The organism is Aureimonas phyllosphaerae (assembly GCF_900113065.1).
In the GTDB taxonomy this organism is placed as follows: domain Bacteria; phylum Pseudomonadota; class Alphaproteobacteria; order Rhizobiales; family Rhizobiaceae; genus Aureimonas; species Aureimonas phyllosphaerae.
In genome coordinates this window covers 1-56,969 of the sequence record NZ_FOOA01000008.1, presented here as the reverse complement: position 1 = coordinate 56,969, position 56,969 = coordinate 1, and the positions used below count along the sequence as shown (strand labels likewise).

47 protein-coding genes (1 of these 47 running past the window's edge) are annotated in these 56,969 nt (G+C 72.0%); 21 read left to right on the top strand and 26 right to left on the bottom strand.

The window, feature by feature from the left end; genetic code table 11:
- Nucleotides 1-172: the beginning of an RNA polymerase sigma factor sigma-70 region 4 domain-containing protein gene (locus BM175_RS11520; RefSeq protein WP_090963169.1), read on the bottom strand. The gene continues 263 nt to the left of window position 1, outside the view; only the first 172 of its 435 coding nucleotides appear in the window; its start codon is at nt 170-172; its stop codon lies beyond the left edge, outside the window.
- 145 nt (nt 173-317) lie between these two features.
- Here BM175_RS11520 and BM175_RS11515 point away from each other — a divergent pair, with 145 nt between their 5' ends.
- The 4 genes from BM175_RS11515 to BM175_RS11500 all read left to right on the top strand — a co-directional run bounded on the left by BM175_RS11515 (nt 318) and on the right by BM175_RS11500 (nt 4,887).
- Nucleotides 318-1,355, top strand: coding sequence for an Ldh family oxidoreductase (locus BM175_RS11515; protein ID WP_090963167.1), 1,038 nt, complete (start codon nt 318-320; stop codon nt 1,353-1,355).
- Between the two features lie 93 nt (nt 1,356-1,448).
- Nucleotides 1,449-3,176 carry a GGDEF domain-containing protein gene (locus BM175_RS11510; RefSeq protein ID WP_139224609.1) on the top strand — a complete coding sequence of 576 codons (1,728 nt, stop codon included), beginning with the start codon at nt 1,449-1,451 and terminating at the stop codon, nt 3,174-3,176.
- Between the two features lie 88 nt (nt 3,177-3,264).
- Nucleotides 3,265-3,729, top strand: coding sequence for a GreA/GreB family elongation factor (locus BM175_RS11505; RefSeq protein WP_090963163.1), 465 nt, complete (start codon nt 3,265-3,267; stop codon nt 3,727-3,729).
- Between the two features lie 123 nt (nt 3,730-3,852).
- Entirely contained in the window at nt 3,853-4,887 is a 1,035-nt protein-coding gene (locus tag BM175_RS11500) for an LLM class flavin-dependent oxidoreductase (protein ID WP_090963161.1), read from the top strand.
- A gap of 9 nt (nt 4,888-4,896) precedes the next feature.
- Here BM175_RS11500 and BM175_RS11495 read toward each other — a convergent pair whose 3' ends face one another.
- Nucleotides 4,897-5,127, bottom strand: a complete 231-nt coding sequence (locus BM175_RS11495; RefSeq protein ID WP_090963159.1) for a hypothetical protein — start codon at nt 5,125-5,127, stop codon at nt 4,897-4,899.
- A 339-nt stretch (nt 5,128-5,466) separates the two neighbouring features.
- Here BM175_RS11495 and BM175_RS11490 point away from each other — a divergent pair, with 339 nt between their 5' ends.
- Nucleotides 5,467-7,194 carry a sensor histidine kinase gene (locus tag BM175_RS11490; RefSeq protein ID WP_139224608.1) on the top strand — a complete coding sequence of 576 codons (1,728 nt, stop codon included), beginning with the start codon at nt 5,467-5,469 and terminating at the stop codon, nt 7,192-7,194.
- A gap of 5 nt (nt 7,195-7,199) precedes the next feature.
- On the opposite strand, the gene BM175_RS11485 is transcribed toward BM175_RS11490, so the two are convergent.
- Together BM175_RS11485 and BM175_RS11480 are read right to left on the bottom strand one after the other, a co-directional pair.
- Entirely contained in the window at nt 7,200-8,561 is a 1,362-nt protein-coding gene (locus tag BM175_RS11485) for an HlyD family type I secretion periplasmic adaptor subunit (RefSeq protein ID WP_090963155.1), read from the bottom strand.
- Nucleotides 8,558-10,291: a type I secretion system permease/ATPase gene (locus BM175_RS11480; RefSeq protein WP_090963153.1), complete on the bottom strand. Its 1,734-nt coding sequence runs from the start codon at nt 10,289-10,291 to the stop codon at nt 8,558-8,560. Before BM175_RS11480 ends, BM175_RS11485 begins: the two co-directional genes overlap by 4 nt.
- Before the next feature lie 292 nt (nt 10,292-10,583).
- Between BM175_RS11480 and BM175_RS11475 the strand changes: the two genes are divergently transcribed.
- Genes BM175_RS11475 through BM175_RS11465 form a run of 3 tightly spaced genes read left to right on the top strand, consistent with a single transcriptional unit; the run spans nt 10,584 to nt 12,313 of the window.
- Entirely contained in the window at nt 10,584-11,753 is a 1,170-nt protein-coding gene (locus BM175_RS11475) for a hypothetical protein (RefSeq protein ID WP_090963151.1), read from the top strand.
- A gap of 40 nt (nt 11,754-11,793) precedes the next feature.
- Nucleotides 11,794-12,066: a BrnT family toxin gene (locus BM175_RS11470; RefSeq protein WP_090963149.1), complete on the top strand. Its 273-nt coding sequence runs from the start codon at nt 11,794-11,796 to the stop codon at nt 12,064-12,066.
- Nucleotides 12,035-12,313, top strand: coding sequence for a helix-turn-helix domain-containing protein (locus tag BM175_RS11465; protein WP_090963147.1), 279 nt, complete (start codon nt 12,035-12,037; stop codon nt 12,311-12,313). Before BM175_RS11470 ends, BM175_RS11465 begins: the two co-directional genes overlap by 32 nt.
- A 4-nt stretch (nt 12,314-12,317) precedes the next feature.
- Here the strand turns inward: BM175_RS11465 and BM175_RS11460 are convergent, their stop codons facing one another.
- From BM175_RS11460 to BM175_RS11425, 8 genes are all read right to left on the bottom strand, one after another.
- On the bottom strand, nt 12,318-13,448 hold the full coding sequence (locus BM175_RS11460) for a polysaccharide pyruvyl transferase family protein (RefSeq protein ID WP_175526839.1): 1,131 nt from the start codon (nt 13,446-13,448) through the stop codon (nt 12,318-12,320).
- A gap of 85 nt (nt 13,449-13,533) precedes the next feature.
- Nucleotides 13,534-14,802, bottom strand: a complete 1,269-nt coding sequence (locus tag BM175_RS11455) for a glycosyltransferase (RefSeq protein WP_090963143.1) — start codon at nt 14,800-14,802, stop codon at nt 13,534-13,536.
- Complete coding sequence (locus BM175_RS11450) at nt 14,799-15,716, bottom strand: SapC family protein (protein WP_090963142.1); 918 nt, start codon at nt 15,714-15,716, stop codon at nt 14,799-14,801. The genes BM175_RS11455 and BM175_RS11450 overlap by 4 nt, the downstream gene beginning before the upstream one ends.
- Complete coding sequence (locus BM175_RS11445; protein ID WP_090963140.1) at nt 15,713-16,435, bottom strand: SapC family protein; 723 nt, start codon at nt 16,433-16,435, stop codon at nt 15,713-15,715. Before BM175_RS11445 ends, BM175_RS11450 begins: the two co-directional genes overlap by 4 nt.
- Nucleotides 16,432-17,271: a hypothetical protein gene (locus BM175_RS11440; RefSeq protein WP_090963138.1), complete on the bottom strand. Its 840-nt coding sequence runs from the start codon at nt 17,269-17,271 to the stop codon at nt 16,432-16,434. Before BM175_RS11440 ends, BM175_RS11445 begins: the two co-directional genes overlap by 4 nt.
- A complete protein-coding gene (locus BM175_RS11435; protein WP_090963136.1) occupies nt 17,268-18,563 on the bottom strand; it encodes a glycosyltransferase family 4 protein in 1,296 nt (431 codons plus the stop codon). The genes BM175_RS11440 and BM175_RS11435 overlap by 4 nt, the downstream gene beginning before the upstream one ends.
- Complete coding sequence (locus BM175_RS11430; protein WP_090963135.1) at nt 18,560-20,647, bottom strand: hypothetical protein; 2,088 nt, start codon at nt 20,645-20,647, stop codon at nt 18,560-18,562. The genes BM175_RS11435 and BM175_RS11430 overlap by 4 nt, the downstream gene beginning before the upstream one ends.
- 49 nt (nt 20,648-20,696) lie before the next feature.
- On the bottom strand, nt 20,697-21,524 hold the full coding sequence (locus tag BM175_RS11425) for a hypothetical protein (protein ID WP_090963133.1): 828 nt from the start codon (nt 21,522-21,524) through the stop codon (nt 20,697-20,699).
- A 324-nt stretch (nt 21,525-21,848) separates the two neighbouring features.
- Here BM175_RS11425 and BM175_RS11420 point away from each other — a divergent pair, with 324 nt between their 5' ends.
- The 3 genes from BM175_RS11420 to BM175_RS11410 all read left to right on the top strand — a co-directional run bounded on the left by BM175_RS11420 (nt 21,849) and on the right by BM175_RS11410 (nt 27,317).
- Nucleotides 21,849-22,673 carry a hypothetical protein gene (locus tag BM175_RS11420; protein ID WP_175526838.1) on the top strand — a complete coding sequence of 275 codons (825 nt, stop codon included), beginning with the start codon at nt 21,849-21,851 and terminating at the stop codon, nt 22,671-22,673.
- Between the two features lie 52 nt (nt 22,674-22,725).
- Nucleotides 22,726-23,853, top strand: coding sequence for a hypothetical protein (locus tag BM175_RS11415; RefSeq protein ID WP_090963129.1), 1,128 nt, complete (start codon nt 22,726-22,728; stop codon nt 23,851-23,853).
- A gap of 110 nt (nt 23,854-23,963) precedes the next feature.
- Nucleotides 23,964-27,317: a tetratricopeptide repeat protein gene (locus tag BM175_RS11410; protein ID WP_090963127.1), complete on the top strand. Its 3,354-nt coding sequence runs from the start codon at nt 23,964-23,966 to the stop codon at nt 27,315-27,317.
- Nucleotides 27,318-27,338: 21 nt separating this feature from the next.
- On the opposite strand, the gene BM175_RS11405 is transcribed toward BM175_RS11410, so the two are convergent.
- Nucleotides 27,339-28,805, bottom strand: coding sequence for a Hint domain-containing protein (locus tag BM175_RS11405; protein ID WP_090963125.1), 1,467 nt, complete (start codon nt 28,803-28,805; stop codon nt 27,339-27,341).
- A gap of 185 nt (nt 28,806-28,990) precedes the next feature.
- Between BM175_RS11405 and BM175_RS11400 the strand changes: the two genes are divergently transcribed.
- Together BM175_RS11400 and BM175_RS11395 are read left to right on the top strand one after the other, a co-directional pair.
- Nucleotides 28,991-31,468: a glycosyltransferase gene (locus BM175_RS11400; RefSeq protein ID WP_139224607.1), complete on the top strand. Its 2,478-nt coding sequence runs from the start codon at nt 28,991-28,993 to the stop codon at nt 31,466-31,468.
- The gene (locus BM175_RS11395; RefSeq protein ID WP_090963122.1) at nt 31,410-33,824 is read left to right on the top strand and encodes a glycosyltransferase family 2 protein; all 2,415 of its coding nucleotides are present in this window, start codon (nt 31,410-31,412) and stop codon (nt 33,822-33,824) included. Before BM175_RS11400 ends, BM175_RS11395 begins: the two co-directional genes overlap by 59 nt.
- 15 nt (nt 33,825-33,839) lie before the next feature.
- On the opposite strand, the gene BM175_RS11390 is transcribed toward BM175_RS11395, so the two are convergent.
- The 10 genes from BM175_RS11390 to BM175_RS11345 form a co-directional block, all read right to left on the bottom strand.
- Entirely contained in the window at nt 33,840-35,627 is a 1,788-nt protein-coding gene (locus BM175_RS11390; RefSeq protein ID WP_090963120.1) for a hypothetical protein, read from the bottom strand.
- Nucleotides 35,624-36,718: a protein-glutamate methylesterase/protein-glutamine glutaminase gene (locus BM175_RS11385; RefSeq protein WP_090963403.1), complete on the bottom strand. Its 1,095-nt coding sequence runs from the start codon at nt 36,716-36,718 to the stop codon at nt 35,624-35,626. The genes BM175_RS11390 and BM175_RS11385 overlap by 4 nt, the downstream gene beginning before the upstream one ends.
- A gap of 5 nt (nt 36,719-36,723) precedes the next feature.
- Nucleotides 36,724-37,605 (bottom strand): CheR family methyltransferase, encoded by an 882-nt coding sequence (locus BM175_RS11380; RefSeq protein WP_175526837.1) that lies wholly within the window; start codon nt 37,603-37,605, stop codon nt 36,724-36,726.
- A gap of 74 nt (nt 37,606-37,679) precedes the next feature.
- Complete coding sequence (locus BM175_RS11375; protein WP_090963116.1) at nt 37,680-38,198, bottom strand: chemotaxis protein CheW; 519 nt, start codon at nt 38,196-38,198, stop codon at nt 37,680-37,682.
- Complete coding sequence (locus tag BM175_RS11370; RefSeq protein WP_090963115.1) at nt 38,195-40,255, bottom strand: HAMP domain-containing methyl-accepting chemotaxis protein; 2,061 nt, start codon at nt 40,253-40,255, stop codon at nt 38,195-38,197. The genes BM175_RS11375 and BM175_RS11370 overlap by 4 nt, the downstream gene beginning before the upstream one ends.
- 68 nt (nt 40,256-40,323) lie before the next feature.
- Nucleotides 40,324-40,821 carry a chemotaxis protein CheW gene (locus BM175_RS11365; protein ID WP_090963113.1) on the bottom strand — a complete coding sequence of 166 codons (498 nt, stop codon included), beginning with the start codon at nt 40,819-40,821 and terminating at the stop codon, nt 40,324-40,326.
- A gap of 16 nt (nt 40,822-40,837) precedes the next feature.
- Nucleotides 40,838-42,796, bottom strand: a complete 1,959-nt coding sequence (locus BM175_RS11360; protein WP_090963111.1) for a chemotaxis protein CheA — start codon at nt 42,794-42,796, stop codon at nt 40,838-40,840.
- 4 nt (nt 42,797-42,800) lie between these two features.
- Nucleotides 42,801-43,169: a response regulator gene (locus BM175_RS11355; protein ID WP_090963109.1), complete on the bottom strand. Its 369-nt coding sequence runs from the start codon at nt 43,167-43,169 to the stop codon at nt 42,801-42,803.
- A gap of 25 nt (nt 43,170-43,194) precedes the next feature.
- Nucleotides 43,195-43,473, bottom strand: a complete 279-nt coding sequence (locus BM175_RS11350; RefSeq protein WP_090963107.1) for an STAS domain-containing protein — start codon at nt 43,471-43,473, stop codon at nt 43,195-43,197.
- Nucleotides 43,474-43,737: 264 nt separating this feature from the next.
- Nucleotides 43,738-44,646, bottom strand: coding sequence for a LysR substrate-binding domain-containing protein (locus tag BM175_RS11345; protein ID WP_090963105.1), 909 nt, complete (start codon nt 44,644-44,646; stop codon nt 43,738-43,740).
- Nucleotides 44,647-44,749: 103 nt separating this feature from the next.
- On the opposite strand from BM175_RS11345, the gene BM175_RS11340 reads away from it, so the two are divergent.
- Both BM175_RS11340 and BM175_RS11335 read left to right on the top strand, forming a co-directional pair.
- Nucleotides 44,750-45,982, top strand: a complete 1,233-nt coding sequence (locus BM175_RS11340; RefSeq protein ID WP_090963104.1) for an acyl-CoA dehydrogenase — start codon at nt 44,750-44,752, stop codon at nt 45,980-45,982.
- A complete protein-coding gene (locus BM175_RS11335; protein WP_090963102.1) occupies nt 45,982-47,118 on the top strand; it encodes a CaiB/BaiF CoA transferase family protein in 1,137 nt (378 codons plus the stop codon). Before BM175_RS11340 ends, BM175_RS11335 begins: the two co-directional genes overlap by 1 nt.
- Here BM175_RS11335 and BM175_RS11330 read toward each other — a convergent pair.
- Complete coding sequence (locus BM175_RS11330) at nt 47,115-48,167, bottom strand: phosphotransferase (RefSeq protein WP_175526836.1); 1,053 nt, start codon at nt 48,165-48,167, stop codon at nt 47,115-47,117. The genes BM175_RS11335 and BM175_RS11330 overlap by 4 nt on opposite strands.
- A gap of 259 nt (nt 48,168-48,426) precedes the next feature.
- Here BM175_RS11330 and BM175_RS11325 point away from each other — a divergent pair, with 259 nt between their 5' ends.
- Nucleotides 48,427-49,761 carry an aspartate aminotransferase family protein gene (locus tag BM175_RS11325; RefSeq protein ID WP_090963098.1) on the top strand — a complete coding sequence of 445 codons (1,335 nt, stop codon included), beginning with the start codon at nt 48,427-48,429 and terminating at the stop codon, nt 49,759-49,761.
- A gap of 21 nt (nt 49,762-49,782) precedes the next feature.
- Here BM175_RS11325 and BM175_RS11320 read toward each other — a convergent pair whose 3' ends face one another.
- Together BM175_RS11320 and hisD are read right to left on the bottom strand one after the other, a co-directional pair.
- Nucleotides 49,783-50,469, bottom strand: coding sequence for a GntR family transcriptional regulator (locus BM175_RS11320; RefSeq protein WP_090963401.1), 687 nt, complete (start codon nt 50,467-50,469; stop codon nt 49,783-49,785).
- A gap of 101 nt (nt 50,470-50,570) precedes the next feature.
- Nucleotides 50,571-51,863, bottom strand: coding sequence for a histidinol dehydrogenase (hisD, locus tag BM175_RS11315; RefSeq protein WP_090963096.1), 1,293 nt, complete (start codon nt 51,861-51,863; stop codon nt 50,571-50,573).
- Between the two features lie 130 nt (nt 51,864-51,993).
- Here hisD and BM175_RS11310 point away from each other — a divergent pair, with 130 nt between their 5' ends.
- The 5 genes from BM175_RS11310 (at nt 51,994) to BM175_RS11290 (ending at nt 56,789) form a co-directional block, all read left to right on the top strand.
- Nucleotides 51,994-52,542, top strand: coding sequence for a cupin domain-containing protein (locus tag BM175_RS11310; protein WP_090963093.1), 549 nt, complete (start codon nt 51,994-51,996; stop codon nt 52,540-52,542).
- Between the two features lie 101 nt (nt 52,543-52,643).
- Nucleotides 52,644-53,693: an ABC transporter substrate-binding protein gene (locus tag BM175_RS11305; RefSeq protein ID WP_090963091.1), complete on the top strand. Its 1,050-nt coding sequence runs from the start codon at nt 52,644-52,646 to the stop codon at nt 53,691-53,693.
- 80 nt (nt 53,694-53,773) lie between these two features.
- Nucleotides 53,774-54,832 carry an ABC transporter ATP-binding protein gene (locus BM175_RS11300; protein ID WP_090963089.1) on the top strand — a complete coding sequence of 353 codons (1,059 nt, stop codon included), beginning with the start codon at nt 53,774-53,776 and terminating at the stop codon, nt 54,830-54,832.
- Complete coding sequence (locus BM175_RS11295; protein ID WP_090963087.1) at nt 54,829-56,004, top strand: ABC transporter permease; 1,176 nt, start codon at nt 54,829-54,831, stop codon at nt 56,002-56,004. Before BM175_RS11300 ends, BM175_RS11295 begins: the two co-directional genes overlap by 4 nt.
- 2 nt (nt 56,005-56,006) lie before the next feature.
- Nucleotides 56,007-56,789, top strand: a complete 783-nt coding sequence (locus BM175_RS11290) for an ABC transporter permease (RefSeq protein ID WP_090963084.1) — start codon at nt 56,007-56,009, stop codon at nt 56,787-56,789.
- Nucleotides 56,790-56,969: the final 180 nt, after the last annotated feature.

Below are 56,969 nucleotides of genomic sequence, written 5' to 3'. Positions count from 1 at the left end.
GATGCAGGATCTGGCGCGCGAGTTCGGGCGTCATCTTGCGTCCTGTGACCCGGCGGGCGGGATTGAGCGAGCGCTTCGCCTTGTCGCGCTTGCGTAGCAATTCCAGGACATCGAGCGCCGAGCGCAGACCATGCGCCTTCAGCGCGTCCTCGAACTCCTTCAGCGTCGTCACGACCGCCTCCCACGAACCGGGCTCTCGAGAAGGAAACTGAGGCGTTTCAACCGGTTCTTCAAGGGCCAAGCGTTGCCGGAGCCTTCCGGTGGCCCCTGGGCTCGCGTATGCGCTGGGAAACGACACGGAGCCCGGAGACGCCACGGTGAACGCGCCCATCCACCTCGACTTCGACACGCTGCGCCGGCGCATCGCGGCGATCCTCCGGCGCGGCGGCCTCGCGCCGCTCCATGCCGAGGCGCTCGCGCGCGTCATCGCGGCCGGCGAGCGGGACGGCGCGAAGTCGCACGGGATCTACCGGATCGAGGGGTGCCTGCGCACGCTGAAGGCCGGCAAGGTCTCGGCAGACGCCGAGCCCGAACTCCTCGACGACGGGTCCGGCGTCATCCGCGTTGCGGCCGGCGGCGCCTTCTCGCCGGCCGCCTTCGAATGCGGCGTGCCGCGACTTGTCGAGCGCGCGCGCGCGCTCGGTCTTGCCGCGCTCGCGATCAACGACTGCGTCCACTTCTCGGCGCTGTGGCCGGAGGTCGAGGCGCTCGCCGGGCATGGCGTCGCCGCGCTGGCGCTCTGCCCGAGCTATGCGACCGTCGCGCCCGCAGGCGGCACGCGGCCGCTCCTCGGCACCAACCCGCTCGCCTTCGCCTGGCCGAGGCCCGGCGCGGAGACCCCTTACGTCTTCGATTTCGCGACCTCGGTCGCCGCGCGCGGCGAGATCGAATTGCACCGCCGCGCCGGCAAGCCGCTGCCGGACGCCTGGGCGATCGATTCGCAGGGCGCGCCGACCAACGATCCGGCGGCCGCGCTCGCCGGCGCCATGCTGCCGTTCGGCGGCCACAAGGGTTCGGCGATCGCCACGATGATCGAGCTTCTGGCCGGCGCGATGATCGGCGATCTGACGAGCCGCGGCGCGCTCGACGCGCTCGGCACGACGACGCTCGCGCCCCGCCACGGCGAACTGATCCTCGCCTTCAGCCCCGAGCGCTTCGCCGCGGGACGGCCGGGCGATCCGTTCGCGGCCGGCGAGGCACTGTTCGGCGCGATCCTCGACCAGGGCGCGCGCCTGCCCTCGCAGCGGCGCTTTGCGGCGCGCGCCCGCGCGGCGGCGGAGGGGATCGCGCTCACGCCCGACGAGGTGGCGCTTCTCGACCGGCTGGAGGCGGGCGGCCTCGACGCGGTGTCCTGACGGTCGGCCGATCCTGAAAAGATCGATCGCGATGGAAACGGATCGGCGAGGAATGTGACGTAGGGTTGCATCCGAACGAATTCGGGGTTCCTCGTGACGAAGCCCAGACTCCAGCGCCTCATGGGTGTCGGCGTCGCCACCGCGCTGATCGCGTGCGTGGCGACAGCCGCGCTCGTGTGCGCGTGGCAGCTTCGGGTCTACACCCAGCGCGAGGAGGCGCTGGCGCAGTTCGGCCATTTCTCGACCTCGATCGAACTCATGGGCGCGACCTCGTCGGAGCGCGGCCAGTCCGTGCTGGCGATGACGCTGCAGGGTGACGACGAGCGCCTGCTGGGCGAACTCGCCGCCACGCGGTCGAGGATGGAGATTCTCTGGAGCGAACTTCTCGCGGTGACAGAGGAGGAGCGCGAACGCAGCCCCATCCTCCAGGACGACGTCGACGCCTTCCGGAAGATTTTGGCCGACGGCCGCGCGCGCGTCGACGATCTCCTCAGCCTGCCGCCGGAGAAGAGGCCGCCTGCCGAGGTCGAGCGGTCCATCCGGACGATCTATGCCGCCGCGAATCAGGCCCGGACGCTGCGAGACGATCTCGGCGAGATCCTGATCGGCCTGACGCCCGACCTGACCCCGTTCATGACCGCCGCCATGGCCGCCAGCGATCTTCGCGAATATGCCGGGCGCATCCGCTCGCTGGTCGCGATCCGGTTGAACGCCGGCGGCACGCCGAGCACGGCCGCCGCTGCGGAGTTCGCCTCGATGCTCGCGCTCACCGACCTCCTGCAGCAGCAGATCGAGCACTACGCAACGCCCTTCATCGCCGATCCCGTCATCGACCGCGCCATGACCGCGGTGACCTTCAGCTACTTCGCCGGCGCGCGCGCCTACGCAGAAACCGTCTTCGCAGCGCCGGTCGTCGATCCAGCCATCAGCGTCGAGTCCTTCAACAGGCGTTACAGTCCGGCGGTTCGCACGACGGAAGCGCTACGCGATGCGATCCTCGAGGTCGCGCGCGATCGCCTCGCCTCCGAGCGCGACCGGAGCCTGCGCTTTGCCGTCGCCAGCCTCCTGTCTGCCGTGATCGGCACGGTGGTCGGCGTGACCTCGCTCGTCGTCTTCGACCGCGGCGTGTTCCGCCCGCTCCTCCAGGCCCGTGCCCGCATGGCCCGCATCCTTGCGGGCGACCTCGACGCGGCAGCGGGAAGAATCTCCGCGCCGTTCCGCGAGATGACCGACCTGGAACGCGACATCGAGAAGCTGCGCCGCCAGCAGATCGAGCTGAAGCGGCTGGAGGACGAGCGCGAGGTCATGGCGCGCGAACTCCGGCGCCTTGCCACCACCGATCCGCTCACCGGCCTGATGAACCGCCGCGCCTTCGAGACCGAGGTCGCCGGGCTCTTCGCCGAACCGGCCGCCTGGGGGGCGGGTCTCGGCATCGTCATGATCGACATCGACCACTTCAAGTCGATCAACGACCGCTTCGGCCATGCGGTCGGCGACGCGATCCTCAAGGAGTTCGGGCGCTTCCTCCTCCGGGCCGCTCCGACGGGCAGCCGCGTGGCGCGCTTCGGCGGCGAGGAGTTCGTGCTGGCGCTCGCCGACATGGCCCGCGACGAACTCTATGCGCGCATCGAGGGGCTGCGGCTGCGGCTCGCCGGCACGGTGCTTCTCGACGAGCCGAGCCTGTCGGTCACCGCGAGCTTCGGCGTCCATTGGGTGCCCGCCGGCGGCCGGCTCGACTGGGACGCGTTCCACCGCGTCGCCGACGCCCACCTCTACCAGGCCAAGCGCAACGGCCGGAACCGGGTCGCCTGGAGCGCCTGACGGGCGACAAAGGCGATTGGGCATCCCATATGATGGGCAAGAGCCGGGCGGCCGCGCCTAGCCCCATCCAGTCGGGAGAACCGTTACCGTGAGCGTCGCCTTCGTGAAGGAGCCGAACGAGGACCAGGTCGAGGCCCTGCCCGAGCGCGACCTCGGGACCGATCCGAACTTCGTGACGCCGCGCGGCCTCTCGCTGCTCGACCGGGAGATCGCGATGAACGCCGAGGCCGTCGAGCGCGCTCGCGCCGCGGGCGACAAGATCGCCGTCGCCATGCTGCACCGGGACCTTCGCTACTGGCGCGCGCGTCGCTCGACGGCGCAGGTCGTCGAGCCCGATGCCGACAGCGACACCGTGCAGTTCGGCCACGCGGTCGGCATCCGGCGAAAGGGAAGGGTCGAGACCTATCGCATCGTCGGCATCGACGAGGCCGATCCGGCGCAAGGGCTCGTGTCCTACCTGTCGCCGCTGGCCCGGCAGCTGGTCGGCAAGGAAGAGGGCGAAAGCGTCAGGATCGGGCCCGACACCGCCGAAATCGTCGCCATCGAGGCCTGAGCCCTCGGGGGGTGAACGGTGCGTCCGGGGCGGGTCCCCGCGGGGCGCTGTCGCTTGGCCGCCGTCCGGTCTAGAAGCGGTGCGACGCGTCGCCGACGCCCGTTTCACGCAAAGCAGGACCCCATGAGCGCATCCCTCGAACTCGGCCTCGACACGTTCGGCGACGTCACGCGCGGCGACGACGGGGCGGAGAAGTCCCACGCCGCCGTGATCCGCGACGTGGTCGAGGAAGGGGTCCTTGCGGAGGAGGTCGGCCTCGACTTCTTCGGCATCGGCGAACACCACCGCGCCGACTTCGCCGTCTCGGCGCCCGAGACGGTGCTGGCGGCGCTCGCCGCGCGCACCCGCCGCATCCGCCTCGGCTCGGCCGTCACCGTCCTCTCCTCGGACGATCCGGTCCGCGTGTTCCAGCGCTTCTCGACCCTCGACGCCCTGTCGAACGGGCGCGCCGAGGTGATCCTCGGGCGCGGCTCCTTCACCGAATCCTTTCCCCTCTTCGGCCTGCCCCTCGCCGACTACGAGCGCCTGTTCGGCGAAAAGCTCGACCTCTTCGCCGCGCTCCTCAAGGGGGGACCGGTGACGTGGCAAGGGTCGGTGCGCCCGCCTCTCGATGCCCCCGGTATCTATCCGTCGGTGGAAGGCGAGGGGTTCAGGACCTGGATCGGCGTCGGCGGCAGCCCGGAATCGGTGGTGCGGGCGGCGCGCTACGGGCTGCCGATGATGCTGGCGATCATCGGCGGGGCCCCCGGCCGCTTCCGCCCCTATGCCGATCTCTACGCCCGGGCGCTGGCCGAGATGGGCCGCGACGCGCTGCCGCTCGGCGTCCATTCGCCGGGCTATGTCGCCGAGACCGATGCGGCCGCGCGCGCCGAGTTCTTCAACGACTATCGCGCCATGCACGCGAGGATCGGCGCGGAGCGCGGCTGGCCGCCCCTGGAGCGCGCGGCTTTCGAGCGCGAGATCGAGCACGGCTCGCTCTACGTCGGATCGCCCGAGACCGTGGCGCGCAAGATCGCCGCCACCGCCTCGGCGCTCGGCCTTACCCGTTTCGACCTGAAATACAGCGCTGGCCCTCTGCCGCACGCGCGGCTGATGCGCTGCATTGAGCTTTACGGCCGCGAGGTGGCGCCGCGCGTGCGCGAACTCCTCGCGGCCTGACGGTCTTCGTCAGTCCACGCCCTGCCGACGCGCGCCCTTCAGCATCCGTCGGGCGATCTCGCGCACCGCCTCGTCGTCCTTGGTCCCGTCGCGGGCGGGATCGCCGAGGTGGTCGAGGCTGTTCTCCACGAAGTCGAGGAGGCCGGGATGGCGGTCCTCGACATATTCGATCAGCTTGAACAGCACGTGCTCGACCGCGATCTCGCGGCGGCGGGCCTCGACGGCGGTGTCTTCGGTCATCGGCTTCTCCTTCGATGGCGTTCCAACGCACGGCTTGACGATTGGTTGACTGCGATCCGCTCAAGACCCGCGCGGAGCTTGCGTCCATCGTGTCGCGCGCCCTCGCCAACGATCGGGTGACGGCTATCTAACCGCGCGGCTTCCACCTCCGGGGCCGACGTCGACGCCGATCCCGGTCTTGCGACGATTGATCGAAGGCAGACCGTAGACGATGCGCATGCCCGGTCCCGTCCGATGCGAGCTCGCCCGAGCGCCCGCAGGCAATGCCGCCTCGAACGAGGCGGCGCGCCGCAACGAACGCAGGGCGCTGCCGCGCAACGCCGGCCGGGGCGGTGCGCCATGACGCCGGGTACGGACGATACGCCGACCGTGCCGGCACCGGCTGCCGGGAAGCGCCCCCTCACCCTGCCGATCCGGTGGCATCTCGTGCTTTTCGTGGCGCTGGTGCTGGTGCCCCAGGTGGCGCTTGGGCTCTGTCTTGGCTGGTGGTACAGCCAGGCTGAGCACAAGCGCCTCGAGCAGGGCGCCGTGGCGGCGGCGGCGGCGGTGAGCGACCAGCTCGACCGCGAGCTCGAATCGATGAAGGCGGCGCTGCTCGCGCTCGCGACCTCCCCCAACGCCGTGGCCGCCGATTTTCCTGCCCTTCGCGCGCAGGCCGAAACCCTCCTGACGCCGCGCAAGGCGATGCTGGCGGTGCGCGACCGCGATCACCGGCATCTTCTCAACACGCTGGCGCCGGACGGGCAGCCGCTGCCGCAGAACCTCGACCCCGTGCTCGTCGCCTCGGACGATCGGGTCTTCGCCACCGGCCGGCCGGGCGTCTCCGACCTCTTCAGAAGCCCGCTCTCCGACGGGCTCTTCACCGCCGTCATCGTGCCGCTCGCCACGAACGGCGAGACGCGTTACGCGATGAGCATGGCGCTCCGGCCGAACGCAATCCTCGACATCCTCGTGCGCACCCGACTGCCGAAGGACTGGGTCATCACGGTGCTCGACACCAATGACCGCGTGGTCGCCCGCTCGCGCGAGCAGACCCGCTTCCTCGGCCAGCGTCCCCCCGCGGCCCTCCTGCAGGAGTTCTCCGGCCGGCGCGCCGGCGTGATCCAGAGCGCGACGGGGCACGACGGAACGCGGCAGTTCATCGCCTTCAACACGCTCGACCTCTGCGACTGGCGCGTCGCGGTGGGCGTGCCGGCGGCCGCCCTCAACGCGCCGTTCCGCATCCTCGTCGGCACGCTCGCAGCGATCACGCTGCTCGCGCTCGGCAGCTCGGTGGTGCTCGCGCGGCTCTATTCGATGCGCCTCGTGCGCGAGATCACCTCGCTCCGGGCGATGGCGTCTGCCACCGGCAGCGGCGCGATGATCGAGCGCCGTCCCGGCCGCGTCAGCGAACTGGAAGACATCGCCGAAGCCCTGCGCGCGTCCGACGCATCCTTGGTCGAGCGCAACCGGACGCGCGACCTTCTCCTCTCGGAGCTGAACCACCGCGTCCGCAACACGCTGAGCGTCCTTCTCTCGGTGGTGAACCACACGATCCGCTCCGGCGGCGACGACGCGATGGCCGAGAAGACCTCGGGCCGCATCATGGCCCTGTCGCGCGCCCATGATCTCCTCAGCCACGCCGAATGGTCGCCGGTCAGCCTCTCCGATCTCGTGCGGCGCACCAGCGAGGAGGAGGGTCTTCGGATCGCCTTCGAGGGACCGGACATCCGGCTTCGGGCCGAGGCGGTCGCGCCGGTCGCGCAGGTGCTGCACGAGCTGACGGTGAACCAGCGCCGCCACGGGGGCGCGGGCGGCCGGCAGGTGGTGTTCCGTACCGCGGTCGAGCCGGACGGCGTGCGCCTCGCCTGGATCGCGCAAGGGGCACCGGGTGACCGCCTCGGCCTGCCCGGCTTCGGTCTCAGGTTGGTGCGCCTCTGCCTCGAACGTCAGCTTTTCGGCCGCATCGAGCGGCTCGACGCGGCGGGACTCGAGGCGGTCGTGCCGCACGCCTTCCTGTCGGGCGAGGGTCTGTCGAGCGAGCCGTTCTTCGCCGCCCGCTGGCGCGGCGCCGGGCCGCAGGCCTGAGACCTTCAGCGCTCGCGCAGCGACTGCTCGACGTTCTTCAGGACCGGCTCGACCAGGTATTCGAGCACGGTGCGCCCCTCCGTCGGGATCACCACGGAGGCGTCCATGCCCGCCACCAGCCGGGCGCGCACGTCGGCGGGAAGCGTCGCGTCGTCGATCTCGACCTCGGCGGCATAGGCCGGCGGCTGGCCTGGATCGCTCGCGGCGACCGTGTCGCGCGACAGGGCGACGAGCCGTCCCGAGACCTTCTCGCGCCGGAACTTCATGAGCGAGCCCGGATGCACCTCGACCGCCATGCCCTCGTGCACGCGGTCGATCTCGCTCGGCGGAATGCGCACACGCACCCGCATCTCCTCGCCCTCCGGCACGACCTCGAGGATCGTCTCGCCCGGCCGCACGATGCCGCCGACGGTGAACTGGCGCGAAGCCTGCACCGTGCCGGCGACGGGCGAGCGGATGGTGGAGCGGGCCAGCATGTCGAGCGCGACCTGCCGCTCCTGGCGCAGGGACGCGATCTGGCGCCCCGTCTCGATCAGCTTGGCCGAGGCCTCCTGCCGGTAGTCCTTGCGCAGTGCCTCGCGCTTCAGGTCGATCTCGGCCAGCTTGTCGAGCCCCTTCTGCTCGTCGTTGCGGCTCTTGCGGATCGTGCCTTCGAACTGCGCCTTCTGGCGCTCCAGCGTGGTGAGACGGCTCAGCGCGACGAGGCCCTTGTCGAAGAGCGGCTTCACGCTCTTCAGTTCGCGCCCGATGCTGGCGATCTGGTCGGAGGCTCCTTGCGCGTCGAGCTTGGTCTGGGCGATGTCGTTGCGCGCCTGCCTGCCTTGCGTATCCAGAAGCTCGAGCGAGCCGGCGAGCACCTGCCGGCGCTCCTCGAACTCGCGGTGGTTGTCCTGCAGCTCGCCGCCGTCGAGCCCGCGCATCAGGCTCGCGGCCTCCTCGGGCAGGACCATGTAGTCGGCCATGTCGCGCTGGGCGACGAGGCGGGCTTCCGTCGCGAGGGCGCCCGCGAGTGCCTGCGCGGCCGCGGCGGCCGCCGCCTGCGAGCGCGTCGTGTCGAGCCGGAGAAGGACCTGCCCCGCCTCCACCCGGTCGCCGTCACGCGCCAGGATCTCCTCGACGATGCCGCCCTCCAGATGCTGGACGCTCTGGCGGTGCGATTCCACCGCGAAGGTGCCGGCCGTGACGACGGCCGAGTTCACGTGCGCGAAGGCCGCCCAACCGCCGGCAAGGCCCACCGACAGGCTGAGGACGATCCAGCCGGTGCGCAGGGAACCGCGCCAGTTGGTGTCGGGCGCGGGGGCCGCGACGAGCGGCGCGGCGGCGGCGTGGGTCGTTGCGGAATCGAGGACCGGGCCGAGCGCGCTCATCCGCCGGTCCCGGTGCGCGGCAGGTCGAGGACGGGCGGCGTGGGCGCATCGCGAAAGCGCGGCAGGCGGTTGAAGATGCGCTCGCGCGCGCCGATCGCCTGCACGACGCCCTCGTTGAGGACGAGAAGGTCGTCGCAGAAGCCGAGAAGGCTGATGCGGTGGGAAACCACGATCACCGCCGCCCCGTCGTCGCGCAGGCGCTGCATCGTGCGCCCCAGCACCTGCTCGGCGCCGGCGTCGAGGTTGGAGTTCGGCTCGTCCAGCACCACGAGGCGGGGGTTGCCGTAGACTGCGCGCGCCAACGCCACGCGCTGGCGCTGGCCGCCGGACAGGACGTGTCCGCCGGGGCCGCCGAGCCGCGTCGCGTAGCCGTCCGGCAGACCGCGCAGGATGTCGTGGATGCCGGCCAGATCCACCGCCTGGAGGATCGCCTCGCTGGTGGCATGCGGGTCGAAGCGCGCGATGTTCTCGGCGATCGTGCCGGGCAGGAACTCGACGTCCTGCGGCACGTAGCCGATATGCCGGCCGAGCTCGTCCGGGTCCCAGTGCGACAGGTCCTGTTCGCCGAACACGATCGTGCCGCGCGCCGGCTTCCAGATGCCGGTGACGAGGCGCGACAGGCAGGACTTGCCCGCCCCGCTCGGGCCGACGACGCCCAGAATCCGCCCGGGCTCCAGCGTGAACGACACGTCGTTGATCACCGGCCGGTTCATCGACGGCGGACCGCCGACGAGGCGCGAGACCTTCAGTGCGCCGGACGGGCGCGGCAGCGAGAGCGGATGCGGGCTCGCCTCGATGCCGCGCAGGAGCGCGTCGAGGCGGCGGGCGGCCGAGGCGAAGGACTGGATCTGGCTCCAGTTGTTGATGATGTGCTGGAGCGGCCCCTGCGCGCGCATCATCACCATCAGGACCACGAACAGGACCGAGAGCTGGATCCGGTCCGACAGGAACAGGAAGCCGCCGAGCCCGTAGACCACGATCATCTGGGCGTTCTGCACCATGCGCGGCACGAGGCCGATCTGGGCGGCGCGCGCCTGGGCGAGGCCCCGCCAGCCGAGCCCGTCGCGGTGCAGCGCATACCAGCGCTCGGCGAGCGCCGGCAGCATGCCCATGACGCGCAGCGCCTCGGCGTTGCGCGAGACGGCGAGGCCGAACTCGTTGGCCTCGAGGTCGAGCCTTTGCGCCGAGGCGAGATGCGCCGACACCCAGTAGTGCGTCGCCACCGAGGCCGCCGCCGAGAAGGCGAGGAGCCCGAGCATCAGGAAGCCGAAGGCGGCGTTGATGAAGAACATCGCGATGACGAAGAGCGGCGACCAGAACGCGTCGATCATCGCCGACAGCGACGGCCCGCACAGGAAGCGGCGCACGGTCTGGAGGTCGGCGAGCGCCTGGCCCGCCGGCGCGCCGGCGCGCCCCTGCGCCCGGTTCACCGCGTCGAAGCAGACGCGCGTCAGACGCTCGTCGATGACGAGGCCCATCCGCTCCAGCACCTGGCCGCGGATCTGCTCCATCACTGTGTAGGTCGCCGCGACCACGGCGGCGATCAGGAGAAGCGTGACGAGGGTCGAGGCGTTGCGGCTCGTCCCGACGCGCTCCACGATGCTCATCGGCACGACCGACATGGCCATGAACAGGAAGGGCAGGAAGAAGCCGAAGGCGAAGAGGTTGACGTAGCCGAAGGACAGGGAGCGGACGATCGCGACGAGCGGCGAGGACAGGACGGGCTTCATCCCGCCCCCTTCCCGCCCGCAAGGCGCGGCAAGGCCCCCGGCGCATGCGTCGCGCCGACACCTTCCGCCCCCTGGCGCTTCCCGGTCCTCCGGGGATCGCGCATGGCCCGTTCCTTTCCGGCCTGCCGCCGTGGCATGACGATCGGGCGCGTCGCAGGCGGATCAAAGCCCCCCCGCCGCCCGTTGCCTCCCGGCGAGCGCGGACGAACCGCGACGCCGGACATTCGACGAAAAATGGCACGAGGGGAGTAAAGCTCTGTTTAAAAAGGCAGCCACGACCCGGCGCCGACCGATGAGGGCCATTCGCGGCACGCTGGCGGCCGGCCTCGTCGCCGGCGCCCTGCCCGCCGGTGCGGACGGGTTGCCGGGCCTTCGCATCACCGCTTCGCCGGGCCAGGAGCGCCTTCTCTTCGACCACGGGCGCGACGCCTGCGAGACCTGGGACATCCCGGACACGCCGACGCGCGCCTTTCGCGACGCGTCGGGCACGATCCACGTCTTCCAGAGCCATCACCGGGCGCGGGCGCTCGCGGGGCCGGACTTCGCCTCGCTGCGCCACTCCTGCCGCGTCGCCTTCGAGGGCGCCGGGCGGGACGACCCCGCTTCCTTCGACAACCGCAGCTGGATCGCCAGCACCTTCACGCCGGACGGGCGCACGGTGCACGCCGTCGTCCACGACGAATACCGGGGGCACGAGACCGGCGCCTGCGCACCCGACGAGGCCGACGCCTGCTGGTACAACACGCTGACCGCCGCGATCTCGCACGACGGCGGCGAGACCTTCCGGCCGGCCGAGCCGCGCCTCCTTGCCGCTTTGCCGCTGCGGGCGGAGCGCACGCGGGGCCTGCGCGCCGGCCTCTTCGAGCCGACCAACATCGTGGCGGTTACCGGGGGCTTCGCGATGATGGCGAACGTCGTGGCGCCCGCACCCTGGCCATCGGGCAACTGCCTCCTGCGCACCGACGACCTCGCCGACGCCGCGCGCTGGCGGGGCTGGGCGGACGGCGCCTACCGCGTCCGCTTCGAGGACCCCTACCGTGCCGACCTCGACCCCGGAGCGCACCTCTGCGAGCCGATCGACCCGGCCGCCCTGCCCTGGCCGGTGACGAGCCTGACGCGCCACGAGGGCTCCGGTCTCTGGATCGCCACGATGAAGGGCCGCCGCGCCGACAAGGCCGGCACCGAGCGCACCGGCGTGTTCTTTTCAACGAGCCCCGACCTCATCCACTGGCAGGGCCCGGCGCTCCTCCTCGAAGCGCCGCTGATGGGCAGCGGCACACCATGTGCGCCCGAGCGTCCGATCGGCTATCCCGCCCTGATCGACCCGGCGAGCCCCGATCGCAACTTCACCGGCGTCGGCGACCGCCCGCTGCTCACCTTCGTGCGCGCCCGGCTCGACGGCTGCGCGGTCGGCCCCGACCGCGACATCATCGCCGTGCCGGTGGAGATCGGAGTGCGATAGGTCCCTTGCCGTTAGTACGGAATTTCCGTACACTGACGCCATGTCGGACCGCTTCGATCCCGCCAAGGATGCCCTGAACCGGGAGCGGCACGGGCTGCCCTTGCTGTTCGGCGACGCCGTGATGGCCGACCCCGACCATCTGATCCTGCCGTCCATTCGCTCCGAGGACGGCGAGAAGCGGTTCAAGGCGATCGGAGCGGTGGCGGGAAAGCTCTACACGGCCGTCTTCACATGGCGTGGCGACAGTCCCCGTTTCATTTCCGTTCGAAGGAGCAATATCGGTGAAGAACGAGCCTATCGCTCTCCAGGCTGACCCGCGGGACCCTGAAGATTTCGACGTCTCGACCGACGGATTGGACCGAGGTCAGAAGGCACGGGTGATCCGCCGGGTCCGCAACCGGCTCGGGCTATCGCAGCCCGAGTTTGCGAGGCGCTTTCGTGTTCCGGTCGGCACCTTGCGCGATTGGGAACAGGCCCGCACCGCGCCGCCGGATTTCGCGCTGGCCTATGTGCGCGTCATCGAGCGCCATCCCGAGATGGTACTGGAAGCGATCGGATGACCCCTCACATCCGCGTCTTCACGCCGTTCTTCTCGATGAAGGCCTTCATCCGGTCGTAGCGCTCGGGGAAAAGCTGGGAGAAGCGGGAGAAGCGGGCGGGCGCGAGGGCGTCGGCGAGCGTCTGGCGCTCGAACTCGGCGGGCGTGTAGATCGGCAGGTCGAAGGTCTCGGCGAGCTCGCGCGAGCGCGTGTCGTAGGAGAAGAGGACGCCCGGCACGCCCATCGCGACGGCCGGCAGCACGGCGTGGACGCGGTAGCCGAGCGCGGCGTCGAACTGCGGCGCGTAGACGTCGTAGTCGCCCGGCGCGCCGACATAGTAGAGGCGCTCTTCGTAGAGCGCCTTGAGACGGGCGCCGGTCATCTCGTCGAACCAGCCTTCCGCCACGAGCTTGGCGGTGGCGCGGTCCTTGTGGAGCGGCGCGCGGAAGAAGAAGGCCTTCTCCTCCGGCTCGCCGTGGCAGGAGAGGTAGAGGTCGGCGGCAAGGTCGAGCTTGGCGATGATGCGCTTCTGCGTCGCCTGGAACTCGGCCGGGTCGACCGCGTAGGTCGAGCCGACCTCGCGGCGAAGCGAGAAGGTCACGCGCTTCGGGCCATCCTCGCGGTGGCGAAGCGCCATGGCGCGGTCGCGGGCCCGGAACAGGGACGGGCAGCCGATGATCTCGAGATTGTGGATGCCGTTGCGGTGAAGCGTCTCGGCCGAGAAGGCGCCGCGCACCCCGATCGTCGCGCGCTCAGCGATCATCTGCCACAGGCGGCGCCCTTCGGGCGGCAGCACGACGGGACGCTCGGTCTCGGCCTGCGCGCCGACGCCGATGCACAGGACCGGCAGGTCGAGCGCCTCCAGCCATTGCGGGAAATGGCCCCAGTCCATCGCCTCGTGGATGTAGTTGGAGCCGCGCAGGAGGATGAAGTCGCAGCGCTCCTTGATCCGGCGCACACCCTCCTCGGTCACCGGCTCGTCGATGTTGAGCGAGTGGCCCTCGGTGTAGTCGACGAGACGCAGCGTCGAGTCGTACACGCAGATGTCGCCGGTGTTGTAGTAGTCCTCCAGCGTGTTGCGGAAGGGGACGTCGAACCACACGGCCTCGTGGTTGTTGAGCCGCCGACCGGAATACTTCACCAGGGCTGCGCGCATGGGGTTCAACCTTCGTTCGGGGTCGTGCGGAGGAGGCAAGTCGGCGGACAGCATCGTCCCAAAATCTTAAAACTCGATGGGTCGCTCACGCCGCACCGAAAAGGCCCGGCTCGAAGGCGGGCGCGGCGCGGCGGGGAACGACGGTCGGCGCGTGGATGAGGCGCATGGCCTGCGGGACGCAGACGCCGGCCATGTCGTAGCGCTCCACCACGGTGCGGCGGGCGGCCGCCCGCATCGCCCCGTAACGTTCGGGCTCGGCCAGCACCGTCGTCACGGCCCCCGCCAGCGCCTTCGGATCGTGGAAGGGCACGAGCAGGCCGTTCTGCCCGTCGATCACCTCGCGCACCGGCGGCGTGTCCGAGGCGATCATCGCGCAGCCCGTCGCCATCGCTTCCAGGCACGACCAAGACAGGACGAAGGGATAGGTGAGATAGACGTGGGCGCGCGAGACCTTGAGGACGTCGAGATAGCGCGCGAAGGGCAGATGCCCGAGGAAGTGGACGCGATTGAGGTCGATCTCGCCGGCCACCTCGTTGAGGAAGATGCGGTGCCAGCTGTCGCCGGACGGCGGGCGCTGCCCGTAGCTGACGTCGAAGCCGCCGACGACGAGCACGCGCGCCTCCGGCCGGCGCTTCAGGATCTCCGGCAGCGCGCGGCAGAAGACGTGGTAGCCGCGCAAGGGTTCGAGGTTGCGCGCGACGAAGGTCACGGTCTCCTCGCCGGCGCGCAGGGTCGTGCCGTCGTCGAGCCGGAGCGTCGCCGCGGGGTCGGGCGCGACGAGGCGCGTGTCGACGCCTTCGTGCACGGTGCGGATCTTCGGCCGGAACTCGGCCGGGAAGGTCGAGCGCTGCCAGAGCGTCGGCGACAGGGCGATGTCGCAGTCGGCGAGCGCCAGAAGGCTCGCTGCGTTGCGCGCGTGGAGGCCGACCAGCCCGTCGAGGCCGAGTTCGGGAAACTCCGGGTCGAAGTTCACGTCGGACTCGCGCGGGCGGTAGAAGTATTCGCAATAGACTACGAGGCGCGCGTCGGGAAACACGGCGCGCAGCGGCATGGCCTCGCCCCAGCCGGAATGGGCGACGACGATATCGGGCGTGAAGCCCGAGGCGCGCAGCATGGTGGCGACGTAGAGCGCCTGCTCGGCGCGGCGCGCCTCGCCGTCGAAGCGCCGCGCGAAGGGGTGCGTCGCGGCGAGCGAGCCGGCGGGCAGCGTGTAGCGGTGCAGCGTGACGCCCGGCAGCGGGCGCGAGCCCTCGGCGCCGATCGCGCGCACCTCGTTCTTCGGGTCGGCGCCGAGATGCAGGGCGAGATGCCGGAACTGGGCCGGGAAGTTGTTGTGGACGAAGAGGTACTTCATGCCGCGGCCGCCGACGGGCGCCCGGCGGCCCGCCCCTCCCCAGCCCGCTCCGCCTCGGCCGGCACCGGCGGGGGCGCCGCGAAGTCCGACAGGTCGCCGATCGCCAGGATGTCGAAGAGATCGCTGCAGTCGAGCGCGAAATTCATCGCCTCGAGGCTGGCGAGAACGACGTCGGCGGGCTCGGCAAGGCGCGGTCCCGCCTCGGCCCTGAATGTGCCGGGTGCGGCGCGCTCGGGCGCCTGCGGCAGCCGCTCGGGCCGGAAGTGGCGGCGCGAGAAGACGAGGGCGCCCGCAAGATCGAGCGGCAGGAAGGAGCGCGTGGCGAGCGCGGCCGCCGCGCCGTCGTCGAGGGCGGCGAGCCGCGCGGCATCCACCGTCAGGTCGGCGGCCGGCTGCCCGGCGGGATCGCGCAGCGGCACGAGGACGCCCGCAATGCGCAGGAGTTCCAGCGCCGCCGACAGCTTCACCGCCCCGTTGCGCATCGCGATCAGGGCGTTGCGGATCGCCGCCATCTCGCCGGACAGGGTGCCGGCCGCCGGGTCCGAGCAGACCGGCATGCCCCAGGGGCCGACGAGCCCCGCATCGGCGACGACGTCGATCTCGTCGATCGGGCGCCCGCCGCGGCGGTTCGACAGCACGAAGGGATGAGTGCGCAGCGCCAGCGGCCGGTAGCCGGCCTGCCATTGGCCCTGCCCGTCCACCGCCGGACGACGCAGGAAGGCGGGGTGGACGAGGGCGCCGAGGCGCGGCATGCCGCCGAGCATGCGCACGGCGAGCGGCAGGTGATGGGCGGTGAGATGGAACTCGGTGTCGTTGACGGGCACCCAGGCGAGCGCCGCGGCGAAGCCGAAATGCTCCGGCGGGCGGAAGCTCGCGCCCGCCATCGCGGACAGGGGGGTGAGCGTCAGCGTCATCGCGGCGCGCTTGTGCCGGCGCTGGCGCGCGCGGCGGTGAGGAGGGCTGCGGCGCGAAACAACGACAGGCGGTGCAGCGACAGGAGCCGGGCCGCCGCCATGCCGAACCTGGCGACCACGGGCTCGAGGCGCGGCGTGTCGAAGGCGCCGGCCTGAACCACGGCGAGGCCCTCGATGTCGCAGGCGCGCCCGTGGCCGAGGTCGAAGCGCAGCGGCCAGGGCTCGAGCAGGCCCAGCTCGCCGAGCATCCGGCCGATGGCGGAGGTGCGCGGGAAATCGCGCTCGAAGAGCGACAGGGCGCGCAGGCGCAGCTCGGCGCCCTTGGTGAGCCGCCCGTCCGCCGTGGTGATGGGGGCGCCGGCATCCGTCGGCAGGTCGGCCCCGGCGACGTCGAGAAGGCGCGGGTTGTCGCTCGCGCGCGGCGGGCCGGAGGGGAACACGAACGGGTAGGCCTGGAGAAGCAGCGGCAGGAGCGGCAGCGCGTCGGCGGTGCCCGGCGCAAAGCCCGAGCCGTCCTCCTGGAGCGAGCGCAGGACCACGAGGCGCGGCCCCTCCTCGCCCCGCTGCCAGACCACCGGAAAGGCGGAGGCGAGGCGCTCGGCCTCGGCCGCCACAATCGGCACGAGGCCCGCCTGGCGCGGCAGCGGATAGGAGAAGGGCGAATAGATGCGCGCGACCATGCGCTCGCCGGTCAGCGGCTCGGCGCGCTCGGAGATCATCGGCGCTCCTCCGGCCGGCACGGCACGAAGGCGGTGAAGGGCAGGGCCGCGTCGCCGGCGCGAAAGCCGATCGTCGCGTCGAGGTCGAGAAGAAGGAGCGTGCGCCCGCCGAACGCGTATTCGAGCCCGGCGCCCGCACCCGCCGCCTCGCCGCCGAGATGGGAGCCCTCCACAAGATCGATCCGGCGATCGCCGGTCGCCCAGAGGCCGATCACCGGCGGCGCATGGGGGAAGGCCTCGCGCACCGCGCTTCGGATCGCGGGAAGCTCGTGCCCCCGCACCTCATCGCGGATCTCGCAGTCGATCGCCGTCTGGAGATAGAGTTCGAGAAGCTCGGCGGCGTGGAGAGCCACCTCGTCGCAGACGCCCCGCGCGTCGCGCCCGCGCCGCTCGACCGCGAGGGTCAGGGGATGGGCGCCGAAGCGCGCAAGGCCGCGCAGCGCGTCGTGCTGCGCCTGCGCCAGCCAGCCGCGCCCGAGCATCCAGGACAGGGCGGCGGGGTCGCGCCCCTGCCGGCGCCGGTCCTCGGTCAGCGCCTCGCGCGGGGCGAGCGCGCTGGAGCCCTGCTTCAGGAGGAGCGTGCCGCCGTCGAGGCGCACGTCGAGGACGCGCGGATCCTGGCCGGGCGCCAGCGCCACCGGAAAGCCGAAGCCGACGAAACCGTCGCCGAGTCCGGCATCGGCGAGGTCCTGGCGGAACAGATCGACCCGCCCGCCGCCGACGCACTGGTCGTCGTGGAAGGCGAGCACCGTCGCGCCCCGCAGCGCGAGCCGGTCGCAATGGATCCAGCCCTCGACGCGCGAGCGCGTGGCGAGGTCGATATGCCCGCGGATCACTCGGCCGCCTCGAGCGGCGGCAGCGCGCGCTCCTCGCGCCAGCCGAAGGCCTCGCAGTAGCGCCGCGCCATCTCGGCTGCCGAGATCACCGGCGGCAGGCCGGCGCGCAGCACCGCCGCGTTGTTCGGGTCGGCCGCGAGCCGCAGCGCGCGCAGGAGGTCGGCCGCGTCGCCGAGCCGGAAGTGGAGGCCGGCCACCCCGTCCGGCACCTTCTCGGCCATGCCGCCGATGCCAGTGCAGATCACCGGCGCGCCGGCGCCGAAGGCCTCCTGGATCACGACGGGCGAGTTCTCCCACCATTTCGACGGGATCACGACATAGTCGCACTCGCTCATCAGCCGGTGCACCGAGCGGTTGTCGTAGGCGCCGGCATAGGTGAGGAACGGATGGGCCTTGAGGCTCTTCTCGAAGCGATCGGTGAACTCGGGGCCCTGGCCGATCAGGTTGCCGTGGATGCGAAGGCGCATGGTGCCGGCCAGCGCCTTGTCGGCGGCGATGAGGTCCGCAGCGTCGAGGAGTACGTCGACGCCCTTGAACGGGTTGATCTGGCCGAAGAAGCCGAAGGTCCAGCTTTTGTCGCGCTTGGGACCGCGCATCGGCTCGGCCGGCGCCAGCAGGCCGTTCTCGATCACGCTCATGCGCGCGGCATCGAGACCCCAGTCGGTGAAGCGGTCGGCAAGGAAGCGGCTCGGCGAGACGAAGCCGTCGAAGTCGCCGAAGCTGTCGAGCATCGTGTCGCGGCGCATCGCGAACTGCGAGCGCAGGTGCTCCGGAAAGCAGGTCGCGCAGGCTTCGTTGGACGCGCTCTCGCACAGGATGCGCGCCTGGCGCGTGATCATCTGGCCGTGGTTTTGGCAGATCGCCAGGAACTCATGGATTGTCAGATAGGTGCGCATGCCCGGCATCGCCTTGACGGCGCGCAGCGCCCCGAGGCCGAGGTGGTAGAAATGGTGGAAGTTGACGAGCCCCACACCCTCGCGCGCCAGGATCTCGACGAGTTGGTCGGTCACCGAGCCGGGGGCCAGATGGTAGAAATGGTCGTAGCGCTCGGCGTCGTGGAAGACGGCGAACTCGTTCTCGTCGGCAAACGCGAGGCGGTGGCGCGTCGAGGTGGCGCAGGCGCCGATATAGATCGCATCCACTCCGATCTGCCGCAGGCCTCGGAACAGCGCATAGGCCGAGATCTCGGCCCCGCCCTTCGACAACGACGGGTGGCTGTGGGAGACGACGGCGACGCGCGGCCGCGCGGCGGCCGAGCTGGGGTGGGAGACGTTGGCGTTCGCGGGGATCATGCGGCCTCGCTTCCCCGACCGGCGAGAAGGTCGGCGTCGATCATGTCGGCAAGGCGCGAGACGGCGGCGCGCTCGATGCGCAGGGCGCAAGCCCGGTGGGCGCGGTCGCGCGCCGGCGAGACCGGCAGGCCGCTGTCGCCGTAGACGCCGCGCGTCAGCGCCGGCGCATCAGCCGCATGGGCGAGGAAGGCCGCCGTGCTCCAGCCGAAGCAGCCGGCCCCGTAGGCGCCGTCGACGCGGTCCGGGCGCCCGGCATCGTCCAGCACCTCGAACCGGTCGAGACCGTGGCCGCGACGAAGAAGGCTTGCGGCCGCGGCCCGCCAGCCGGCCGCGTTGAGGACGAGCCCGCGCCCGACATGGACAAAGCGCTCCGGCGACAGCGCCTGGAGCATGAAGGGGAGTTCCGACAGCGCGTCGTGGCCGTGCGCGACGGCGACCATCGAAAGCGGCGCGTCGGTGGCGGCTCGAAGCTCCTCGAAGCGCATCAGCGCCTCGGCCCGGCCGCGCCCCTGGTCGGCGACGATGCAGACGCCCGCGCCGGGGCCAAGTTCGGGCAGATGCCGTGCCAGCCGGTCGAAGACGAGATTGAGATTGCCCGCCTCGCCGGGGAGGCGGACGACGACGAGCCGCTCGCACGAGGCCGCGCGAAGCTTTGCCGGCTCACGAACAGTCTGGCGGAGGTTGCGGCGCTGGGCGGCCAGGAACGCGTCCCAGAAGGGTTCGAAGCGGATCGCGGGGAAGAGTGCCAGGAGCTCCTCGCCATCGGCCACGGGATCGAGGCGGCGCAGGAGCTTCGGCTCGATGCGCAGCACCGCGCCCGTGCCGTCGTCGTGGACGATGCGCAGGAGCGGCGCCCCGGCGGCGTCCTGCGGCAGCGCACCCCGCAGAACGGTCGAGAAGCCGGCGCGCGCCGTGGTGCCGCCGCCGCCGAAGACCGACGCGAGGTCGGGGCGGGGGCGAAAGCCCGTCGAGGCCTCGTCGGCGGCCAGCACGCAGTCGCCGATGCGCATCTGGAACGTCTCGATACGCTTGGCGGGGCTGACCGCCCAGCCGTCCGCAAAGCAGCCGAAGCCCGGCACCATGAGGAGCTTGTCGATCACGCCCTCCGCCGCCATGCCGGCAGCGGTGGCATTGCCCGCCATCCAGTTTCCGCCCGCATGGAGGACAGCGGCGAGCGCCTCGGCATGGCCGCCGATCGACAGCGCTTGCGCCTGCGCGAACGCGGCCGCGAAGGCGTCGGCCTTCAGGACGCGCGTGTAGGCGCCGTAGCGCAGGTGAAATTGCGCGCCCGCCCCGAGGTAGACGAAGCCGTCGCGCAGCGTCGGCGGCGGCTGCCATCCGGTGTCGAGGAGGCCGACGACGCCGACGCAGGTGGAGTTGAGGTCGGGCCGCTCGTAGCGGAACACCGCGCCGCCCGCCGGCAGCTTGTCGCGGTCGGCGACGACGGCGGGAAAGTCAATGTCGGCGCCGCGCTTCATCCAGCCGACGAACCAGACCTGACTGTCGGTACCCACATGCAGCGCGTCGATCTGGCCGACGTCGTTGTCGGAGATCGGTCGCAGCGGCCGGTCGCGCAGCGCGACGGCCTCGGCGCGCAGTCCGGCCAGCCGGCGCAGCATCCGGTCGCCGCGCGTCTCGCCGGCGGCCCCGGCAGCGAGGCCGGCCACCAGCCTGGTGCGCCAGGCGGCGACGAGTTCGCCGACCGTCGGGTCGCGCCCGCCCGGCGGCATCAGTCGCACATCGGTGCCCGCCACGCGCACGCCGACGCGAAGCGCGGCGCGGCGCGGCGACAGGCGGGCGAGCCGCGCGAAGACGTCGGGTCCGAAGCGGAAGGCAGCCTGGGTCGTGCGGCCGAGGCGAAGGTCGCTCGGCGGATGAGCAAGGCCGGTCGCACCGAGCGCGAAGGCGTCCTCGCCGACGGTCAGTTCGAGGTCGGTCGCCGCCTCCGGCGCGTCCACCGACAGCACCCAGCCCGACACGCCGTGTCCCGCCTCGAGGCGCTCGATGCGCCCGCACCAGCGCCCGGCCTCGTGATCCACGAGATCGCTCGCCGCATAGGCGGACAGGGGAAGGACGTGCAGCATGGGCAGGGGACGCTGGTTCGCGGGCGTCTAATTCCGGTCGGCCGCCGCGTCAGGCGACGGGTTCGGCGCGGACGATCTCGACCGAGGCTCCCTCGCCGATCTGGATTTCCGAGCGCGCCCGCGCGTCAAGGATCAGGAGCTGCTCGCCGGTCAGCGCATAGTCGGTGAAGGGCACCGCCTGCGCGCCTTCGGTGTCGGAGACGTGGGTGCCTTCGGCGACGCGCACGCTGGCGCGGCCGGTGGCATGGAGGGCAACGACCGGCGGCGCGGCCGGGGCGGCGAGCGTGCGGGCGAGCGCGGCCGCGAACTCGGCCGGGGTGCGGACCGTTTCCGCGCTCGTGCGCACGTCGGTGCCGGCGTAGGATTCCAGTAGCGCCGCGGCGACCGTGGCCGGCTTCTCCGCCACCACCGCCTCGTCACCCGCCGAGCGGCGCAGGAGGCCGCGCTCGTAGACGCCGAAGGACCAGAGGATGCGCAGGAAGTCGAAGTCGGCCTGCGAGATGCGCCCGTGCTTCAGCGCCCATTTCAGGGCGGCGAGGCGCTCGCGCACCTCGTCGCGCTGGAGGCCCGCGCGCGCCTTCGAACCGCCCGCGACATGCGCGCCGTTCTGCAGGATCACCGCGTCGCCGCCCTCGAGGCGCAGCACCACGGAACCCACGCGATCGGGCGCGACCGAGATCGGAAAGCTGAAGCCGAGATGGCCGTCGCCGAGGCCTGCGTCCGCAAGGTCACCGCGGAAGGTGTTGACCTTGCCGGCGCCTACGCACTGGTCGCCATGGAAGGCCAGCAGCGTGTAGTCGCGCACCCGGCCGTCGGACGTATGGATCCAGCCCTGAATCTGGTCGGCGCTGGCGAACTCGATGCTTCCCCGGATCATCTGCGGACGGCTCCCACTCGGACAATTCGTTGAGACTATGAATGATATTCCTTACGCATCTGTAACGTGCGGTTGCGCCGTGAGGCGGCGGTATCCGCCCCGCCCGTCCGGCCAAGATGGTGACCACTGCGGAAACCTTCGGTAATTTTGCGTTGATCTTTAAGCAAAGCATTCAACGACGCCATTCCGGTTCATCTGTTGTTTTCCTCACCATCAGGAACAGTATTCATTAACTTGAATATCGCCCGACCTCGTCGTCTTCTGCATGGGACGAAATGGATGGAGCGGGCTGTGCACGGATCCGAGCGACGCGCGACATTGCGGGTGGAACGAGGACTCTCGGCGTTCTCGTACCGGGCGGACGCCTTGCTGACCGGCGAGGCGCCCGAGGTCGAGATCGTCGCCGTGTCGCCCGGCATCTCGCTCCTGACCGCGCCCGGCGAGCGGCCGGGCTTCCTGTCGCGGCCGGGCCAGGTGCTTGTGGTGACCGCCGAGGCGGCCGGCGCGATCGACGTCGTGATGCGCGCGAAGGGACCCGGCAACGTCCTGCCGGCGGGCCTCGAGCTGAAGCGCATGGGCGCGGAGGCCGAAGCGGCGCCGGAGCCGGCGCTGCGTCTGCGGCCCGACCTCCCCGATGGCGGCGTCGAGTTCCTCCTGCGCGCCCACGTGTCGCTGCGCGGCGACATCGCCGCCCCGCGCGGCCACTGGATCTGCGGTCCGGAAACGCCGGGCCGGATCGAGGGGCTGGAGATGCGCGGCGTCGCCGCCGAGCTGCCGGTCGAATATCAGGTGGCGTCGGGCGGGCGCGGCGCGGGCTGGTCGCCCTGGACGCCCGCCGGCGCCTATGCCGGCACGCGCGGCCGGGCGCTGCCGCTGATCGGCCTGCGCGTGCGGCTGCTGCCGGACACCGCGCCCGGCCTCGCGCTCAAGGCCGACGGCGTCTTCCTCGGCTCGTCGGTCTCGACCCGCCAGGGCCGCGAGATCGAGCTCGTCGGCCCGACGCCGCTCGACCCGCTCGTCGGCGTGCGCCTCGACTTCGTGGCGGCCGCAAAGGTCTCCGCGCACCTGTCCCCGCCCACCCCCGTCCGCCAGCCGAGCCGCCTGCGGGTCTTCCGCCGAGCGGCCGGACCGGTGGACGCGGCCGCCTGACCCATCCGCCCCGGCACCGCGTCTCGGCGGCGCCGGATCCTGAAGGCCCTGAATGGCTGAGATCTACACCTATTCGGCGAACGCGAACCAGGGACACATGTCCCCGGACACGTCGAACCATATCAACAGCGTGTTGTCCGACCTCGGGTTGGGCGGCACGTCTGCGGATTCGGCCGACGTCTCGCGCACGAGCGCCGAACCGGTGACGAGCGAGGCCTCGGCCCCCTCGCCGACCGCGTCCCATGCCGAGGCCGCGACGCCCCCCGGCCAAGTCGACGGCGCGGGGATCGAGCCCGACCACACCGCCTCGATCCTCGCCGGCGGTTCCGACACCGCGGTCCCGCAGGACCCTGCGGCCCCCGCGAGGGGCCCCGTTGCCGACGGCGCCCCGGCCTTCCATGCGCCGCCCGTCGAGACCCAAGTCGCGACGGCCTACGCGCCGCCGCCCGGCGCCGACAGCGTGCCCGGCGGCCATGCCGGCACCGGTGCAGAGACGTTCGGGGGCTTGGGTACCGACACGCTCTGGGGCAGCGACGGGGGCACGCACGGGCTCTCCACCCTGCCGCCCGCGCCCGCGGGCAGCGACACGATTCGCTCCTCGGGCGGCATGGAGACGATCTACGGCGGCAACGCCACGATCTACGCGTCCGGCCATTCCGCGACGCTTCACACCGACACCGTCCATGCCGGCAGCGAGGGGGCGACGATGGACGGGTCGGCCTCCGCGCAGGCCGTCCACACCGACGGCTCGTCCGCCTTCGCCGACCTGCCGGGCGGCTCGGGCAGCGACACGATCGTCCTGCACGACGGCGCCGGCACGATGCCGCCCGCGGGTGGCGACGATGCCCACACGGCCGGCGCCTACGGCACCCACGACCCCTATTCGTCCCACGATCCCTACGCGGCGCACGACGCCGGCGTCTACGCCTACGGATCGCCCGACAGCGTGGTCGGCGGCGACGGGTCCGACCCGTTCGCGCTTCTCGGCTATTCCGGCGGGTCCGACGGCTACGACAGCGGGCATACCGACACGGGCACGGCGCATCACGATCCCTACCTCGCCGACGGGCACGTGACCCATTCCGACACCGGCACCACCGTCTCCTACCACGACGGCTACGACCCCGGTTATTCCGGCGCCGACCAGTTGGAGTTCAAGGACACCGTGATGGCGGGCTGACCGCCTTGAGGCCGCGCGACGCGGAGGCGTTTCCGGCGTAAGGGCCCGTTCAGGGTTCGCGGTGCAAGGTCGGCGCCTCCGTGCCCTTCCGCCCGACGAGCCGCCCGCCGATGTCCGCCCTCCCGACCCCCAGCTTGCGTGACCTCGCGCTCGCCGCCCGCGCGGCCGGCGAGCGGACGCGCGCGCTGGCGCTGTTCCGCGAGGCGAGCGACCCGTGGAGCCGCAACGACGCAGCGCTCGAACTTCTCGCGCTCGGTGAGGTCGAGGACGCCCGACGGACGGCAGAGGCTCTCGCCGGGGAGCGTCCGGATTTCGCGCCCGCCCGCCGGACACTCGGGCTCGTCGCGCGCGCCGCGGGCGATCTCGATGCCGCGCTTCTCCATTTCCGCGCCGCCGCCGCGCGCGACCGCGCCGACCTCTGGAGCGCCTACGACGCCGCCGAAACCCTGCGCGCACTTGGCCGCGACCGGGAAGCCGAGGCGGCGCTGCGCGCGCTTGCCGGCGGAACGCCCCTGCCCCACGCCCTGCGCGCGCTCGGCGCGGCCGCGCGCGCGCGCGGCAACGCGGAGGAGGCGCTGGCCGCCCTTCGCGTCGCGGCCGATCTCCTGCCCGCCGACCCCTGGTTCCTGCTCGACCATGCCGAAGCGCTCGCGGCGCTCGAGCGTCTGGACGAGGCGGACGTCGCGCTGCGCGCGCTCGTGCAGCGCCACCCCCGCTTTGCCGGCGCGCGCCGCGCCCTGATGCGGCTCGCCGCCCGTCGCGGCGATGCGGCGATGCGGCTCGATGAGGCCCGCGCGCTCGCCGCCCTCGACCCGGATGCCGGCGCGCTGGATCTTGCCGACGTGCTCCTCGAACGCGGCGAGCGCGCGGAGGCCGAGACGGTCTGCGTCCGCCATCTCGTGCGGCGCGGTGCGACCCCCCGACCGCTGCGGCAGCTCGCGCGGGGCGCCCGCCAGGCCGGCGACGCGGAGCGGGCGCTCGCCCATCTTCGCGCCGCCGCTCGCCTCCTTCCCGCAGATGCCGCCCTGCGCGCGGAATGTGCTGGCGAGGCCCTCGCGCTCGGCCGCATCGCGCAGGCGGGGGCCGACGCCGAGGCCGCGCTCGCGATCGACCCCGCCGCCCCGCGCGCCCACCGCATCCTCGCCCTCGTCGCGCGCGCCGAGGGACGCGGGGCGGACGCGCTCAATCGGATGCGCGCGCTCTGGGCGGACGGTGCGGGACCGTCGCAGGCCGGCTTCGATCTTGGCGCCGACCTTCGCGCGGGCGGCTCCTTCACGGACGCCGCAACCGTCTACGAGCGCCTCGCCGAACGTCCGGACGCCGCGCCGGAGGCTCTCGTCGAGCTTGCCCTCCTCGCCCGCCGTCTCGACGGCATCGCCGGCGCACGCGCGCGGCTGGGCGAGGCGCTGCGCCTTTCGCCCGGGCATCCGCGCGCGCTCCTCTGCCTCGGCGACATCGAGCGCGAGCTCGGAAGCTTCACGGCGGCGGCGGCCGCCTACCACGCCGCCCTCCGGAGCCGGCCCGGCCTCGGCTGGGCCCATGTCGGCCTCGCCCTTCTCGCCGAGGCACGGGGCGAGCCGGACGAGGCGGTCTCGGCGCTCCGTGCCGCGATCGCGGCCGACCCCGGCGAAAGCCATCCGCGCATCCTCCTCGCGCTGCGGCTCGCCGAGCGCGGCGACGGCGACGACGCCCGCGCGCTCCTTGCCGGCCTCCCGCCCGGCGATCCCCGCGCTGCGGAAGCCGCGCTCGCGCTGGCCCGCATCCGGCGCCTGGACGGCGACGGCGCAGGCGCGCTGGCGGTGCTCGAAGACGCCGCGCGGCGCTGGCCGGACCGGCCGGACCTTGCGGTCGAGACCGCCGAAGAAGCGCTGCGGCAGGGGTGGCCCGAGGCGGCGCTGGCCTGGCTGTCGTTCGGCGAGGCGCGTCACCCCGGCCATCCCGGCCTTCTCGAGGCGCGGGCCCGGCTCGCCCTGTCGCGCGACGATCTCGAGGCCGCCACCGCCCTCTTCGACGAGGCTGCGACCGCCGATCCCGGCCGGCTCGGCCCTCCCCTGATGCTGGCGCGCCTTGCCGCGATGCGCGGCGATCCGGCGTCGGCGCTCGAACGCTTCGAGGCGGCCGCGCGGCGCTTCGGCGAGCGGCCCGAGCTGACCCTCGCGCGCGCCGAGACGCTGCGCCAGCTCGGCCGGATCGCAGAGGCCGAGCGCTGCTTCGACGAGAGCCTCGCGCGGGCGCGGGTTCCCGCCGTTGCGATCGCTGCCGCCCTTGCCGCGATCGAGGGCGCACGGCTGCCGCGCGCCGAGGCACTTCTGTCGGGATTGGCCACCGCGACGCGGGCCGACGCGGCGCGGCTGCATTTCGCCCGCGCCCAACTCGCCGCCGCCGGCTGGGACTTCGACCGTGCCATTGCGGAAGGCGAGGCGGCCGTGCGCCTGCAGCCGGCGGACGGCTGGTATCGCAACCGCCTCGCCCATGCCGCGCTCCTTGCGCTCGACCTGCCGCGCGCCGCCCGCGCGCTCCAGGAGGGTGCGGCGCTGGAGGCCGGCGCCAACGCGCTGCGCGGCAAGTCCGCCAATCCCTCGCAGAGCCATTACGGCCAGCTTCTCGACGAATTCCGCCTCGACGCCGAGACGCTGGCGGCGCTGCAGGCGGCGCTGGCTGAGCCGCCGGCCGCGCGCCTTGCCGCGATCGCGGCGTGTCTGCGCGCCTCTCCCGACCACACGGCCTCGGCGGTCCTCTATCTGATCGAGGCGCGTCGGCAGGGCGCGCTCACGACCCGCGTCGGTGACGGCGACGGCGGCGTGCCGCAAGCGATCCACCAGTTCTGGACCGATGACGCGGTGCCCCCCGACGTCGCCGCCTACATGGCGACCTGGCGCGACCTCAACCCCGGTTTCACGCACCGCGTCTGGAGCGAGCGCGAGGCGGCAGGCTGGCTAGCGGCGTACGGGCCGCCGGCCACCGCCGCGGCCTTCGCGCGGGCCCGCGAGCCGGCGATGAAGGCGGACCTCTTTCGCCTCGCGCTCCTCGCCCGCGAGGGCGGCGTCTGGGTCGATGCCGACGACCGATGCCTCCGATCGATCGCTCCGCTCATCGCCCGCGGCGCCGGTCTCCTCGCCTATCAGGAGGACCTCGGCTCGGTCGGCAACAACGTGCTCGCCGCACGCCCCGGCCATCCCTTCGTCCTCAGGGCGCTTGCCCAGGCGAGCGAGGCGGTCAATCGCGGCGACGGCGACATCCTGTGGCTGGCGACGGGTCCCGGCCTGCTGACGCGGGTCTGGGCCGGCGCCCTCGCGCGGCCGTCATCGGGCGAGGCGGACGACGCCCTCCTCCTCGACCGGGCGGAGTGCCTCGCCCATGTCGCCATCCATTGCCTCGCCGCCTACAAGGCGAGCGAGCGGCACTGGAGCCGCACCGCCTTCGGGCGGGGGCGGCGGGCCGGTCGCGGCACGTCCCGGAGCTGAAACGGGGCCGAGCCCCGACCCTCAGGCGGCGAGCGGATTTGGATCCGAAAGCAGCGCGGACGCTCGCGCCTCCAGCGCCCGGCGGAGGGCTGCGGGCACCTGCCGGCGCGATTTGGCCCGCGGCAGGTCCATCTCGGCCACCGGCGCGGCGTCCGGCACCAGCGCCTCGCGCTCGTCCCAGTTGTCGAAACCGAGTTGCTCGAGATTGTCGACGAAGCTCTCGGCCGCCAGCCCCTCGGCGAGGATCAGCGCGTGGCGCGCGAGCTCGACATGGAGATAGAGGATCGTCTCCTCGACCGGCGTTTCACGTGTGACAGCGACCCCGTCGACCAGCGCCGAGGCATGGACGAGGATGCCGCCAATTCCGACCGCGTGGTCGGGCGACAGGAACAGGTCGCGGCTCGGCACGGCCTCCGAGATCGCACCGGCCCGGATACGGATCGGCAGGACGCGCAGCGGGTCGCTTCCGCGAACCGCCACCGTCTGGCGTCCGATCCAGCGCACCGGTTCCGCCGCACCGTCCACGGTCAGGACAAGATCGCCGGGCCTGAGGTCCTCGATCGCCGACGCGCCGGCCGGCGTCTCGATGCGCGTACCGGGCCGGAAGCAGACGGGCGCGATGTCGATCGAAACGGTGGGCGTGAGCGCGGCGGTGGTTCCACCGAGCGTGGTGCCTGCTGCCGTGTCCGAACCGGAAGAGGTCCCGGATGCGCCCGCGGTGCCGGACACGCCGGAGCCGAACGACCCGCCGTTGCCCGCCACCCCCGAACCACCGCCGCTCGAACCCGACGAGCCGCCGGCGGCAGCGGCCGCCGCCTCGCTCGCCGCCGTTCCGCCGCCGCCGCCCGCGCTGCTCCCGCCACCGGACTCGCCGCCCTCGCCGCCCGATGCACCTCCCTCGCCCCCACTCTCGGCGGAACTGGCTGCACCGCCGCCATCGCCCGATCCACCGCTCTCCGCGCCCCCGCCGCCGCTGGCTGCATCGCCGCGCTCGGGTCCCGCATCGCGCACGGCCGCCGCCGAGCCGCCGCCGGCCGCCGCGCCGCCACCGCCATTGCTGGCTGATCCTGCGGCCGCGCCGCCCGTCGATCCACCAAGGCTCGCCCCGCCGATGCCGGCGGATACGCCGCCCGGCCCGGCATGCGGGCCCGCCTGCCGCGCGCCGCCCAGTCCTCCGGTCATGCCGCCGCCCGCCTGCGGACCGGCGCCGGCCGACCCGTCGGTCGCGCCCGCCGCACCGCCGGTCTCCGCCGCCGCCGCGCCGCTGCCACCGGCGCCGGCGATCGCCGCGCCCTCGTCGCCGCCGCGTGCCCCGCCCGAGCCGGCGGACGGACCGGCAGCGGCGGACGTCGTCGTGGCGGCGGTCGCGATGCTGCCGGACATGGCGACCGTCGCCGCTGCCGAGGCGTTCGAGCCGGACGAGGAGGACGAGCCGCCCGAGCGGTCGCGCGCGTCGCCCGTGTCCTTCGTGTCGTCGGTCTGGCTCATGGCTCGGGGTCCCGGCTGGCGCACTGCGTCAGCCTGCAGCTTGCCACGACCGGCCGACGCCGCAAGCGGGACCTGCGGACAGGGCAAGCAAAGGGTGAAGACGACGGCCGGCCGCGCCGCCGGTCAGGCCGCCGCCAGCCAGTTCTGCCAAGGAAGGGCGATCGATCACGGTGCTCGAAGGCGCGATGGACTGGACCGACCTCCTTGCATGCGACGCGGCGCTGGCGCTGCCGGAGCGTCACGCCGAGGCGCTGACGCGTCTGGCGGCCCGGCGCTTTCGCGACGGCGCCCCGCAGGAGGCGGTGGCGCTCCTGCGCCGGCGCGTGCGGCTGGACGAGCCCGCGACCGCGGCCGAGCGCGCGCTTCTGGCGCTCGCCCTCTCGGCGGCGGGCGAGCGCGAGGCGGCCGACGCCGAGCTCGCGCACGCCCTCCTCGCCGACCCGCTCGACCCCGCCGCCGCGCTGATCGCGCTGCGTCTTGCCGCCGACCGCGACAGCGTGCGCCTCGCCTCCCGGCGCATTCTGTCGAACCCCGTGGCCGCCGACGACGCGCTGGCTCAGGCGCTCGCCGCGCTCTTTCGCGCGGGCGAGGACGCGGCGCTTATCGCCGATCTCGCGGACGGCCGGCTGACGGGCTGGGCGATCTGGCGCGGCGATCCCGCACCCAGCCTCGTGCTGCCCGGTTCGGGAGGCGAGCAGCGCTTCGCCCTCCGGCCCCTGCCCCATCTCGGCTTCCTGCCGCCGGGCGCTTCGGGCGCGCGGCTCGACGGCTCGGTGGCCGGGGCGGTCGAGGGCTGGCGGCTGGAGCGCGACGGTCGCATCGTCGCGCAAGGCCCGCTGCATGCCCGCTCGCGCCATCGCGGGCCCCGTGCCGCCCGACCGGCGGCGCCGCCTACGGCTAGTCCGCCGCGCCGTCCGGTGCGGGTGGTGATGCCCGTCTTCGGCGATCCCGACGCGACGCGCAGCGCGCTGCGCGCCGCCGTCCTCGAGGTCGCCCGCCACCCCGGCGCCCGCCTCGTCGCGGTCGACGACTGCTCGCCCTTTCCCGCCATCACGGCGCTTCTCGAGACCTTTGCCGCACGCGGCCTCCTCGAGCTTCGCCGCACGGCGGTGAACCGCGGCTTTCCCGGCGCGGTGGCGCTCGGCCTCGAGGGCGGCGAAGGCTCGGACGCGCTGGTGCTGAACGCCGACGCGATCCTGCCGGCCGGCGCGCTCCAGCGCCTCGCGGACGCGGCCTATGCCGCGCCCGACATCGGCACCGCGACGCCCCTGTCCAACAACGGCGAGTGGACGAGCTGGCCGCGCCTCGGACAGGCGGCGCCGCTGCCGCTTGAGACCGAAGCCGCCCGGATCGATGCCGCCGCGCGCCGCCTCGACACCGCGCCCGTCGCGCTGCCGAACGGCATCGGCTTCGCGCTGTACCTGCGACACGACTGCCTCGCCGCCGTGGGTCCGCCGTCGGAAATCTACGAGCGCGGCTATTTCGAGGACCTCGAATGGACGCTCGCGGCGCGGCAGGCGGGGTTCCGCAACGTCTCGGCCCCCGGCCTCTTCGTGCCCCATCACGGCTCGCGCTCGTTCGGGCCGGACAAGGCGATGCTCGTGGCGCGCAACCTGCGGCGTCTCCGTCGCCGCTGTCCCGGCATCCGCGCGGAAAGCGCCGCCTTTCGCCGCGCCGATCCGCTGCGGGCGGCACGGGCGCGGCTGGAGGAGGCCTGCCCGCCGACCGGCCGCCCACGCCTCCTCCTGGCACCAGCGGGCAGCGCGGTGCTTGTGGAACATCTCCATCGCCTCGGCGAGGCGGCTGCCGGCGCGGTGGTGCTGACCTGGCGCCGGTCGGGCGCCGGGCTCCGGGCGGACCTCGCAAGCGTCGGCGGCGGCGCGCCGCAGTCGCTCGGGTACGACTTGGCCGCGGACGGCGGCGCGCTGGCGGCCTGGCTCGCCGCGCTGGCGCCGGGCGAGATCGATCTCGTCGGCGCGCCCCCGCCGCCGGGCCTGCTCGACGCGATCCGGCCGCTCGGCGGCGCTGTGACGATCCTCGCCGGCACGCCGCAGCCGGGCGGAGCCCATCCGCTGGCGGCCGACGCGCTCGCCTGGCGCGCGGAACTCGGCGACCGCGCGGTCTCGATCCTCGCCCTCGACCGTGCCACGGAGGCGGCACTGCGCCGCGCGCTGCATGGGGATCCGGCGGCGGCATGGCTCCGGGGACCGCCGGAAACGGCATCGCGCCTCCCGCCCGCCGAGGCGGACAATAAGCTTGCCGTGGTCATGGGGGTCCCCGCCCCGGCCTCGCTCGCCTTCGCGCAGCGCCTCGGCGCCGCGCTCCGCGCCCGCTTGCCCGGCGCGCGGCTCGCGGTCGTCGGCGCGAGTGCCGACGACCTCGCCCTGATCGGGCGCGGCATCGCGGCCACGGGACGGCTCCGCCCCGACGAGTTCGCCGCCGCCGCATCCGGCGTCGCGGCGCTGGTGCTGCCGCCCGCCGATCCGTCGCTCGCCCTCTTCGAGCGGATCATCGCCGAGACCGGCCGCCCCGGCGCGCAGGTCGACTGGAGCGACGGCGCGCTCGATCCGATGCCCCCGTCCCTTCTTCTCGATCGGAGCCACGATGAGCGAGACACCGTCCAGGCCATCGTCGATTGGTTCGCTGGTCGCCTCGCGGCGTAGGCGCCTGTCCGCCGGATCGACCGACGCACCGGCCCGCGTCGCCGACGACGGCGCGCTGCGCCTTTTCGCCCGACGCACGGGCGAGACCCTGATCGAGGGCTGGGCCGCCGATCCCGCCGATCCCGAGCAACGCTTCGTCGTGGAGCTCCTTCTCGACGGCGTGCCGGTTGCGCTGGCGCGTGCCGACCTGCGGCTCGGGGCGGCAATCGAGGGCGGTGCGGCGGTGGGCGACGGGTGCCACGGCTTCGCGTTCGCGCTCGACCCCGCGGTGCTGCCCCATGCGGCAACGGCCGCGGTGCGCCTCGCCAACGGCGGCGAGCCCGTGGGGGCACCGATCCCCTTGCACGAGGGCGAACCCTTCGCGGCGTCCCCCGGCCCGACCGGCGCGGTGCGCTGGCCGGGAGGCCTCGATCTCGAGGGCTGGGTGCATCGCCCGTCTGCGGACGGCCCGCCGCCGCGCATCGAGGCGCGCATCGACGACGCCATCGTCGCGCTCGCCTCCGCCGACCGCTGGCGCGAGGTGCGGCGCGGCGGGCACCTGCGCGCCGAGCCCGCCTTTCGCCTGCGGCTGCCGGACGAGTTCGCCGACGGTCGGCTGCACGAGGTCGAGGTCCATGCCGACGGCCAGCCGCTGCCGGGCGGCCCCGTCGCGGTCCTCGCCTTTGCCGATACGCTCGGTGCCCATCTCGATGAACGGGCCGAGACCGAAGGTGAGCGCTTGCGTGGCGAGCGCTTCGACCGCTGGTTTCCGCAAGGGGTGCCGTTCGCCGATTTCGCGCGGTGGGAGGCGCGGTTTCCGCTTCCCTCCCTGCCGCGTCTCGGCACCCCGCCCGTCGCGGTCGCCTTGATCGGCGAGGACGGCGCGGAGGCGAGCCTTGCCGCGCCCGCGCTCGATGCGCTCGGCGAATGGATCGGCGTCGTCCTGCCGGAGCGCGACGGCGGCTTCGAGCCCGCCGACCTCCGGGGGTTCCTCGAGGGCGAGGCGGCCGACTGCGAGGCGGTGCTGGTGATGCCGGCCGGAACGCTCGCCCGCCCCGGCGGGCCGGAGCGTCTGGTGGAGGCGCTGCTCTCGGAGCCCGGCGCTGCGATCGCCTTCGGCGACCGCCTTCTGATGCTGGATGGGGGTGAATCCGCGCCGCTCGCCGCCACCGCCTTCGACCACGAGCGCGCGCTGGAGCAGGGCTGCGCGGGCGCGCCCTTCGCGATCCGTCGCCAAGCGGCGCTCGCCGCCCTCGAGGCCGGCGCCGGCGACGCCGATCGCCTGTTCCTGCATCCGCTCGACCGGGCCCTGTCGGGCACCGCGCGCCATCTTCACGTGCCGGGTTTCGGCTTCACCGTCCCGCCCACTGTTCCCGGCGCGACGGATCGCCTGGCCGCGGCGGTGCGCGCGCATCTGGCGCGGCGCGGGCTCGCCGCAACGATCGAGCCGCGCCCGCCAGCGAGCCTTCCGGCCGTGCGGGTCCGGCGCGAGCCGCTGCCCGGTGCCTGCTCGATCCTTCTCGACGCCGGCTGGCACGACGAGGCGGCGATCGCCGCCGCTGTGGAGGCGCTGGAGCCGACACGCCGACGCCGCGCGGCGACCGTCCTCGTGTCCTCGCCGCGCCTCGACAGTGCGGCGCTCGCGCGCCTTCGCCTCGGCGGGGTCGAGGCGGAGGGCGCCGCGCCCGGCCGCTCGCCGGCTCGCCGCTTAAGCGATGCCGCGGCGCGTTTGGCCGGCGAGGCGCTCTGCCTCCTGCCGGTCGGCGTCACGCCAATCGACGACCGCTGGCTGGACGAGCTTCTCGGCCGCCTCGCCGATCCCGCGACCGGTCTCGCGGCGCCGCTTCTCGTCGGCCGCGCGGGTGATATCGTCGATGCGGGCCTCGCGCTCGCCCTCGGCGCCGCGCCGCGCCCGCGCTATCGCGGCCGAGGCGCTGAGGATCCCGGTCACGGCGACGGCCTTCTCGTCGCCCATCAGGTGTCGGCCGTCAGCGGCCGCGTGTTCGCGACGCGGCGGGCGGACTTCCTGGCGCTCGGCGGATTCGATTCCGTTCTCTTCCCGCGCCATCTCTTTTCGGCCGACTACGCGCTGAAGCTTCAGGCGCTCGGGCGCCGCGTCGTGGTCGCGCCGGATGCGCGTCTCGTCTGCGACACCCCGGCGGACGAGGCCGCCGGCGGGCTGGCCGCGCCCGCACTGCAGCGCGAGATCGACACGCTCTCGGTGCGCTGGGCCGATGTCGCGGCCGCCGATCCGTTCATGAGCCCGCTCCTGAGGCGCGGCGGCGACGGGTTCGACGGCCTCGCCTGGCCGCCGGGCGACCTCGCGCCGCGCTCGGGGCTCGTTCCCCCGCCGCGCGCGGTGGCGCCCGGCTGGTAACGGCGCGGCCCGCCGTCAGAAGAGGATGTCGTCGAAGTCGTCGTCGGCCGGGGGAGCAGAGGCAGGGGCAGCGGCAGCGCTGGTCTTGCCGCCCGAGCCCCCGAGCGCGGCGGCGAAGACGCTGCGCTCCTCCTTCATCGTGTAGCCGGCGCACAGGAGCGCATCGAGACGCGCGGCCTCCGCGGCCGGGAGTTCGGCGGCGATGGGTGCGGCGGCGAGCGAGGCGATCGCGGCCGATAGCGCCCGCATCATCGCCGTGCCCTCCTCGTGCAGCGACATCATCTTGAGGACGGCACGGATCTCGTCGCCCATGCCGCCGGCCGCCTCGGCGCTGGCGGCGAGCGCGCGCGCGCTTTCGGCCTCGGCGCTGGCAAGGCCGGTGCAGGCCGTGGTGAGATTGCGGTCCACCGATGTTTCCGCCTCGGCGATTGCGGGGAGGAGGCGGCCGGCGAGGTCCTGCGTGGCGGCGGCCGCGCGCTCGGTACCGACGCGGATCACATCGACCTCCTCGCGCGCCTGCGAGGACTGCTCGCGGATCACGCGAGCGATGTAGCCGATCGTTTCGTCGCCGCCCTCGACATGGGCGGCCTGGATCGCGGCGTTGAGGCCGGCGAGGTTGAGGTGGAACTCGAGCCCCGTCATCTGGTCGGTCATCTCGATGAGATGCGCGGTGCGCTCGACACTGCGCGACAGGCTGGCGGCGAGCGTCCGGCGCGCCTCGGCGCCCGATTCCATCGCGGCCCGCAGGCGCGAGGCGCCTGCCTCCAGTGCCGCCATGCCCTCGGTGCCGGTCCCCGGCGCGCGAAGGCCCTCCAGGATGTCGCCGCAGTCGTCGAGTCGGTCGGCGATGGCGACGAGGTCGAGGCCGAGCTTGTCCATCAGCGCGCCGTAGGTCGCGGCGAGATCGTCGAGCTGGGCCGTCTCGAGCCGCGCGATGCGGCGCACCGCGGCCTCCCGGTGGGCGGGCTCGAGCGGCGTCTCGCCCTCGACGAGCCGGCCGTCGCGCCGCAGCGGCCCGATCAGCTCAAGATTCTGGACGGTGTGCTCCAGCCGCTGGCGGGCCATGTCGTGGGCCTGAAGGCCCATCACGGCGCCGGCCACCGCCTGCCAGACGGCGGTGAAGGCGCGCTGCGCCTCGTCCCGGCTTTTCGCCGCCACGCTCTGTTGCTCGGCGATCCGGTCGATCAGCGCCTGGAAGCCGCCCGCGAGCTCGCGCTCGTCGCCGGCGGTGGTGGCGCGCGCGGCGATGGTGCGGCTTTCCTGGAGCGCGGTGCGGAGCAGACCCATCCGCTCGTCGATCGACTGGGCGACGGAGGTGCCCGACGTGACGAGATCGTCGACGGTGCGCGAGAAGGACACGAGGTCCACCTCGGCGCCCGCCATGCTCTCGACCTGGGCCCTTGCGATCACGACGATGTAGTCGAGGACGCGGAACACGGTCTTCAGCGAGGCAGAGGCGTTGCGGGCGCTCTCGACCGCCGCGTTCAGTTCGCCGATCCGCTCCTGCCGCTCGGCGGTCAGTTGCCACGCCGTCTCGACGCTGGCCGCCGCCTCGACGAGGGAGGCGCGCGCCTCAGCCATCACGGGCTGGGTGAAGATCTCGGTCGCGCGCGCGATGCCCTCGCGCACGCCCGCGATTCGGCCGTGCGTCGTGCGCAGCCGTTCGCCGGCGTCGAGGAAGACGCTCTCGCTCGCCGCCGTCCAGCGGACGAGCGCGGTGGCGAGCCGCTCGAAGTCGCCGGGGCCGGATGCGAGTGCGGCGGCGGGAGCTGCGCCGGACAGGGTGTTCGCGCGTGTCGTCATCGCTTGGCCGCCGCTGGCTTGATGGAGGGGTCGGCCGCAAACCGGAGGATTTCGGCCGGGATCTTGTCGAGCGGCAGTTCGGCTTCCACCGCACCAACCTTCATGGCTTCCTTGGGCATGCCGTAGACGACGCAAGTTCCCTCGTCCTGGCCGATCGTGTGGGCGCCGGTCTGGCGCAGCTCCAGCATGCCCTTGGCGCCGTCGTCGCCCATGCCCGTCAGGATCACGCCGAGCGCGTTGGCGCCGGCCGCGCGCGCCGCCGAGCGGAACAGCACGTCGACGGACGGGCGGTGGCGTGTCACCAGCGGCCCGTCGCGCACCTCGACATGGTACTGGGCGCCCGAGCGCTGGAGCAGGAGATGGTGGTTGCCGGGCGCGATCAGCGCGAGGCCCGGCACGACGCGGTCGCCGGTCTCGGCCTCGCGCACCTCCATGCGGCAGAGGCCGTCGAGGCGGCGCCCGAAGGCGCTGGTGAAGCCTGCCGGCATGTGCTGGACGATGACGATGCCGGGCGAGTTCTCCGGCAGCGCCTCGAGCAGCCGGCGCAGCGCCTCCGTCCCGCCCGTCGAGGCGCCGATCACCACGACCTTGTCGGTGGTGCGGTCGATCGGGCGGCCCGAGACCGGCGGCAGCACGGCGTCGGCGGTCAGCTTCTTCTGGACGTCGATCGTGGCGGTGCGGGCGACGACGCGCGCCTTCGACGCCGCGCGCACCGCGTCGCAGATGCGGGTCTTCGCCTCCATCAGGAACTGAAGCGTTCCGACGCGCGGCTTGGTGATGATCTCGACCGCACCCGCCTCCAGCGCCTGCAGCGCAATCTTGGAGCCGGCCTCGGCGAGCGAGGAGCAGATCACGACCGGGATCGGTCGCTGGCTCATCAGCTTCTGGACGAAGGTGATGCCGTCCATGCGCGGCATCTCGATGTCGCAGACGATAACGTCCGGCACCGCCTCGCGCATTCGCTCGGCCGCGAAATACGGGTTCGACGCGGTGGCGATCACCTCGATGTCGGCCTCGGCGTTGAGGATCTCGGTGAGGATCGTGCGAACGCTCGCCGAATCGTCGACGATCAGGACCTTGATGGACCGCATCGCGCTCACTCCGTCCGCTCGTAGATGTTGCTGCGGATCAGCCGGAGCGGGAGCCGGGTCGAACGGATCGATTCGGCATGGCCGAGGAACAGGAGACCGCCCGGGCGCAGGTGGCGCAGGAGCTTGCCGACCACCTCGAGCTGGGCGTCCGGCTGGAAGTAGATGAGGACGTTGCGGCAGAAGACGATGTCCATCGCCTGACCCGGCCGGTACTCGCCGTGCATCAGGTTGATCTGGCCGAGGCGGACGTTGCGCCGAAGCTCGGGTCGCACGCTCATCGCCTGGTCCGCGCCGGTGCCGACCGGCTCCAGGTACTTCTGGCGCAGGCGCGCCGGCACGCTGCGCACGGCGTCGGCATGGTAGACGCCCTCGCGCACCGCGTTCAGCATGCGCACCGAGATGTCGGTCGCGGTCACCGTCCAGGGGAAGAGCTGGCCGCCGTTCGAGGCGTCGTCGGCGATCATCGCGAGGCTGTAGGCCTCCTGCCCGCTCGAGGAGGCAGCCGACCAGATGCGCAGCGACCGCTCGCGCCCACCCTCGGCAAGGCGCCGCAGCTCTTCCGGCGTCAGGTGCTCGAAATGCGGCGGCTCGCGGAAGAACGAGGTCTCGTTGGTGACCACGCAGTCGGTGAAGGCCTGGAACTCGGCCGCCCGCCCCTCGGGCGTGCGCAGGAGCGCGACATAGGCGCGGAAGTCGTCGAGGCCTCGCGCGGCGAGGCGCCGGCGCAGCCGCGTTTCCAGCATCACCCGCTTGGCGTCGCTCATCATGATGCCGCAGCTCTCGTCCACCAGCACCGCCAGGTCGCGGAAGGTCGCCATGTCCAGCGTCGCCGCATGGGCGCCGGCGGACACGGGGGCGGATTTGGGAAGGGTCGCGGCGCGCGCCATGGTCGGGTCCGGTGCTGGAAGAAGAGGGACGGCCCCCATGCTGAGGGCCATCCGGTGGACGGCATCGCCTCGCCTCAGGCGAACTCGAAGCGCTCCGCCTCGAAGAGCCTGGGAAGGTCGAGCAGCGTCAGGAACGTCTCGCCGCGCCGGCCGAGCCCGGTCATGAAGGACGAGTTCCACGTCTCGCCGAACTCGGGCGCCGGCTCGACGTCCTCCTCGGCGAACTCGGTCACCTCGTGCACCGTGTCGGCGATCACCGCCACCGCGCGCCGGACGCCGCCCGCCTCGAAGTCGAGGACGATGATCCGGCTGTCGCCCGTTGGCTCACCGTCGTCGAAGCCACGCATGCGCAGCTCCGACTTCAGATCCACCACCGGCACGCCGGTGCCGCGCACGTCGATCATGCCAATCAGCATCGACGGGGCGTTCGAGATGCGCGCGACCGGCTTGTAGTCCAGCACCTCGCGCACGTGGGCGACGCGGATGCCGAACGTCTCCGAGCCGAGGCGGAAAGTGAGGATCTCGCGCGCGATCTCCTCGTCCGGCCCATCGCTGCCGGACGCATCGTGGTCGTAGCCGGCAGCAAAGCTCATGCGCTGATCCTCTCGAAACCGGCATCCTGACCGTCGCCGCCGAGGTCGAGGTCGAAGCCGCCCTTGGCGACGGGTCGCACGGGCGCCTTGGCCTTCGGCGCGGCCTTGGTGGCGGCGAAGCGTCCGACCTTGGCCTGCAGGGCGCGGGCGTCGCCGGCGGACGCCGCCGAGCGGGCGGCCGGGTGCGCGTCGTCCAGCCGGAAGTAGCCGGCGCGATCGTTGAGGCGGCCGGCCTCAGCGGACAGCTGCTCGGCGGTGGCCGACATCTCGTTGGCGGCGGCCGCGTTCTGCTGCGTCACCTGATCGAGCTGCTGGATGGCCTGGTTGATCTGCTCGGCGCCGGCGTTCTGCTCGCGGCAGGCCGCCGAGATCTCGGCCACCAGCTCCGAGGTGCGCTGGATGTCGGGCACCAGCTGCTGCAGCATGCCGCCGGCTTCCTCGGCGATCTTGAGCGTCGTGCCCGACAGAGCCCCGATCTCGGTCGCCGCGATTTGGCTGCGCTCGGCGAGCTTGCGCACCTCGGACGCCACCACCGCAAAGCCCTTGCCGTGCTGGCCGGCGCGCGCCGCCTCGATCGCCGCGTTCAGCGCCAGAAGGTCGGTCTGGCGGGCGATCTCCTGGACGATCCGAATCTTGTCGGCGATGGTGCGCATCGCCTCCACCGAGTTCGCCACCGCCTGGCCGCTCCGCTCGGCGCTGGTCGAGGCCTGCGCCGCGATCTTCTCCGTCGTCGAGGCGTTCTCCGAGTTCTGGCGGATGTTAGCCGCCATCTCCTCCATCGCCGACGACGCCTGCTCCGTCGCCGCCGCCTGCTCGGTCGAGCCCTGGCTCAACTGCTCGGCGGTCGCCGAGGACTGCTGCGAGCCGGCCGCGACCTGGCTGGCGGAACCCGTGACCTCGGAGACGATGCCGCGCAGGTTCTCGGTCATCGTGTTCATGGCGCGGGTCAGGTCGCCGATCTCGTCGTCGGCGCGCACCGCGACGGTCTGCGTCAGGTCGCCGGCGCCGATGTCCTCGGCAAGCTTCACCGAGCGCTGGAGGCCACGCGAGATCGTCAGCGCCATCCAGGCCGCCGCCGCCGCGCCGATGGCCAGCGCCCCGACCACGATCGCGATCAGCATGGTTCGGGTGGTCTCGTAGTTCGCCTGGGCCGTCGCTACCGAGGACTGCGCGCTCTCGGACGCCTGGCGGGCAAGTTCGTCGAGGCGGTCGCTGAGGGCGCCGAGGGTGGGCGCCACCTTGGTATCGAGGGTCGTCTGCGCATTGGCGAAATCGTTGCGCACGCCATAGGCCGCCGTCTGCGACAGGACCGTGTCGGTCGCGTTCCATTCGGCGCGCAGCTTCTGGACGAGAACGGCCTGCGGGCCGGCCGCCGGGCTCGCCGCGACGGTCTCGAGCTTCGCGCCGAACTCGCTCGTCAGCGCGTCGACGCGGTCGGAGGCCGCCTGGATCGCCTGCGGATCGCCGAGCACGACCGTCGAGACGGCGGCAAAGCGCGCCCGTTCAAGACCGAGGGCCATGTCGTTCGCGGCCGCGGCCTCGCCGCGCGCGCCCGATGCCTCGAGACCCGACCGGAGGCTCGAAAGATCGGCCAGCAGCGGATCGACCGCGGCGCCCACCGCGCGGATCGCCTTGTCGCCCGCGCCGTTGTCGGCACGCTCGAGATGGGCGAGGGTCTCGTCGACGACGGAGCGGGCCTTCGCCAAGGCCGGCGCCAGATCGGCCGCGGCCCTGCGGCCCTCGTTGTCCATCGCGCCGAGCATCTCGGCGCTCTGGTGCTCGATGTCCTGCCAGTTCTTCTGCACCCCGTCCTTCAGGGTCGCGATCTTGGCGGCGTCCGTGGAGAGGAGGATGTCGACCAGCGCACGGCGCGTGTCCATCATCGCCGTCTTCATCTCCATGCCGCTGCCCATCTGGCGGAAGGGTCCGGAGGCGAAGTCGGCCATCGACTGGTTGGTCTGGCCGAGGCTGGAGACGCCGAAATAGCCGGCGGTTCCCAGAAGGGCGAGAACCGCACCGAACGAACAGATCAGCTTGGTCTTGATGGTGATACGCATCGGAAGGGGGTCCGGGGTCGGAAGGGAGCCGAGGGGTTCGGAATGCGGGGCGGAATGGGAGGACGGGTTCAGTTCGGCAGGGATGCGGGGTCGGGCTGCAGCACGGTCTCGAGGTCGAGAAGGACCACGAAGCCGCCGCCGTGGCGCACGACGCCGCGCAGGAAGCGCAGCGGCCAGCGCGTGCCGTTCTCGGGGACCGGCTCGACGGCGGCGCGGTCGAGTGAGACGACCTCGTGCACGGCGTCGGCCTTGATCGCGACGAAGAAGCCCTCGCCGCCCGTCTCGACGCGCGAGACGATGACGCGCGAGCTTTCGGTGTCGGCGACCGCGGGCATGGCGAAACGGCGGCGGAGATCGATCAGCGGCATGATGTTGCCGCGCACGTTGACGAGGCCGGGCGCAAAGGCCGGCGCGTTCGGCACGGTGGTGACGGGCGGCGGGTCGAGCACCTCGTGCACCGCCTCGACGGCGAGCGCGAAGACGTCCTGTCCGAGCGAGACGGTGAGGAAGTCGACGGGCGGCGCAGCGGTGGCGAGGTCGGGCGCGGCGGCGGGGGCTTGCGTCATCGGTTCGCGCTCCGGCTCAGGCGGCGAGGCGGTCGGCGCGCACGGCGCCCGCCTGCCGGACCAGGGTGTTGATGTCGAGGATCAGCGCCACCGAGCCGTCGCCGAGGATCGTCGCGCCGGCCAGGCCCGGCGTCGCGCGGTGCAGCGGCGAGAGCGGCTTGATCACGGTCTGGTGCTGGACGACCACCTGGTCGACCACCACGCCGACGCGGCCCGTGTCGGTGTCGGCGACCACCACGATGCCGTCCTCGGCCGAGGCGGCGCCTAAGATCGCGTCCATGTGGAAGATCGGCACGATCGTGTTGCGGATGTCGACGAAGTTGCGTCCGCTCGACGTGCGGCACTCGATCGCCGAGAGCTCGACGCATTCCTCGACATTGGCGAGCGGCAGGATGCACTTCGTCTCGCCGACGCGCACCAAAAGCCCGTCGATGATGGCGAGCGTCAGCGGCAGGCGCAGCGTGAAGCGCGTGCCCTGGCCGGGTTCGGTCGCGATCTCGATCGAGCCGTGCAGCTCGCCGATCGTGCGGCGCACGACGTCCATGCCGACGCCACGGCCCGACAGGTTCGACACGGCGGCGGCCGTCGACAGGCCGGGGTGGAAGATCAGCTCGTCGATCTCGCGGTTCGGCGGCGTCACGCCGTCGGCGACGATCCCGGCGGCGCGCGCCTTTACGAGGATGCGCTCGCGATTGAGGCCGGCGCCGTCGTCCTCGATCGTGATGATGACCTCGGTGCCGGACTGGCGGGCCGAAAGGCGCAGCGTGCCGCGCTTCGACTTGCCGGCGGCGAGCCGGCGGTCCTGCATCTCGATGCCGTGGTCGATCGAGTTGCGGATGATGTGGACGAGCGGATCGCCGAGGCGGTCGAGCACGGTCTTGTCGAGCTCGGTATCCTCGCCCGACAGGACGAGGTCGATCTCCTTGCCGAGATCGCTCGACAGGTCGCGCACCACGCGGCGGTAGCGCGAGAAGAGCGAGTCGATCGGCAGCATGCGCATGTCCATGGCGCTGTCGCGCAGGTCCGCCGAGATGCGCTCGATCTCCTCGACCACGGCGGTGAGGACGGGGTCGTGGCGCTGGTGGGTGAGAGCCGTCAGGCGCGCCTGCGCGATCACCAGCTCGCCGACCTGGTCGAGCAGCGTGTCGAGGCGCGAGGCCGATACGCGAACGCTCGCCTCCGGCTGCGCCTGGCTCTTCGCCTCGGCCCTTGCCGGCTCGACCTTGGCGGCGGCGGCAGGCGCTGCGGCGACGACCGGCTCGGCGCTCGCCGATGCGGCGGCGGGCGCGGCCTCGGCCGTGCCGAGCGCCTCGATCGTGACGGCGCCCGGCTCGTCGACGAAGATGAAGACGTCCTCGATCGCGCCGAGGCCCTTATCGGTGGAAAGGGTGATGCGCCAGGCGAGATGCAGCTCGGTCGGCGCGAGGAGGGCGAGTTCGGGCACCGCGTCGGTGAGCGCCTCGACCTCGGCCTCGCCCAGCGCGCGCAGCTCGTCGAGGAGCGCCAGCGGGTTGGTGCCGAAGAGGAGCGCGTTGGCGGGCAGGCGCAGCGTGATGACGAAGCGGCTGGCGGCGGGCGCGGCGGCCGGCGCGACGGAGGCCGCGCCGCCGACCGCGGCCTGCAGCGCCTCGACGAGCTCGGCGCTGCGCGCGGCGAGCGCCGGCGCCGGCTCGAACAGGAGGCGGCGGATCTGGTCGGTCGCGGCCAGGAGCACGCCGACGAGGGCGGGCGTCAGCGGCGCCTCGCCGCGGCGCACCCGCTCGAACGCGTCCTCCAGCTTGTGGGCGAAGGCGGCCATGTCGGGCGGGCCGAACATGCCGCCCGAGCCCTTCAGCGTGTGGAGCGCGCGAAAGGTCGTGTTGATGAGCTCGGCATCATCGGGACGCGCCTCGAGATCGAGGAGCGCCGCTTCCAGCTGCTCCAGAAGGTCGCGGGCCTCGTTCAGGAAGATCTCGACGGCGTTCCCGCTGTTCATGGCATCAGGCCCCGATCAGCTTGTTAACGACGGCCAGGAGACGCGTCTGGTCGAACGGCTTGACGATCCAGCCCGTGGCGCCGGCGGCCTTGCCGGCGGCCTTCTTGGCGTCGTCGGATTCGGTGGTCAGCATGACGATCGGCATGCCGGCATGCTCGGGCATGGCACGGATCCTCGAGATCATCGTGATGCCGTCCATGTTGGGCATGTTGAGATCGGTGATCACCAGCGCGAAGCGGTGGCCCGACAGCTTGGAGAGCGCGTCGACGCCGTCCTCGGCCGTGGTCGGCGCGTAGCCGGCCGATTCCAGCGTGAACGACACCATCTGACGGACGCTCGCGCTGTCGTCGACGCAGAGAACGGGCTTGCCCATGGGAACTGACCTTTTTTCGGAATGCTCAGGCGCGAAGGCTTGCGGCCCAGTCGTCGAGGCCCGCACGCGCGAGAAGCGCGGTGACCGCGGGCGAGGGTTCGAGCGTCATGGCGAGATGGCGCGAGGCGGCGGTGCGCCCGGCCGAGACCAGGATCTGGACGAGGCTGATGTCGGCCTCCTCGACGGCGGAGGCGTCGACGAGAAGCCCCTCACCGGCATGGTCGAGAAGATGCTCGCTCAAGGCGGCATGAATGGCCTCGGCCTGCGACAGGGTGCAGGCGGGCCCGAGCGAGAAGGGCGTCATCAACGTCGGTCCGATCCTTGCGTTGCTTGACGTCCGAAAGTTACCCGTCAAGAGTTAAAGGATAGGATTTGAATCAATTGTGCAAAAACTTTTCGTTACTCGGGGCCAGCTTCGCCGGCTGACGCCTCAAGCCTCTGACGACGCTGGGTTTTCCACGTGCCGAACGCGCGTGGAACGCCGGGGGATTTGCGCCCCTCGGGCGGCTTGCGCGGGAGACTTACGCGCCCCGGTTGATTCGACCGCTCGGCGTTGCCGGGCGACGGATCACGGCGCGGACGTCGCCTCCTGTTTCACCGTCGCCTCGAGCCAACGGCGAAAACGGGCAAAGGCCGGCCGCTCCAGGCTGCGCGGGGGGTGCACGAGCATGTAGGGGTCGGACAGCGCGAGGCGGCGCGGCGAGGCGAGCGTCAGGAGGCCGGCGCGAAGCTCCCGTTCCACCGCGAAATCGGGCACCAGCGCGACGCCGAGGCCCGCGACCGCGCCCTCCACCACCATCGCGAACTGCTCGAACCGATGGCCGCGCAGGATGTCGCGCGCGTCGAGCCCGGCCTCGCGGAACCATTCGAGCCAGAGCGTCGGGCGCGTCGCCTGCTGCAGGAGCGGAAGGCCGGTGAGCGCCCCCTCCCCCGCCGTCTCGCGCCCGTCGAGAAGCGCGGGGCTCGCCACCGCGCAGAGCCGGTCGGCGAGGAGGACGAGGCCGCCCTCGCTCCCCGCCGCTGCGCCCGCGCGCCGGATCGCCGCGTCGAACCCGTCGTGCTCGAAGTCCACCGCGCCGAGCCGCGCGCTGACGTTGAGGCTGATGCCGGGCTCGGCGCGCGAGAAGGCGACGAGGCGCGGGGCGAGCCAGCGCGCGGCAAAGGTCGGCAGGACGGCAAGGTTCAGGATCTCGCGCCGCCCGCCGAAGGCCATGGTCTTGACGCTCGCCTCGTCGAGCCGCGCGAGGACGGCCGCCGCGTCCACCGCAAAGAGCCGCCCGGCATCGGAGGGCACGAGGCGCTTGCGCACGCGGTGGAAGAGCGGCACGCCGAGCTTGTCTTCGAGAAGCGCGAGCGAACGGCTGACCGTGCTCTGCGTGAGGTTGAGGCTGGCCGCGGCCTCCGTCACCGACCCCTTGTCCATGCAGGCGACGAAGGCGCGCAGTTCGGCGATCGTCGGGTGGTAGGCGGGTCGCATCGGCCGACTTCATCGAATGCATGAATGTTTCGATCCGATATCATCGTTTGCGCGAGCGCGCGAGCGGGCGCAGGATCGCCGGCACCAGACAGGAGAAGCGACCATGTCCGCCCTTCCCGCCAGCGCCGTCCCGTCCGCCGCCGCCCCCGCACCCGCCAAGGCGAGCTTCGACTGGGCCGACCCGTTCCTCCTCGCCGACCAGCTGAGCGAGGACGAGCGGCTGATCTCCGAGACGGCGGCGGGCTTTGCCGAGGAGCGCCTGCGCCCGCGCGTCGTCGAGGCCTATCTGAAGGAGACGACCGACCCCGAGATCTTCCGCGAGATGGGCGAACTCGGCCTCCTCGGCGTGACGCTGCCGGAGGAGTACGGCTGTGCCGGCGCCTCCTACGTGTCCTACGGGCTGGTGGCGCGCGCGGTGGAGCGGGTCGATTCGGGCTATCGCTCGATGATGTCGGTCCAGTCCTCGCTGGTGATGTATCCGATCTACGCCTACGGGTCGGAGGAACAGCGCCGCAAATACCTGCCCAAGCTCGCCAGCGGCGAATGGATCGGCTGCTTCGGCCTCACCGAACCCGACGCCGGCTCCGACCCCGCCGGCATGCGCACGCGGGCCGAGAAGATCGACGGCGGCTACCGCCTGTCGGGCGCCAAGATGTGGATCTCCAACGCGCCGATCGCCGACGTGTTCGTGGTCTGGGCGAAGTCGGACGCCCATGACGGGGCGATCCGCGGCTTCGTGCTCGACAAGGGCATGAAGGGCCTGACGGCCCCGAAGATCGAGGGCAAGCTCTCGCTTCGCGCCTCGATCACCGGCGAGATCGTAATGGACGGCGTCGAGGTCGGCGAGGACGCGCTGCTGCCGAACGTCTCCGGCCTGAAGGGTCCGTTCGGCTGCCTCAACCGGGCGCGCTACGGCATTTCCTGGGGAGCGCTGGGCGCTGCCGAGGACTGCTGGCACCGCGCGCGCAGCTATACGCTGGAGCGCGCGCAGTTCGGCCGTCCGCTGGCGCAGACGCAGCTCGTCCAGCGCAAGCTCGCCGACATGCAGACCGAGATCGCGCTCGGGCTCCAGGCCTCGCTCCGGGTCGGGCGCCTGTTCGACGAGGGGCGCATGGCGCCAGAGATGATCTCGATCGTCAAGCGCAACAACTGCGGCAAGGCGCTTGCCATCGCCCGCGAGGCCCGCGACATGCACGGCGGCAACGGCATCATGGGCGAGTATCACGTGATGCGCCACGCGCAGAACCTCGAGACGGTGAACACCTACGAGGGCACGCACGACGTCCACGCGCTGATCCTCGGCCGCGCGCAGACCGGGCTCCAGGCCTTCTTCTGATGGCGGATGCGCCGCTGAAGGGCCTCAAGGTCCTCGAACTCGCCCGCATCCTCGCCGGGCCCTGGATCGGCCAGACGCTGGCCGATCTCGGCGCCGAGGTGATCAAGGTCGAGGCGCCGGACGGCGACGACACCCGCCGATGGGGCCCGCCCTTCGTCACCCACGACGGCGAAAGGACGGCCGCCTATTTCCACGCCGCCAACCGGGGCAAGCGGTCGGTCGTCGCCGACTTCGCGACCGAGGACGGTCGCGCGCTGGTGCGCCGGCTGGCTGATGAGGCCGACGTCCTCGTCGAGAACTTCAAGGTCGGGGGCCTTGCAAAATACGGCCTCGACTACGAGACGCTCGCGGCCGCGAACCCGCGCCTCGTCTACTGCTCGGTCACCGGTTTCGGGCAGGACGGCCCCTATGCGCAACGGGCCGGCTACGACTTCATGATTCAGGCGATGGGCGGGATCATGGACCTCACCGGCGAGCCGGACGGCACGCCGCAGAAGATCGGCGTCGCGTTCGCCGACATCTTTACCGGTCTCTACGGCGTGATCGCGATCCAGGCGGCGCTGGCCCGGCGCGAGCGAACGGGGCGCGGCGACCATGTCGACATAGCGCTGATGGACTGCATGACCGGCGTGCTCGCCAACCAGGCGCTGAACTACTTCGCCAGCGGCACGGCGCCCAGGCGCCTCGGCAACGCCCATCCCAACATCGTGCCCTACCAAGGCTTTGCGGTCGCCGACGGGCATGTGGTCATCGCCTGCGGCAACGACCGGCAGTTCGCCAAGCTTGCCGCCGTGATCGGCGAGCCCGACCTCGCCACCGACCCGCGCTTTGCCACCAACGAGGCCCGCGTCGCCCACCGCGCGGCGCTGGTCGCGATCATGGAGGGGCGGCTTCTCCTCATGGCGCGCGACGCGCTGCTCGCCGACTTGGAGCGCGAGGGCGTGCCGGCCGGCCCGATCAACACGCTCGCCGACGTCTTCGCCGACCCTCAGGTCCTCCACCGCGGCATGCGGATCGAGCCGGACGGGGTGCCGGGTCTGCGCACGCCGATCCGCTTCCGCGACGCCGCGCTCAGCCTCGATACGCCCTCGCCGCGCCTCGGCAGCGGTGGGACCGCGGGCTTCGGGACTGGCTAGACCCCGCAGGCGCGGCGCAGCATCTCGCGCGCCTCCTCCGTCGGCACCGCCTCGCAGCGCGCCATGGCCGAGCGGGCTTTGGCGTGGTTGCGCAGGATGTAGGGGGCGTTCTCGGGATAGCGGCTGGCGCGCCATTCGCCGATCGTGATCGTCATCGCCTGTCGCACGCCGACGAGCTGCGGCAGGAGATCGAGCTCGGCCTCCGGCACGGGATGCACCGCGTGATAGGCCGACACCAGCGCCGCCACCGGCTCGAACGGATGCCCCTCGTCGGCCACCTGATAGGCGCTGGCGATCGCCAGATCGTAGATCGCGGGCGTGCGGACAAGATCGCCGAAGTCGAGGATGCCGGTGAGGCGATCGGTGTCGACCTCGTCCACGAGAAGGTTGAACGGGTTGAAGTCGTTGTGGACGACCTGCATCCGCAACGCGTCCTCGCGAGGCGCGATCTCGTCGCGGAAGGTTTCGAAGATCCGGGCGACGCGCGCGCTCAGCGCGGGATCGGCGACATGGCGCGTGTGCTGGAGAAGCCCGGGCGAGCGCCGGATGTCCCAGACGATCTCGTGCTCGGCGGCGGGGTGCGTGAAGTCCGACAGCCCCTTGGCGAGGCGCCCAAGCGCCGTGCCGAGGCCGCGCATCTGGGCGGGCGTGCGCGGGGCTCCGAACAGCGGGCGGCCGGGCAGCCAGGTGAGGAGCCGCGTGAAATGGTGCTCACCGTCGCGTGGCGCGAAGAATTCCGGCGCGCCGTCCAGCGTGGGCACAAGGCGCGAGGCGGGCACGTCCGGCACGGCGCGGGCGAGATGCTCGAGCGCCCGGTTCTGGAACTCCGAAACGCCGGGATCCTCGGCGGCGTTGGCGATCTTGAGGACGAAGCGCGCGCCGTCCTCGGCGTCGAGGCGCACCGTAAGATCGCGCTCGCTGGTCAGCATCGAGGCGTGGGCCGCGATCCCGTAGCGCTCGCGCACCATCCGCTCGATCTCGTCGAGGCCGAAGGCGGGCGCTGCCGTGGTGAAGGCCGAACGCGGTTCGGCGATCTCGGACTGGGACATGGCCGGCCTTTCGCCAGATGGCTTCGTGAAACGGAAAGCCGACAGGCCCTCCGCCCGTTTTTGATATACCATATACGATGATGCGGCAAGCCGGAGCGGTGTGGACCGGCGACGGTTCGTGCGGCCGGCATCCAGCCTCGAAGCCCTCCGCGTCGCCTTTTCCGCTTCAGAATTCTGGTATATCATGTATCGCAATCGGCGGCCAATGGCTGGTTGCCGCGACCGATCCCGGTCGACCGACCCGCCGGAGCCCCAACGCATGAGCGCCACCGCCGATCTCTCCATGCCCAACGCCTTCGTGCCGGGGCGCGGCAACCTGAGCCCCGACAACGAGGCGCTGGTCGAGCGGCGCGCGCGCGTCCTCGGGCCGGCCTATCGGCTGATGTACGAGACGCCGCTGCATCTCGTGCGCGGGGACGGCGTCTGGCTCTACGACGATACGGGCCGCGCCTTTCTCGACGCCTACAACAACGTCACCTCGATCGGCCATTGCCACCCGCGCGTCGTCGAGGCGATCCGCGCGCAGGTCGGCGTGCTCGCCACCAACACGCGCTACCTCCACACGGCGATCCTCGACTATGCCGAGCGGCTGGTCGCGACCTTCCCGGCGGACCTGTCCCAGGTCATGTTCGCCTGCACGGGCAGCGAGGCGAACGACCTTGCCCTGCGCATCGCGAAAGCCCGCACGGGCGGCACCGGCATCATCGTCACCGAGAACGCCTATCACGGGATCACCGAGAGCGTCGCCGCCTTTTCGCCCTCGCTCGGGCCCTCCGTCGATCTCGGGCCCCATGTGCGCACGGTGCCCGCGCCCGACCGCTACCACATGGGCGACGCGGATGTCGGCGTGGCGTTCCAGGCCTCAGTCGAGGCCGCGATCGCCGATCTCCGGCGCCACGGCATCCGGCCGGCGGTGCTGATCGTCGACAGCCTCTTCACCAGCGACGGCGTGCTGGCCGGGCCGACCGGCTTCCTCCGGGGCGCGGCCGAGGCGATCCGCGCGGCGGGCGGCCTCTTCATCGCCGACGAGGTGCAGCCCGGCTTCGGGCGCACCGGCGAAGCGATGTGGGGCTTCGAGCGCCACGGCGTCGTGCCCGACATGGTGACGCTCGGCAAGCCGATGGGCAACGGCCAGCCGATCTCGGCGGTCGTCATGCGCCCCGAGATCGTCGCCGATTTCGGCCGCAACGCCCGCTACTTCAACACGTTCGGCGGCAACGCGGTGTCGTGCGCGGCCGCCGCCGCCGTCCTCGACGCGATCGAGGCGGAGGGGCTGCAGGAGAACGCGCTCCGGACAGGCCGCCATCTCCTGGAGCGCGTGCAGGCGGTCTCGGCCGACGATCCCGGCGTCGGCGACGTGCGCGGCGTCGGCCTGTTCATGGCGGTGGAGTTCGTCGCCGACCGCAGGACGCGGGCCCCCGACCGGGCGCGCGCCTCGCGCGTCGTCAACGCCATGCGCGAGCGCGGCGTCCTGATCTCGGTCTCGGGCAAGCATCACAACAGCCTGAAGATTCGCCCGCCGCTGGTCTTCGACCGCGGCAACGCCGACCTCTTCGCCGAGGTGCTTGAAGCCTCGCTCCAGGCGACGGCCTGAGCGGGCGCGGGGTGCGAAGGGTCAGGCCGGCTCCGCCTCGCGCCGCCGCGCCCCTTCCACCGCCTCGAGATGGGGCACGAGGAAGGTGCCGGCGACGGTGAGATCGGCGACGATGCCGGCGCGCGCCCGCACGCCGTCGCCCGCCTCCAGCGCCGCCAGCACGCTGCGATGCGCCTCGTTGGCCTTCGGCTCGTAGGCCGGCGCCCCGAACAGCTCCTTCATGTAGGGCCCCGTCTGGCTCCACAGGTCCTGGATCATCTCGAACAGGCGCGGCGAGGCCGCCTCGCCGTAGACCGCGAAGTGAAAGGCCTGGTTCTGGCGTCGATAGGCGTCGTGGTCGCGCGCGGCGAGGCTCTCGTCCATGTCGTCGGCGAGCCGGGCCAGCTTGCGCAGGGTCGCCTTGCGAACGCGCGCGGCGGCAAGTTCCGCCGCCAGCCCCTCCAGCTCGCAGCGGATGCGCGCGAGTTCGGCATACTTGCCGGCTTCCAGCGCCGGCACCGCGATGGAGCGGTTCGGCAGGAGCGTGAGCAGCCGCTCGGCGACCAGCCGCTGCAGCGCCTCGCGCACCGGCGTCGTCGAGATGCCGTAGCTTTCGGCCAGCGTGCGGATCACAAGGACCTGGCCGGGATGGAAGCTGCCGGCCATCAGACCCTCGCGGATGCGATCGTAGGCGAGGTCGTTGAGGGTCCGGTATTCGATCTTCGTCACGAGGCGGGTCTCCGAGAGCCCCGCCAGCATATCATATACGTCGCGCGCACCAACGCCCCGCCCGCCGCCCGCTCGCCGGCGGCACGGGGTGCCCGCCCCGATCAGCGGAAGAGGTCGGGCTTCTCCAGTCGCAGGGCGGCCGCGCGGCGATGGCCCTCGAGCCCCTCCGAGGCGCTCTGGCGCGAGGCGGGCGGCGCGACCGCGGCGACGCCCTCGTCGTCCAGCCACTGGTGCGTCGCGATCTTGACGTAGGAGCCGACCCAGAGCCCGCCGGTATAGCGTCCGGCGCCCATCGTGGGCAGCGTGTGGTTGGTGCCGCAGCACTTGTCGGAATAGACGACGCTCGCCTTCGTGCCGATGAACAGCGAGCCGTAGCCCGTCAGCCTTGCCGCGAAGGCTTTCGGGTCGCGCGTATGCACCTGCAGGTGCTCGGCCGCGATCCAGTCGGAATAGGCGACCATGTCGTCCTCGGAAGCACAGACCGTCACCTCGCCCTGCGCCTCCCACGAGACGCGGGCGACGTTGGCGGTCGACAGCGTCTCCAGCTGGCGCTCCACTTCCGCGATCACCGCCTCCGCCAGCGGCGCGTGGGTCGTGATCAGGCCGACGCGGGTGTGAATGTCGTGCTCGGCCTGGGCGAGGAGGTCGGTTGCGATCACCTCGGCGTTGCCGGTCTCGTCGGCGAGCGTGTAGATCTCGCTCGGGCCCGCCAGCTGGTCGATGCCGACCGGCCCGAAGACCTGCCGCTTGGCCTCGTTCACGTAGGCATTGCCCGGCCCGACGATCTTGTGCACGGCCGGAATGGTCTGCGTCCCGAAGGCCATCGCGGCGATCGCCTGCGCCCCGCCGATGCGGAAGATGCGGTCCGCGCCCGACAGGTGGCAGCCCGCGACCATGGCCTCCGCCGCCGTCGGCGGCAGGCAGGCGATCACCTCGGGGCACCCGGCGACCTTGGCCGGCACGATGGTCATGATCGGCGCCGACAGGAGCGGGTAGCGCCCGCCCGGCACATAGGCGCCGACGCGCTGGACGGGAATGACGCGGTGGCCGAGATGGAGGCCGGGCCGAAGCTCGATCTCCAGCGGCAGGATGGTCTCGAGCTGCGCTTCGGCAAACGCGCGCACGTTGGCGATGGCGAACTCGGTGTCGGCGCGCGTCTGCGGGTCGAGCCGGGCGACCGCCGCCTCGCGCTCCTCGCGGCTGACCTCGACCGCCGCCGGCTCCACCTTGTCGAAGGCGGCGGAGTAGCGCTTCACCGCCGAATCGCCCTCGCTGCGCACCGCGGCGAGGATCTCCGACACCGTCCCGGCGACGCTCGCATGCGTCTCGCCCTGCGGCTTGGGAGCCTTCACGAAGCGGAGGCGGGAGCGAAGGCTGTCGATTTCGTGGGGCATCGGGCGTTTTCCGTGCTGGTTTTGCACGCAGGACGCTCGCAGAAGCGCCACCGGGCGGCAAGGACACGGCGCGCCCCGTTCAGTATGATGAGCAGTCAACGCCGCCCGGCCGCCCGCCAGAGGAGATGTCATGCCCGCCATCGGAGCCGCGATCCGCGAGATGCGCCGCCGCCGCCAGCTGTCGACCCGCGAGCTCGCGGTGCGCTCCGGCATCGCCCATTCCACCATCTCGCTTCTCGAGCGCGACCGGATGAGCCCGTCGGTGGACACGCTCCAGGCCATCCTTGAGGCGATGGGCTCGACGCTGACCGGCTTCTTCTCCGAACTCGGCGAGGCGGCGCCCTCCTCGCCCTTCTATCGCGGCGGCGACCTGCCCGAGATCGGCCGCACGACGAGCATTTCCTATCGCATGGTCGGCATCAACCATCCCGGCCGCAAGCTCCTGATGCTGCGCGAGACCTACCAGCCGGGCGCCGACACGGGCGAGGCCTTCTCGCATAAGGCGCAGGAGGCGGGCATCGTCACCGCGGGCCGCGTCGAGGTCAGCGTCGGCGAGCGGACGCGCATACTGGAGCCGGGCGACGCCTACTACTTCGACAGCGAGACGCCCCACCGCTTCCGCAATCCCGGTCCCGAACCCGCGGAGCTGATCAGCGCGATCACCCCGCCGACCTATTGAGATGGTGGAAACTATTTCGAGCGCCCGCGCGAAGGGTTTTGCGCTTTTCCCCTTTCGTGCTTGATTTTCGAACGGTTCAACAAGCCGGGGGAAACAACGCCATGTCACGGTCCACCATTCGCACTCTCGTCGGCAGCCTTCTGGCCGCCTCGCTCCTGGCGGCGGTGCCGGCCGCCGCGCGCGACCTCACCGTCGTCTCCTGGGGCGGCAACTACCAGGACGCCCAGCGCGAGATCTACTTCAAGCCCTTCGCGGAGAAGACCGGCAAGCCGGTGCTGGAGGAATCGTGGGACGGCGGCTACGGCGTCCTGTCGGCCAAGATGCAGGGCGGCACGCCGAACTGGGACGCCGTCCAGGTCGAGGCCGAGGAGCTGGCGCTCGGCTGCGCCGACGGCATCTACGAGCCGGTGGACTGGTCGAAGCTCGGCGGCGAGGACAAGTTCATCCCCTCCGCCGTCAACGAATGCGGCGTCGGCGCGATCGTCTGGACGACCGGCCTCGGCTACGATGCCGACAAGCTGAAGGAAGCGCCGAAAAGCTGGGCCGACTTCTTCGACACCGCGAAGTTCCCCGGCAAGCGCGCGCTGCGCAAGGGTCCGAAATACGCGCTCGAGTTCGCTCTGATCGCCGACGGCGTCGACCCGAAGGAGGTCTACACGGTTCTGGCGACCCCGGAGGGCGTCGACCGCGCCTTCAAGAAGCTCGACACGATCAAGCGGGACCTCGTCTGGTGGGAGGCCGGCGCGCAGCCGATCCAGCTTCTGGCGTCCGGCGAAGTGGTGATGACCTCGGCCTATAACGGGCGTCTCGCCGGCATCAACAAGTCGGAAGGCAAGAACTTCCAGATCGTCTGGCCGGGCTCGATCTACGCGGTCGACAGCTGGGTCGTCCTCAAGGGCTCGCCCAACAAGGACGCGGCGTTCGATTTCATCGCGTTTGCCAGCGCCCCGGAGAACCAGTCGAAGCTGCCGGACTACATCGCCTACGGCCTGCCCAACAAGGCGGCCGGCGAGATGCTGAAGCCCGAGGTCTCCGCGCAGCTGCCGACGGCCCCGGCCAATCTCGACGTCGCGATCCCGCTCGATACCGACTTCTGGGTCGACAACATCGAGGCGCTGAACACGCGCTTCAACGCCTGGGTGGCGCAGTAAACACCCCTTTGAAGGGTCCGGCGGCCTCCGTCGCCGGACCCGTCGTCTTCCGTCTCCCCGAACCACCGCGACGAGGCTCGATGACCTTCATCCACTTTCAGGACGTGTCGAAGTCGTTCGGCCAGACACGGGTCGTCGAGAACCTCGACCTTGCCGTGGAGAAGGGCGAATTCCTGTCGCTGCTCGGGCCGTCGGGCTCGGGCAAGACCACGATCCTGATGATGCTGGCGGGCTTCGAGAACGCCTCATCCGGCACGATCCTGATGGACGGCGAGCGCATCGAGGACCTGCCGCCGCATAAGCGCGGCATCGGCGTCGTCTTCCAGAACTACGCGCTCTTTCCGCATATGACGATCGCCGAGAACGTCGCCTTCCCCTTGCAGATGCGGGGCATGTCCAAGGCCGAGATCGCGACCCGCGTGAAGACCGGTCTCGACCGCGTCCGCCTCGGCCATCTCGGCGACCGGCGCCCGGACCAGCTGTCCGGCGGCCAGCAGCAGCGCGTGGCGCTGACCCGCGCGCTCGTCTTCGAGCCCAAGGTCGTCCTGATGGACGAGCCGCTCGGTGCGCTCGACAAGCAGCTGCGCGAGGAGATGCAGCTCGAGATCCGCGAGCTTCACCGCCGCCTCGGCCTCACCGTCGTCTTCGTCACCCACGACCAAGGCGAGGCGCTGACCATGTCGAACCGCATCGCGATCTTCGACAAGGGCAAGATTTCGCAGGTCGGCACGGCGACGGAGGTCTACGACCATCCGCAGAACGCATTCGTCGCCCAGTTCATCGGCGAGACCAACCTCCTCGGCGCCACGGTCGACGCTTCCGACACCGAGGGGACGCGCCTTGCGCTGGAGGGCGGCACCAGCCTCAAGGCCGCGCCCGGGCCGACCTTCCGGCCGGGCACCGCCGTCATGGTCTCGGTGCGCCCGGAGCGGCTGCATCTTCACACTGATGCGCGCCCCGACGCGATCGAGACGCGCGTCGACGACGTCGTCTACCAGGGCGACCACCTGCGCCTTCACCTGTCGCGCGGGCCCTTGCGCCTGATCGCGCGCGCAGAGCGCCGCCTCGGTGCGCCCGCGGTTGGCGGGCCCGCCCATGTCGTGATCGACCCGGCCGACATCGCGGTGTTCCCGGCATGACGCGGGCCGGCTCCACCCTTCGCGCCCTCGGCCTCGTCGCGCCGCTCTTCCTGTTTCTCGGCGTGTTCTTCCTCTGGCCGCTCTGGACCATGGTGTCCGTGTCGGTGCGCGACCCGGCGGTCGGTGCCGTCCTGCCGCGCACGAGCGCCGCGATCTCGTCTTGGAGCGGTGAGGGCGTGCCGGATGCCGCGACGCAAGGGGCGCTCGTCGCCGACCTCGCAGAGGCCGACGCGATCGGGCTCGGCGCCGCCGTGCGCCGCCTCAATAGCGACGTGTCAGGCTTCCGCACCCTGATCCCGAAGACGCAGCGCGCCGCCAAGGACGCAAACGGCGGCGCCGTCGATCTCGTCGCCCTCGACAAGCGCTGGGCAGACCCCGCCTTCTGGGGCGCGATCCAGACCGCCTCCTCCGCCTATACCGACCGCAATCTTCTCGCCGCCGTCGATCTCACCCGCAACGAGGCCGGCGCGGTCGAGAGCCTGCCCGCCGGGGCCTCGGCCAACCGGCTGATCATCACCCGTACCTTCCTGATCGCCGCGACGATCACCCTGTGCTGCCTTGCGATCGGCCTGCCCTACGCCATGCTGATGGCGGCGACCACCGGCTGGAAGCGCAACGTCCTGATGATGGCCGTCCTCCTGCCGCTCTGGACCTCGCTCCTGGTGCGCACCGCCGCCTGGTTCATCCTTCTCCAGGACCAGGGCGTCATCAACGGCGCGCTGCAGGCGCTGGGTCTCACGAGCGGCCCCCTCCCCCTCATCTTCAACCGCACCGGCGTCGTCGTCGCCATGACGCACGTCCTCCTGCCCTTCATGGTGCTGCCGATCTACTCGGTGGTGAACGGCATCCCGAAGACGCTGATGCCGGCCGCCGCCTCGATGGGCGCGACGCCGTTTGCCGCCTTCCGCCGCATCCTCCTGCCGCTCGCCATGCCCGGCATCCTGTCGGGGTGCCTCCTCGTCTTCATGGTGGCGATCGGCTACTACATCACGCCAGCCCTCGTCGGCGGCCCGAACGACCAGATGATCTCCTCGATCATCGCCTTCTACGCCCTCCAAACCGCGAACTGGGGCATGGCCGGCGCGCTCGGCCTCATCCTCCTCGTCGTCACCACGATCCTCTACCTTGTCTACGGCCGGCTTTCGCGCTCCGGCACGCCGTTGGGGGCCTGACCATGCTGAAGCCCGCTCAAAGCCTCTTCGGCGCACTCGCGGTCGTGTTTCTGCTGGCGCCCCTCGTCGCCATCCTGCCGCTCGCCTTCACCGGCGGCATCTTCCTGAACTACCCGATCCCGTCCTTCTCGACGCGCTGGTTCACCGAGCTCGCGACCGCCGATGCCTGGCGCCTGTCGATCGTCAACAGCCTGATCATCGGCCTCGGCGCGACGGTCCTGTCGGTGGTGCTCGGCACGCTGGCGGCGCTCGGGCTTCGCAACGGGCTGATCCCCTTCCCCAATGTCCTGCGCACCTTCTTCCTCCTGCCGATGGTGGTGCCGGCGGTGGTGCTCGGCGTCGGGCTGCAGATCTCGCTCGGCGGCCTCGGCCTCACCTCGACCTATATCGGGGTGATCCTGTCGCACGCGGTCCTCTGCGTGCCCTTCGTCGTGATCAGCGTCTCGACGGCGCTGCAGGGCATCGACCGGCGGGTCGAGCGCGCGGCCGCGAGTCTGGGCGCCTCGCCCGCCACCGTGTTCCGGCGCGTGACGCTGCCGCTGGCGCTTCCGGGCGTCGTCACCGGCGCGGTCTTCGCCTTCGCCACCTCGCTCGACGAGGTGGTGCTCACCCTCTTTGTCGCCGGTCCCAACCAGCGCACGCTCGCCCGCCAGATGTTCTCCTCGATCCGCGAGAACATCTCGCCGGCGATCGCGGCCGCCGCCTTCGTGCTGATCGTCGGCACGCTGCTCCTCGCCGCGCTCGCCGCCCTGATGAACCGCCGCAAGCGCACCGCGGCGGCTTGACCGATTTGGCGCATCAGCGCTGTTGTCACACGTGAAACCATCCGGCGATGCCGATCGGCCCGCGCGGAGCCTTCAGAACGGGGATCCCCCATGGACACGCTTTCGAACTCGCTGGCTGCGGCCGACATGGCGCACACTTTGCATCCGAACACGAACCTTCGCGCGCACGAGGCGCAGGGG

Excerpts from the sequence above, each read along its gene's own strand:
- BM175_RS11500 (WP_090963161.1), top strand. The coding sequence starts at position 3,853 with ATGAGCGCATCCCTCGAACTCGGCCTCGACACGTTCGGCGACGTCACG.
- BM175_RS11495 (WP_090963159.1), bottom strand. The coding sequence starts at position 5,127 with ATGACCGAAGACACCGCCGTCGAGGCCCGCCGCCGCGAGATCGCGGTC.
- BM175_RS11490 (WP_139224608.1), top strand. The coding sequence starts at position 5,467 with ATGACGCCGGGTACGGACGATACGCCGACCGTGCCGGCACCGGCTGCC.
- BM175_RS11485 (WP_090963155.1), bottom strand. The coding sequence starts at position 8,561 with ATGAGCGCGCTCGGCCCGGTCCTCGATTCCGCAACGACCCACGCCGCC.
- BM175_RS11480 (WP_090963153.1), bottom strand. The coding sequence starts at position 10,291 with ATGAAGCCCGTCCTGTCCTCGCCGCTCGTCGCGATCGTCCGCTCCCTG.
- BM175_RS11475 (WP_090963151.1), top strand. The coding sequence starts at position 10,584 with ATGAGGGCCATTCGCGGCACGCTGGCGGCCGGCCTCGTCGCCGGCGCC.
- BM175_RS11470 (WP_090963149.1), top strand. The coding sequence starts at position 11,794 with ATGTCGGACCGCTTCGATCCCGCCAAGGATGCCCTGAACCGGGAGCGG.
- BM175_RS11460 (WP_175526839.1), bottom strand. The coding sequence starts at position 13,448 with ATGCGCGCAGCCCTGGTGAAGTATTCCGGTCGGCGGCTCAACAACCAC.
- BM175_RS11455 (WP_090963143.1), bottom strand. The coding sequence starts at position 14,802 with ATGAAGTACCTCTTCGTCCACAACAACTTCCCGGCCCAGTTCCGGCAT.
- BM175_RS11450 (WP_090963142.1), bottom strand. The coding sequence starts at position 15,716 with ATGACGCTGACGCTCACCCCCCTGTCCGCGATGGCGGGCGCGAGCTTC.
- BM175_RS11445 (WP_090963140.1), bottom strand. The coding sequence starts at position 16,435 with ATGATCTCCGAGCGCGCCGAGCCGCTGACCGGCGAGCGCATGGTCGCG.
- BM175_RS11435 (WP_090963136.1), bottom strand. The coding sequence starts at position 18,563 with ATGATCCCCGCGAACGCCAACGTCTCCCACCCCAGCTCGGCCGCCGCG.
- BM175_RS11430 (WP_090963135.1), bottom strand. The coding sequence starts at position 20,647 with ATGCTGCACGTCCTTCCCCTGTCCGCCTATGCGGCGAGCGATCTCGTG.
- BM175_RS11425 (WP_090963133.1), bottom strand. The coding sequence starts at position 21,524 with ATGATCCGGGGAAGCATCGAGTTCGCCAGCGCCGACCAGATTCAGGGC.
- BM175_RS11415 (WP_090963129.1), top strand. The coding sequence starts at position 22,726 with ATGGCTGAGATCTACACCTATTCGGCGAACGCGAACCAGGGACACATG.
- BM175_RS11410 (WP_090963127.1), top strand. The coding sequence starts at position 23,964 with ATGTCCGCCCTCCCGACCCCCAGCTTGCGTGACCTCGCGCTCGCCGCC.
- BM175_RS11405 (WP_090963125.1), bottom strand. The coding sequence starts at position 28,805 with ATGAGCCAGACCGACGACACGAAGGACACGGGCGACGCGCGCGACCGC.
- BM175_RS11400 (WP_139224607.1), top strand. The coding sequence starts at position 28,991 with ATGGACTGGACCGACCTCCTTGCATGCGACGCGGCGCTGGCGCTGCCG.
- BM175_RS11395 (WP_090963122.1), top strand. The coding sequence starts at position 31,410 with ATGAGCGAGACACCGTCCAGGCCATCGTCGATTGGTTCGCTGGTCGCC.
- BM175_RS11390 (WP_090963120.1), bottom strand. The coding sequence starts at position 35,627 with ATGACGACACGCGCGAACACCCTGTCCGGCGCAGCTCCCGCCGCCGCA.
- BM175_RS11385 (WP_090963403.1), bottom strand. The coding sequence starts at position 36,718 with ATGCGGTCCATCAAGGTCCTGATCGTCGACGATTCGGCGAGCGTTCGC.
- BM175_RS11380 (WP_175526837.1), bottom strand. The coding sequence starts at position 37,605 with ATGGCGCGCGCCGCGACCCTTCCCAAATCCGCCCCCGTGTCCGCCGGC.
- BM175_RS11375 (WP_090963116.1), bottom strand. The coding sequence starts at position 38,198 with ATGAGCTTTGCTGCCGGCTACGACCACGATGCGTCCGGCAGCGATGGG.
- BM175_RS11370 (WP_090963115.1), bottom strand. The coding sequence starts at position 40,255 with ATGCGTATCACCATCAAGACCAAGCTGATCTGTTCGTTCGGTGCGGTT.
- BM175_RS11365 (WP_090963113.1), bottom strand. The coding sequence starts at position 40,821 with ATGACGCAAGCCCCCGCCGCCGCGCCCGACCTCGCCACCGCTGCGCCG.
- BM175_RS11360 (WP_090963111.1), bottom strand. The coding sequence starts at position 42,796 with ATGAACAGCGGGAACGCCGTCGAGATCTTCCTGAACGAGGCCCGCGAC.
- BM175_RS11355 (WP_090963109.1), bottom strand. The coding sequence starts at position 43,169 with ATGGGCAAGCCCGTTCTCTGCGTCGACGACAGCGCGAGCGTCCGTCAG.
- BM175_RS11350 (WP_090963107.1), bottom strand. The coding sequence starts at position 43,473 with ATGACGCCCTTCTCGCTCGGGCCCGCCTGCACCCTGTCGCAGGCCGAG.
- BM175_RS11345 (WP_090963105.1), bottom strand. The coding sequence starts at position 44,646 with ATGCGACCCGCCTACCACCCGACGATCGCCGAACTGCGCGCCTTCGTC.
- BM175_RS11340 (WP_090963104.1), top strand. The coding sequence starts at position 44,750 with ATGTCCGCCCTTCCCGCCAGCGCCGTCCCGTCCGCCGCCGCCCCCGCA.
- BM175_RS11335 (WP_090963102.1), top strand. The coding sequence starts at position 45,982 with ATGGCGGATGCGCCGCTGAAGGGCCTCAAGGTCCTCGAACTCGCCCGC.
- BM175_RS11330 (WP_175526836.1), bottom strand. The coding sequence starts at position 48,167 with ATGTCCCAGTCCGAGATCGCCGAACCGCGTTCGGCCTTCACCACGGCA.
- BM175_RS11325 (WP_090963098.1), top strand. The coding sequence starts at position 48,427 with ATGAGCGCCACCGCCGATCTCTCCATGCCCAACGCCTTCGTGCCGGGG.
- hisD (WP_090963096.1), bottom strand. The coding sequence starts at position 51,863 with ATGCCCCACGAAATCGACAGCCTTCGCTCCCGCCTCCGCTTCGTGAAG.
- BM175_RS11310 (WP_090963093.1), top strand. The coding sequence starts at position 51,994 with ATGCCCGCCATCGGAGCCGCGATCCGCGAGATGCGCCGCCGCCGCCAG.
- BM175_RS11305 (WP_090963091.1), top strand. The coding sequence starts at position 52,644 with ATGTCACGGTCCACCATTCGCACTCTCGTCGGCAGCCTTCTGGCCGCC.
- BM175_RS11300 (WP_090963089.1), top strand. The coding sequence starts at position 53,774 with ATGACCTTCATCCACTTTCAGGACGTGTCGAAGTCGTTCGGCCAGACA.
- BM175_RS11295 (WP_090963087.1), top strand. The coding sequence starts at position 54,829 with ATGACGCGGGCCGGCTCCACCCTTCGCGCCCTCGGCCTCGTCGCGCCG.
- BM175_RS11290 (WP_090963084.1), top strand. The coding sequence starts at position 56,007 with ATGCTGAAGCCCGCTCAAAGCCTCTTCGGCGCACTCGCGGTCGTGTTT.